Source organism: Archangium sp. (assembly GCF_057119385.1).
In genome coordinates, this window is the sequence record NZ_DBNGVP010000206.1 from 1 (window position 1) to 56,389 (window position 56,389).

A 56,389-nucleotide genomic window follows, 5' to 3' on the forward strand; every position below is an offset into this window, starting at 1 on the left:
GGGGCAGTCCTCTGGCTCCGGCCTCACCTGGGCGGCGGGACAGCCCAGGCCTGCAGCGGTGCACAGCCACACGGTGAGGACTCCGAAGCGTGAGCGGTTGGAGGGAGTCGAGTCCTGGGGCGTGGTGAGAGGGGGCACGGGCGCACTTCCTTTCTCGGGGGAGCCGGATGCGATGGACTCCGGCATGTGGGGGGGCGCGAGTGTGGATCGCACCAGCCATGAGGCAAGCAACAGGCCGGCGAGGAGGAGCAGGCCCACCAGGGCGAGGCGCCCCACGCGCCACGTGCGGCGCTCCTGGGCGGGAGCATCCTCGCGAGCGCCCTCCGGCGGCCTCGTATCCTCTGGAGGCGGAGCTGCTTCACCCGCAGGTGCTGCTTGCTGGGGCTGGGCCACCTGCTCCTGTTCCGTTTGCTTGGACAGCGCCTCTGCCGGGCTGTCCGGCGCGGTGAGGGGCACCTTCCATGCGGGGGACTTTCTCTGCTTCTCGATGGCCTGCTCCAGGGCCTCGAGCAGGGCCTCGGTGTTGGGGTAGCGGTCCTCTGGCCGCTTCTCCAGCAACTTCATGGCGATGTCGCTGAGGGAGCGCGGCACCAGGGGGTTGAGCAGGTGGGGCGCGGCCGGCGGGACGGCGGCGATGGCGGCCAGCAGCTCCTTGTCCGGCAGCTCCGGGTCGAAGGGGTGCCTGTCCGTGAGGGCCTGGTAGAGCAGCACGCCCAGTGCGTACAGGTCCACGGGCACCCCGCCTTGGAAGGGCTCACCCCGCTTCCACGCCTCGGTGCGCGTGTAGGCCAGGAGCTCGGGGGGCACCAGGTGGAGGACGCCCTCGGGCAGGCCCAGCGTCTTCGTCAGGGCTCCGGGAATGCGCGCGGTGCCAAAATCAATGACGAACGGCCGGCCGTCCTTTCTTCGGATGAGGATGTTCTCCGCCTTCAAATCCCGGTGGAGCACACCGCGTGCGTGCAGCACCCCCACGGTGCGCACCACACTGGAGAAGATGTTCACCACCTCAATGGCGTGAGGGGGCTTGCGCCAGCGCCTCTGGTGCCAGGTTTCCCCGTCGATGAAATCAGTGATGATGAACGGGTAGCCCTTGGTGGGGTGGGGCCAGAAGTCCACCGCGTACACGCGCAGCAGGTTGGGGTGGGAGGAGTAGGTGAAGAGGGTCGCGGCCTCGCGCGCCAGGCGCCGGTAGACGCTCGTCTCCTCCACATACTGCTCTTCCGTGAGCTCTTCCGTGGATTGGGTGAGGGGGAGCAGCGCCATCTTCATGGAGTAGGGCTGGCCGTCGCGCTCCACCTTGAAAACCCGGGAGGAACCCCCGCGGCCCAGCACCTCGACGATGCGCCAGGGCCCCACTGAGTGGCCGGGTTGAAGGTGGTCCGGGTGTTGGGCTTCCGTCGTCATGGGCCGGCCTTCCTAGAGTTGAACCTTGGTGATGGGCAGGAGCCGCCCGCCCTCGGTGTCCACCAACTCGAGCTGGAAGAGGACCTCGTTGGAGGCGGGGGGCTCCACCATGACGGCCACCAGGGCGGACTCCCCCGGCTGGAGCAGGGGCTTCTCCATGTGCACCGAGAGCACCTTCACCGGCGTCCCCTTCACGCTGGTGAGCCGTGCCGCACCGGGCGTCCAGGCGGGCTGTCCCGGGAGGTTGCGCACCTTGACAACCACCATGGCCCAGCGAGTGCCTCGGTAGCCGGTGCCGCGCCCCGGCTCGAGGCCGCCCTTGTAGCCGGGAGCCGGCTTCCCGAAGAAGGGCGTGGCGCGGACACCCTTCGAGTCGAGCACCCCGGAGAAGGCGAGGTGGGGAAGTCCGCTCTGCGCGCACTGGGCCTTGAGGGAGACGAGCTCGGCTTCCACGTGGGACAGCCTGGCCTCCAGCGCCTCGACGGTGCGCGGGCGGCGCACCACCTCCACTTCCTTGTCCACCAGCGTGGGGTGGGAGACGAGCGCGAGGGTGGCGTACGCCGGGGTGCCTCCGTCCTTGTAGCGCACCCGCACGATGAGGCGCTCTCCGGGGGCCGGCTCGACGGAGGGCTCGAGCGCGAGGGTGTACTCCCCAGGGTCCACCAGCTTGAATCGCGTCGCCCGCCCCTCCACCTCCACCGAGGCCCTGTCGATGGAGGCCCCGAAGCGGAAGAGGGTGAGGGTGTTGGCCGCCACCCGCACCTCTGGCGCAGGCTCACCGGGAGCGGGGACGACGACTTGCCGCTCCTGCCGCTCGCGGGCAGGGGGCTGGGTCTGGGCCGCAGAGGGGGTCCCAAGGGTCAGGGCGATGAGAACGAGCGGGGCGAGGGGTGATAGTAGTGCCAGGGTGGATGACCTCTCCGGTCCACCCTAGCAGATGTCCCAGCCAGCGCGGCCAGCATCTACCGTGCGGACGCACCCACGCGAAGCGCGTCCTCACCGGCCGCCGCTGGGCCTGGGCTCCCCTTCCCTCCGAGGGCCCTTTCTCTCTCGGAGAGGCCCTTCAATTTCTGGGTAAGGTCGAAGGGCTCTGGTGGAGGAGAGGGTGGGGGCTCCGGGCCTGGGTCGGTGCTGGCTGCCCACCTCCGAGGTGCGGGACACTTGCCGCCGCCATCCCTGGAATCCCAAGGGCCGGAGGAGCCGCACATGAAGCAGGGAGTCACGCACACCGTCTACATGTTGCTGCTGGTGCCGTGGGCGCTCCTGGCGGCACCGGCGGGAGCCGAAGCGGGCTTGCCGGTGTTGGAGCCGGTGGGGGTGAGCGGGTACCAGGGCGAGGCGGGGCAGGGGCTGAGGCTGACGTTCAAGAGGTTGGAGCCGGACCCTGGGCTGGGGTTGTGGAGGGTGGAGGAGGCGCGCGAGGTGGTGGAGGCACTGGAAGGCGAGTTCAAGGAGGCGAAGCCGAGGGCAGGGCCGAGGCTGCTGCCGGAGGCGCACACGCGGACGATGGCGGGCCTGGTGCCACCGGAGGACACCCGGCCCTCGGCGCTGGAGAGGCGGGTGAGGGAGGAGTACGAGGCGCTGTTGGGCGCGCCGCTGGTGGGGCTGAGGGGCTCGCTGGAGAGTGCCAGGTGGTTCCAGGCGATGAAGCTCTCGCCGCGCTACATGGGGGAGGGAGTGAGGGAGGCGGCGCTGGAGTTGTTCAGCTCGCCGGCGGTGGTGCTGTCGGTGGGGACGACGCTGGTGCTGTACATGGTGGCGTGGGCGGCACCGGAGCCAGTGCTGAGCAAGGCGTGGGTGGGAGCAATCACGGTGGCGCTGCTGCTGACGTACAGCGCGGCGGAGCTCTCCAACGTGGGGCAGGCGTGCCTGAGGCTGTACCAGGAGGCGGAAGGGGCGAGGACGAGGGAGGAGCTGGAGGCGGTGGCCGAGCGCTTCGGCAAGGCGCTGGGAGGGGTGGGGCTGAGGGTGTTGGTGACGGTGGCGGGGGCGAAGCTGGCGCGAGGGTTGCCGGAGGTGCCGAAGGGAGGGCTGTGGGCGAGTGTGTCACCGCCGCGCCTGGCCCTGGCGGGAGGAGGCCTGAGAGGCGGCTTGAGGGTGGGAGCGGGGACGAGGGCGCAGGTGAGCGTGGCGGACGGGACGGTGGTGCTGATGGGGGTGACGGGGAGCACGGCGACGGCGGCGGTGACGTCGGCGGCGAGCGCGGCGCGGACGTCGGGAGCGTGTGCGGAGTCGGGGCAGGACGGCCACCATCGCCACCACCTGTGCACCAACAAGAATGACATCTCGGAGAACAGTGGTGGACCTTGGACGCCCCGGTTCGAGAAACTCTTCGAAAAGGCGGGGATGAGCCTGGAGGACCCGGCGAACATCGTCTACCTGCGAGACCACAAGGGACCGCATCCCGAGGCGTACCACCGTAGGATTTTCGAGCGATTGGGGGCGGTGCTTGGAACCTGTAGGACCCGCGCCGAATGTCGAGCGAAGCTCGTGGATGAGCTCGACAGGATTGCAGGGGAAGTCTGTACGCCTGGCTCCACACTCAACAAGCTGGCCACGAGGAATCCATGACCGTGCAAGGAAGGTATTTCAAATTATATGATGATATGTCGATTCCAGGGCGCTGGGACTTGAGATTTCCTCTCTTCAAGGATGGAGGGGACTCGGGCTCGCGTGAGGATGACGATGAGCGCGAGTTGTTCGACACCTGGCGATTCAACGAAGGGAGGGGCCTGGAGGTCGATGAGCCGATCCGCTTGACCATGAAACCGGTCGGCATCGCGCTCGAATTCAGCGAGGCCATGGGGATTCCCATCGTCCACCAGCGGGTGGTCTCGCTCTTCGAGCGTTTGGGGCTCCAGAAGGAGGTGCAATTCATCCCGGTGGAAGTGGAGGGACAGACGGAGCCCTGGTTCATCCTCAATGCCTTGCGAGTCATCCGGTGCATCGACGATGCCCGGTGTGAAGAGGTGCTCTCCTGGCAGCCGGAGGACAACCGCCCGGACAAGGTGGGCCAGTACCGCGACGTCGCGGGGCTGCGGGTGGACGTTGAGAAGATAGGGGGCGCCCACATCTTCCGCCCCTGGGGCTGGCTGGTGGTGCTCATCGTCTCCGAGCACGTCAAGCAAGCGATGGAGGCCGAGGGCATCACCGGCATCAAATTCCTCGAGGTCTGACGGAGCAGGAGCCGCACATGAAGCCGACAGTCACGCACGCCCTCTGCGTGTGGATGCTGATGGCGCTGGTAATTCCACACTCAATAAGCTGGCCACGAGGAGTCCATGACCGTGCAAGGAAGGTATTTCAAATTATATGATGATATGTCCATCCCGGGGCGCTGGAACTTGAGATTTCCTTTCTTCAAGGATGGAGGGGATTCGGGCTCGTGTGAGGATGACGATGAGCGCGAGTTTTTCGACACCTGGAGATTCAACGAAGGGAGGGGCCTGGAGGTCGATGAGCCGATCCGCTTGACCATGAAACCGGTCGGCATCGCGCTCGAATTCAGCGAGGCCATGGGAATTCCCATCGTCCACCGGCGGGTCGTCTCGCTCTTCGAGCGTCTGGGGCTCCAGAAGGAGGTGCAGTTCATCCCGGTGGAGGTGGAGGGACAGACGGAGCCCTGGTTCATCCTCAATGCGCTGCAGGTCATCCGGTGCATTGACGACGCCCGGTGTGACGAGGTGTTCTATTGGGGGCCAGAGGATGGGGAGCCAGACAGGATAGGCGAATACCAGAACGTCCGAGGGTTGAAGGTGGACCCGGAGAAGATAGGGGGCGCCCACATCTTCCGCCCCTGGGGCTGGCTGGTGGTGCTCATCGTCTCCGAGTACGTCAAGACAGCCATGGAGGAAGAGGGCATCACTGGCATCAAGTTCCTCGAAGTCTGAGCCTACGCCCTCTCGTGTCCCGTCCCGTCACCCCGCGGGGCTGGCGCCGGGCGGCTCGGGGGGTTCCCGCTCCGTCTCCGGGGGCAGCACGTAGGGCTCCAGCGTGTCTCGGTACTCGCGCAGCAGGGCCTCGGGCGCGTGCACCTTCCGGCCCGTGAGCATCGTCTGCAGCATCATCGCGTTGGCCACGCCCTTGCCCCGCACGTGGTTGTTCGTCACCACGTACACGTCACCCACCCGCGGGTGCTTGGCCATCTCCTTCGTCCGCTCGGCCCAGGGCTTCAGCTCCTTCGCCGGGTACAGGTAGTCGTAGCGCTCCATCGCGCTCGCCGTCTGGCGGAACCAGTTGCGGTAGTTGCGCCCGTGCACCCGCACGTACCCCACCGGCGACGTCACCCGCGCGCTCGGGCCCAGCGAATCCTGGAACAGCGGCTGGTCGATGTTCACGAACCCCACGCCCCGCTCCGCCAGCTCCGCGAACACGTCCGGCACGTTCCACGACTCGTGCCTCACCTCCAGCACCAGCGGCCAGCCGGAGAACGCCGTCACCAGCGCGTCCAGCCAGTCCCGGTTCTCCTCCGTGTGTCGGAACGACCAGGGGAACTGCATCAGCACCGCTCCCAGCTTCCCCGCCTCGTGGAGGGCATCCAGCCCCTCGCGCGTCTGGCGCACGTCGTCCGCCGTCCACACCGCGTCCCGCTCGTGCGTGAAGCGCTTCCACAGCTTCGCGGTGAAGCGGAAGTCCCGGTTGAACTCGGTGCGTTGCACCCAGAGCTCCGCGTTGCGGCGGCTGATGGGCCCGTAGAAGCTGGTGTTCAGCTCCAGCGCGTCGAAGTACCCCGCCAGGAAGGCCAACGGGTCGAACCCCCTCGGCTTCGGCTTCGGGTACACCACGCCCGCCCAGTCGTCGTAGCACCATCCCGCGGGGCCGATGCGAATCACGCACACACCTCCAGCGGATCACCATGGGAACGGTTCCGCCGCGCCGCATCACGTGCCCGCTCGGCCGCCCTCCCGGGGTTCCCCTGGGCGTGTAGCGCCCGTGACTCCAGGTATGCGTCCGAGGGCCTTCCGCAAAGGCTGCGCGCCCGCCGAGGGTCTTCCGCAAAGGCTGCATCCCGGGCTCGCGCCAACCCCCTGTTTTCCCGTGGGCGGGGCGTTGGCGCTCCGTATGCAATGGAGAGTGGGCGTCACGACGGCTCCAACGGGGAGCCAATCACGAGGCCGAAGATGAAGCGTAACCTGCAGATCACCTTCCGTGGAATGAGCCCCAGCGATGCCCTCTCGGAGCACATCCGCGACAACGCGGACAAGCTCGAGCAGTTCTTCGACGGCATCACTGGCTGCCACGTGGTGGTGGAAGAGCCGCACCGGCATCATCAGCAGGGCAAGCATTTCCACGTCCGCCTGGACCTGCACGTCCCCGGCAAGAACATCGTGGTCGACCGCGACCCCGGTGAGAAGGTCTCGCACGAGGACGCCTACCAGGCCGTGAACGACGCCTTCGATGCCGCCCGGCGTCAGCTGCAGCACTACGCCGAGGGTCTTCGCGCCCACCGTTGAAGTCCGTCGTGGCGGTCAGGGGGGGTCCGTCGTACGCCGGGCCGTCGCCCGGGACGCCATCGAGCCCGCCCTGGATGGGGGTACCGCCCACGGTGCCCTCGCACCGGCCCTGGGGCCCGCACCCGGTGAGCAGCGCGGCAGCGAGCAGACGGGGGAGCGGCTACCGGAGGAGCGGGGCGAGCAGCTTGTCGAGCTCCTCCGCATGGAAGGGCTTGAGGATGCGGGCGTTGGGCACTCGCGCCAGGAAGTCGCGGGCGGTCTGGGTGAAGGCGCCGCCCGTCATGAAGATGATCCGGAAGGTCTGCTCGGGAGCGGTGCGCGAGACCTCTTCGTAGAACTGCTCCCCGGTCATCTCCGCCATCATGACATCACAGAGGATGACGTCGTAGGGGGTGCCGTTGCGCAGGTGTCCCAATGCCTCGCGTGCATCATGGAGCACCGTGACGTCGTGCTGCGGCTCCAGCAGCATCTGGAGGGTCCGCGCGAGCAGGGGCTCGTCGTCCACGATGAGGAGCCGTCCCCGGCGAAGGACTTCCTGGCGCGGCGGTGTGGGAGACGCCGCGCTCCTGGCTGGTGCCATGGGAAGGCGGACGCGGAACACGCTGCCCCGTCCCACCTCGCTCTCCACGCTGAGCTCGCCCCCGAGCGCCGTCACCAGGCCATGGCTGATGGACAGGCCGAGCCCGATTCCCTTTCCCACCGCCCTGGTGGTGAAGAAGGGATCGAAGACGCGGCCGAGCAGCTCCGGGGGGATGCCCTGTCCCGTGTCCCGCACCTCGACGCAGACCGTGCGCTCCTCGGCCCAGGTGCGCAGGCGGATTTCATGGTCCGCCGCGTGTCCCTCCGGGATGGCCTGGGCCGCGTTCACCAGCAGGTTGAGGAACACCTGGCCCAGCCGGGAGCCATCCGCGAGCACGTCCGGGACGGGCCCGTACTCGCGCACCAGCCGGGCCCGGTGGCGCAACTCCCCCAGGGCCATCTTCACGGACAGCTCGAGCACCTGCCGCACGTCGAGGGGCGCCGGGGGGCGCTCATCCGGGTGGGAGAAGGTGCCGAGGTCCCGCACGATGTTCTGGATGCGCTCGGCGCCCACGCGGGCATCCGCCAGGTATTTGAGAAGGGCATCGAGCTTCTCCGTTCCGGAGCCGGAGGGGCTGAGCAGCCGGCGCGCGGCGAGCTGGAGGCTGCCGAGGACGAAGGTGAGCGGATTGTTGATTTCATGGGCCACGCCGGCCGCGAGCGTGCCCACGGTGGCCAGCCGCTCGGTGAGGCTCAGCCGCAGCTGCATCTGGCGCAGCTCGGTGATGTCGAGCAGGGCCGTGCGGCACAGGTGGCCGTGGGGCTCCCCCCCATCGAAGGGCGCGCTGTGCAGCCGCACCAGGCGCCGGTCCTTGCCCACCCGCAGCGTCAGCTCCGTGCTCAGCGTGTCGCCCAGGAGGCACTGGCGCACGTGCTGGAGGAAGCGGCCCAGGTCCTGGGGCTCCACGAAGGGGGTGAAGGGCTGGCCGAGCAGCTGGGGGCGCTCGCGCCGCAGCAGGCTGGCGCCGGTGAGGTTGAGCTCGCGGATGCAGGCCCGGCCATCCAGGCTCACGCAGGCCATGGGGGCGAAGTCGTAGAGGTCCACGTAGCGGCCGCGTGACTCCTCCAGGGCCTGCTGGGTCTCCCGGAGCTCGCGGTTCTGCATCTCCAGCTCGAGCTGGTGGCGTTGCAGCTCCCGGAGCAGGTGCTTGAGCTCGTCGGCCGCCAGGGGCGTGGAGTCCAGGGATTCCAGCGCCCGCGCCAGCTCGGCCCGGGAAAGGCTTGCAAACTCTGACATGGAGACTCCGGTGAGCGGCAATCCTTAACACGAGAGGGGGGGCGGGACCACCCACCCCCCCCCCGCCGCTGTCAGGGTTTATGTCTGACCGGTGACGTCCGTGATGGAGAGCAGGATGCGTTGTGTACCCAACTCCTGGCCGGAGATCCTCCGGGCGTTGAGCAGCATGCGCCGGTGGCCGAGCTGTTCGAAGCCGTGCTCCACCACGAAGTCGTGCAGCCGGGTGTTGCGCGGGAGGATCTCCTCCAGCAACAGCCGCAGCTGGGGAATGTCCCACTGGCCATTGCCGAGCTGGTAGATGGGCTGACCCACGGTGCGCGCCTCCGTCACCTGGAAGGCCGCGTAGAAGGCGGGGTTGGCGGCGAGCACCTGGAGGTGGCTGTCGAGCACCAGGAAGGGCTCGCGCATCGTCTCCACGAGGGCTTGCGCGTACTCGCCGGCCTGGTGGGCCTCGTCGAGGCTGTGCTTGAGCCGGTCGATGTCCAGCAGCGTCATCACGACGCCGTCGAGTTTGTTGTCCAGCGTCTTGTAGGGGCGCAGCCGCAGCGAGTACCAATGCCCGTCGCGGGCGCGCACCTCCCGCTCGAAGGGGAGCAGCTGGCCGGTGACCTGGGAGACGGCGCGCTCCAGGTCGGGCAGCTCGAGGGGGAAGTGCAGGTCGCGCAGCGAGCGGCCCACGTCCCCGGCGGTGAGCCCGAGCACCTCGTGCGCCATGGGGGTGAAGCGGCGGATGCGCAGGTCGTCCCCCAGCATGACGGTGGCGATCTGCGTGCTGCCCAGCAGGTTGTTCAGGTCGCTGTTGAGCTGGCTGAGGTCGGTATTGCGGTTCTGCAGCTCCTCGTTGAGGGTGGTGAGCTCCTCGTTGGTGGACTGCAACTCCTCCTTGGCCGTCTCCAGCTCCTCGTTGGTGGATTGGAGCTCCTCGTTGGTGGACTGGGCCTCCTCGTGGGCGGCGCGCAGCTGCTCGGAGGTGGTCTCCTGCTCCTGCAACAGGGTCTGCAGATGCTGGCGGGCGGTGCGCAGCTCCTCGCGCAGCCGCTCCACCTCCTGGCGGGTGGTGGCACGCGGGCCACCTGGCGCCTGGGCCCTGGCCCCGCGGGGCGGGGCGGAGGCGGGGGGCTCCGGGGCCTCCTCGAAGAGGACGAGGTAGTAGTGCTCCCGGGTGCTCGAGGAGGCCTGCAGCAGGTTCACCTCGAGGTTGATGCGCCGCTCGCCCTCGCGTCCGGACACCCGCACCTGCTCCTTGCGGACCCGGCTGGTGCCCCGCTGCACCTCGCGGATGGCCGAGCGCAACTCCAGCGCCAGGCCCTCTCGCGCCATCTTCAGCAGGTTCAGGCTCGCGGCCCCGGGCAGGGGCTCGAGGTAGGGGCCCGTGTGCCCGCGGAAGTGGAGGATCTCCAGTGCGTCGTTGATGATGACGCCCGGGGGCCCGTACGAGGCGAGGACGAGCCGGTCCGCCTCCCGCTGGGGATTGTGCTCCGGTGCGCCGCGCCGGGGCGGGGGGGGCTCGTCCTCGTGCCGCTCGGGCAGGGGCTCCCGGTAGGTGAAGGAGAGGGAGGGCCGGTAGGAGATGGACTTCTTGCGGTAGAGCTTGTGGCGCCGGTCCACCAGGGAGAAGAGGTCCGCCGAGGCGCCCACGGTCTCGGAGCTTCCCAGCAGGAGGAAGCCCTCGGGGTTGAGGGCGTAGTGGAAGATGGGCAGCACCCTCTTCTGCAGCACCGGGTCCAGGTAGATGAGGACGTTGCGGCAGCTGATGAGGTCCATCCGCGAGAAGGGCGGGTCCGCCACCACGTTCTGCCGCGCGAAGATGCACAGGTCCCGCAGGGACTTGTGGATGCGGTAGCCGCCCTCGGTGCGCACGAAGAAGCGGCGCAGCCGCTCGGGGGAGAGGTCGGCGGTGATGGACTCGGGGTAGAAGGCGGCGCGGGCCTGGACGAGGGCCGGCTCGCTCAAGTCGGTGCCGAACGCCTGGATGGACGTGGTGGCGACGTCCTCGCCGAGGTACTCCAGCAGGCAGATGAGCAGCGAGTAGACCTCCTCCCCGGTGGAGCAGCCCGGCACCCAGAGGCGGAAGGGGTTGCCGGGGGACCGGCCGCGGAAGCGCTCGGGGAGGACGTGCTGCTTCAGGCTCTCGAAGGTCTCCGGGTCCCGGAAGAAGCTCGTCACGTGGATGAGCAGATCCTGTCCGAGCGCCTCGCACTCCTCGGGGTATTCCTCCAGGTAGCGGGCATAGTCGGCGAGGCGGTCCGTGCGCCGCAGGCGCATCCGCTGGCCCAGGCGCCGGTGGATGGTGCTGGGCTTGTAGTGGGAGAAGTCCACGCCCGTCCGGGTGCGCAGCAGGTGGAAGATGCGGGACAGGTCCTGCTCGGACATGTCGGAGGACGCAGGCGGTGCGAGGGCCGCACGGGGGCCATGGGCGAGCCGGGCCAGTGCCGCCGCGATGCCCTCGGGAGGCAGCACGTGGTCCACGGCGTCCGCGTGGATGGCGCTGCGAGGCATGGCGTCGAAGCCCGCCGAGGCGGGCTCCTGGGCGAAGGTGGTTCCCCCGGCGTTCCGGATGGCCCGCAGGCCGCGGGTGCCGTCGGTGCCCGTGCCGGAGAGGATGACCCCGATGGCGCGGCCGGGCGCCGATTCCGCCAGGGAGCCCAGGAGCTCGTCGATGATGCGAGGCGGGCCCCGGGAGGAGCGGGCCCGGCCCAGGTGCAGGGTGTCCCGCTCGAGGGTCAGCCGGATGCCCGGTGGGCCGACGTAGACGTGGTCCGGCGTGAGCGCCAGTCCCTCCCGGGCCTCGAGCACGGGCATGGAGGTGCGCAGGGCCAGCAGGGAGGGCAGGAGGCTCTCGTGGTCGGGCGAGAGGTGCTGCACGATGATGAAGGCCATCCCGGTGTCGGAGGGCAGGGACTCGAGCAGGGCCTGGAGGGCGGGCAGTCCTCCGGCGGAGGCGCCGATGCCCACCACGGGGAAGCGATCCAGGAGGGCAATCCGTTCCACCTCGCCCCCCCGGGGAGCGCTCCGGTGCTTCCTGGCGGATGGTTTCTTGCTCACGGGCTCCCTCGTCACACGGCCGCGGGCACCGCTTCTATCACCTCGGGACAGGGGAAGCCGGGGTCAGCACGTTCTTCACCGCGCGGAGCAGCGCCTCCAGGGAGAAGGGTTTGCGCAGGAAGCCCTGGACGGGTTGCCCCTTGAGCGCCTCGCGGCCGCAGGAGGTGACGACGAGCACCGCCGTGGCAGGCGTGTCCCGCCGCAGGGCCTCGAGCACCTGGAGGCCGTCCACCAGGGGCAGCATCAGGTCGAGCAGCACCAGGTCCAGCGGCTCGTGCTCGAGCGTGTCGAGCGCATCCATGCCATTGCGGGCGGTGAGCACCTGGTGGCCCTCGCCCTCGAGGATGTCCTGGAGGGAGTCCGTGAGGACCTCTTCGTCCTCGACGATGAGGATGCGGCTCATTTGCGCCCTCCCGGTTTGCGCGAGCGCCCGAAGCGCGTGGTGCGCTCGGGCTCGATGGCCTCCTGGGCGAAGGGCTCGAGCATGTCCATCAGCTCCTGGACCATGGCATCGGGTACAGCCCCTGGAGGAACTCGCGCTGCGCCAGCGGGGAGCCGGAGCGCGTGTGCGTGAGCAGCTCCAGCAGTCCATGGGGCCCCTGGTGCGGCATCATGCGCGCGTGCGTCTCGGCGAGGGAGGGAGTGCCACTCGAGAGACGCGGGACGTCCCCTTCCATGAACGGGTCTCCTTGGACCGTGGTACCTGTCCCTGGAAGGGTGTGCATCTCAAGGGGGGACGCGGGGTGGAGCGACGCTCCGCCGCCTGCTCCGCACACGGCCGGGCGTGCTCGAATCCCTCGACGGACAGCGCGGGTTGTGGAGGAGTGGAGACGAGGAGAGCCCATGGAGGAGACGAGCGCTCAGGAGACGCGGGCCCAGGTCTGTCACCGCTGCCTGATGCGGCTGGAGACGAGCGCCGGAGGGGTGGACCTGCCGCGCCGCATCCGCGCCACGCTGGCGGCGCGGGGCGAGGCCGTGCGCGTGGATCTCACCGGGTGTCTGGGGTGGTGCCCCGTGGGGCGCGTGAGTGTTCAGCTCCGGCGCGCGGGAGCGCTCTCGGATGTGGTGTTGCTCGACCCGGAGAGGGACGGGGCGGAATTGCTCACACACCTTCCGTGCCCATCCACGGAAACGCCGTAGTCCGGGTGTCCAGGGGTTTTCGCCTGTGAGGGATTTGGCTGCGTCAGGCGCAGAACTTTCTCGCGGTGCAATCGCTCGGAAGTGAAAGAAAACACTCGTACGCGGGGGCGTGAATCCTGGCTGGGGTCTCGGACGTCCTTAGGTTGAGCTTCGAGCTGCCCCAACGTCGGGACAGCGGGGGCTGGTAGGAGGGCGTGTGGACGGGAACCATTCGAGCGTCGAGGGCCATCTTCTTTCTCGGGCGGGGAGCGGGGCTCAGCCTCCGCGGCTCTCGCCTGATTCCGCCGAGACGGCACCGGCCAGCGTCCAGTCGGCCCTGCGCGAGGTGCGCCCGGATGATCTGGACGCCATCTTCGACGGTGCGCTCTTCGGGCCACCGGCGCTGGAGACGTCCGCCGAGGTGTCCGGCGCGGGAAGGGCCGCGGCCACGCCGGTGCCCGTGGGCGCCATGGAGTGGTACGCGGAGCGGCACGGCCAGCCGGCGGGCCCGTACCGTCTCGAGCGGCTGCGCGAGCTGTGGCACCAGGGCGAGCTCAGCCCCGACACCCTCTTCTGGTGCGAGGCGTGGAGCACCTGGCGGCCGCTGTCCAGCGTTCCGGAGCTCGTGGCCTCGCTGACCATCGCGGGGCTGCCCACGGTGGCCGCGGACGCGGCGGTGTCCACGGCTCCGGCCTCCGAGAAGGAGTCCGGCTCCGGGAAGAAGGTCGTCTCGGCGCTGCACTCGCTCGTCGAGGAAGAGGAGGTGTGGCTGCGGCAGATGAAGGATGCGAAGGAGCAGGCGAAGGAGGAGGCGCGCTCGGCGATGCTCGACGTGCCGACCGCGCCCGTGGTGGCTCCCGCGCCCGTGCCCGTCGTGCAGCCGGTGGTGGCGACGGCGGGTCTGCTCGCGCCGGTTCCGGTCCAGCCGGTGCCCATGATGGCCGCGCCCATCGCGCCTCCCGCGCCCGAGCCCGCTCAGCGGGGGAAGGGCGTCCTGGCCGGGGTGCTCATCGGCTCGGCGGCCGTGGGCATCGTCGCGGGTGCGCTGCTCCTGCTGACCCAGAACCGTGGCGCTCCGGAGCAGGTGGCTCCGCGGCAGGAGGCTCCCTCCGTGGCTCCGGCCGCCGTGCCCGCGCCCGCGCCCGTGGTGGTGGCTCCAGCTCCGGTGGTGCAGGCTCCAGCTCCAGCTCCGGTGGCTCCAGCTCCCGTGGTGCAGCAGGCTCCGGCCCCGGTGGCGCAGGCTCCTGTGACTTCAGCCCCGGTGGCGCAGACTCCGGCCCCGGTGGTGAAGGCCGTCACGCCGGCGCCTCAGCCCGCCACCGTGACGCCGGTGCCCGAGAAGCCGGTGGTGAAGGCTGTCGCGCCGGCGCCGCAGCCCGAGAAGCCGAAGCCCGCCGTCGTGGCCCCGGCTGCCCCGGAGGTGCGCGTGCCGCGTGCCGTCGAGCCGGCTCCGCGGAGCAACCCGCAGCCGCCGCCCGCACCGGCCAATCCGGTGAAGGTGAAGTCCGCGGATCCCCTCGACTTCGACGATGCGCTCGACAAGAAGTTCGAGGAGGAGCTCGGCTTGTCGCCGAGCGCGCCGAAGTTCAAGCCGGAGGACCCGCGCGGGAAGCGCAACGTCTATATCCCGCCCGAGCCGGGCAAGGACCTGCCCGAGACGCTCTCCACCTCGGACGTGGTGCAGGTGGTGGGCTCGCACAAGGACGCCATCCTCGCCTGCATCACGACGCACTCGCCCGCGCGGATGTCGGACTCGGGCAAGGACCGGTTCGTGGTGCGCTGGCGCGTGCTGCCCACGGGTGACGCCGTGGATGCCCTCCTGGAGACGGAGGGCCTCGAGGGTACGCCGTTCGCCCGCTGCATCGAGGGCCAGGTGCGCTCGTGGAAGTTCCCGCAGCACCGCGTGCAGAGCCGCGAGCCCGTGCGCTTCCCGTTCACCTACTGAGCGGGCTCAGCGCGCGGCCAGCCGGGCGGCCTTGAGCAGCGCCTCCACCATGGGGATGCTGCTCGCCTTGCCCGTCCCTGCCAGGCTGTACGCCGTGCCGTGGTCCGGCGACGTGCGCGGCACCGGCAGTCCGAGTGTCACGTTCACCGTGCGCTCGAAGTCCAGCGCCTTGGCCGGGATGAGGCCCTGGTCGTGGTACATCGCCAGCACGGCGTCGTACGGGAAGTCCGCCACCCGCGCGAACAGCCCGTCCGCCGCCAGCGGCCCGTGCGCGTCCACCCGCAGCTTGCGCGCCTGTTTGATGGCCGGCGTGAGCACCTCCACCTCCTCGCGCCCCAGCAGCCCGCCCTCGCCCGCGTGCGGGTTGAAGCTCAGCACGCCGATGCGCGGCGCCCGGCCCACCACCGGCTTCAGGCTCCGCGACAGGAGCTGCAGCTGGCCCACCAGCCGCTCCACCGTCAGCATCCGCGAGACGTCCACCAGCGGCACGTGGTTCGTCGCCAGCGCCACCCGCACCCGCGGGCCGTCCATGAGCATCATCACCTCACGGCCGAACGCCTCCGCCAGCACCTCCGTGTGCCCCATGAACGGAATGCCCGCGCGGGAGATCTGCTCCTTGGACACCGGCGCCGTGCACAGCGCGTCCACCTTCCCGGCTCGTGCCGCCTCGATGGCCGCCTGGATGTAGCCGTACTGCGCCCGGCCGCCCGCCCGCGTCGGCTTGCCCGGGACACGGTCCTTCTCGGACAGTTCCGTGACGACGCAGACCGTGGGTTCCGTGACGCGCTGGAGGGTGCCGGGGGTGACGCGCGTGTACTTCTTGAAGGCCGGGAAGCGCTCCAGCGTCGGCCCGTCTCCGAAGACCACGGGCAGCAACGCCTGGCGCACCTTGGGCTTCGACAGCGCCGACGCGGTGACTTCCGGGCCAATCCCGGAGACGTCTCCCAGTGAGATGCCTACGACGGGACGCTCGTTCACGTTCAGATCTTCTCTTCGACCGAGGCCTTCTGCCGGAGCTCCTGGACGTACTGCTCCACGAACTTCTCCGTCTTCTGCATCTTCAGCCGGTTCTCCAGCTCGCCCTTCACCTGCTCGAAGGGGGCCACGTCCACCGCGCGCCGCTCCTCCACCTTCAGCACGTGCCAGCCGAACTGCGTGCGCACCGGCTCGCTGACCTCGCCCTCCTTCAGCGTGAAGGCCACCCGCTCGAAGGCCGGCACCATCACCCCGCGCCGGAAGAAGCCCAGGTCTCCTCCGTCCGAGGCGCTCGGGCCCTCGCTCTTGGCCTTCGCCAGCTCCGCGAAGTCCACGCCCGGCTTGCGCGCCTCCTCCGCCAGCTTCAACGCCTTCTGCCGCGCCGCCTCCACCTTCTCGGGCGCCGCCTTCGCGTCCACCTGCACCAGGATGTGCCGCGCGTGCACCTCGGCGTCCCCGGACTCCATCTTCGTGTACTGCGTGTACGCCGCCTTCAGGTCCTCCTCGGACACCTTCACCTTCGGCGCCACCTTCATGTTCACCAGCTTCATGCGCGACATCTGGTTGCGCAGGAAGTCCTTGTACGTCTTCACCGTGAAGCCCTCGCCCGACAGCAGGCGCTCGAACTGGGCCTCGTCCGTGATGTTGTTCTGCCGCCGCACGTCCGACACCGCCGCCTCCAGCTCCGCGTCCGTCGTCGCCAGGCCCAGCTCGCGGATCTCCCCCTCCATCAGCTTCTCGCCGATGAGCGTGTTCAGCGACGCCTTGAGCACCTTCGCCCGCTCCTCGGCCCGCTGCTTCGGATCCCTCACCGACGCGTTGAGCCGCGCCAGCTCCGGCGCCGCGCGCTTCTCCACCTCGGACAGCGCGATGACGTCCCGGTTCACCACCGCCGCCACCCGGTCCACCAGCTCCGCCCGAGCCACCGCGCCCGTCAGGAGCAGCGCCGCCACCATCGTCCCCATCAGCTTCTTCATGTGCTTCCTCTTTCCGTTTCCGTGTCGATGGGACGGCTGCTCACTGCTGCGCCGCCGCCTGCGTGGCGGGCCGTCCGCGGATGGCCTGGAGCGTGGGCTCGTTCACCCAGACCTGGGCCTTGGTCCTCAGCTCCTTCTCGTACGTCTCCTGCGCCTCCGCCCGCCGCTGCGCCAGCAGCTTCGTCTCCACCTGGTCCCGCACTTCCGCGAACTCCAGCTTGCGCCCCGGCTTCTTCTCCAGCACCCGGAACAGGTGGTAGCCGTACTCCGTTTCCACCACGTCCGACACCTGGCCCGGCGACAGGTAGAACACCACCTGATCGAAGGCCGGCGGCATCTGCCCCCGAGGGAAGAAGCCCAGGTCTCCTCCCACCTTGGCGTCCGCGCTCAGCGAGTACTTGCGCGCCAGGTCGGCGAACTTCTTGCCCGACTTGAGCTGCGCCTGCACCCGCCGCGCCTCGTCGATGCCCTTCACGACGATTTGAGCGGCGCGCACCTGCTCGGGCTCGGAGAACCCGGTCTCGTGCGCCGCGTAGTACGCGCGCAGCTCCTCCTCCGTCACCGCCACGCGCGTGTAGACGTGGTTCGTGAAGAGCTTCTCGATGGTGAGCCGCGCCGCCTCGCGCGCCTTGAGCTCCGCCATGGACAGCTGCCCCTGCGTCAGCACCTCGTTGAAGTTGCCCGCCGGGTAGTCGCTCGACAGCCGCAACACGCCCCGGTCCACCTCCTCGGGGCTCACGGTGATGTTGTGCGTCCGGGCGTCCTGCAGCAGCACCATGCGGGAGATGAGCGTCTCCAGCAGCGCCCGCTTGTAGGGCTCCACGTCCTCCGGGGTGTGCTGGCCGGACTCGTTGGCGGAGGAGGCGAGCTCGCGCCCCAGCTCCTGCTCGAAGTCGGCGCGCGAGAGCACCTCGCCATTCACCGTGGCCACCACGTTGGCGTCTGGATCCTCCTTGTCCTTCTTGTTGCAACCGGCCAGGCCCACGGCGAGCGCCAGGGCGGCGAGCAGCGGGGTGGCACGGGCGAAGGTCCGCGGCATGAGAGGGTGGCTGAGGGTCACGGGCGCTCCACGGGGGAGGAGGGAAGGGGGGCGGGGATGCTGCCGGGCGGCGGGCCACTCGGGGGCCGCATGGGGGTGCTCACGTCCACGTGCACCCGCGAGAGCGTCGCGGCGTCCACGCGGAAGCCGGAGCGGCGCTCCAGGCCGGCGAGCAGCTCCGCCCAGGCCCGGGTGCGCTTCTCCTGCGAGAGGCGGTTCACAATCTGCTCGCGCACGTCCTCGAGCTTCAGGTTCAACGCGGACTGGTGGCCGGTGAGCTGGAGCACGTGCAGGCCCGCGTCGGTGCGCACCACGCCGCTGAGCGCGCCCGGGCCGCTGGCCAGCAGGCCTCGCGCGGCGTCCGCCACCTCGGGCCCGAAGTCCCGCCCGAGCTCCTCGAGCGAGCGGTAGCGCAGATCTCCATCCAGGGGCTGCGTGCGCGGCTCCTCGTTGTGGGCGCGGGCCAGCCGGCCAAAGGCGGTGAAGTCCTTGGGGGGCAGCGCCTTCGCCTCGGCGAGCAGCTTCTCCGCCTTCACGCGCGCCGTCTCGCCACGGGCCGCGTCCGCCCGGGGCGCCGCGAGGAAGAGGTGCGAGAGCCGCACCTGCTCCGGCCGCACGTAGTCGTCCTGGTGGCTCTGGTACCAGGCGGCGACCTCCGCGTCGGAGACGGGGGGCGTCGCCTCGTCGAGCTGGGCGCGCATCAGCCGGGACACCAGGGCGCGCTTGGTGCTGGCCACCACCTCGGGGTCGTTCTGCAGCCCGCGGGCGAGGGCCTCCTGCACCAGCAGCTCGAAGCGGGCCAGGCCCTCCACGTACTCGCGCTTCTGCTCCAGCGTCTGGTAGCGCTCGCGCAGGGCGGGGCTCATCTCCTCCAGGCGCTGCTTCAGCTCGTCGGCCGGCACCCCGTCGTCCTTCCAGGCGGCCACGGGCGAGCTCACCGGGGCGCGGGTGTGGCGGAAGTCCACCACGGCATGGCCCGGTGCGGGGCCACGCTCGCAGCCCGCGAGGGCCAGCAGGGCGAGGGACAGGAAGCGGGAGACAGGAGACATAGAACGCGAGCCCGTGGGGTAGCACGCCGGGGGGGAGCGGACAACCGGACATCCCCCCGGGGCCTTCCTACGCCCGGGTCGCGTGCGCGGACAGGAACGCCTCCACCAGCGGGAAGATTTCGTCCGGTGCCCGACGCCCCAGCACCAGGTCCGCATGCCCGTAGTCCTCGGCGAAGCCATGGCCGCGCCCGGCCACCACCAGCTTCACCGGCCCGCCGAGGTGCTCCTGCGCCCGCGCCACGGCGAGCGGGGGAGCGAGCAGGTCCTTGCTCCCCGCCACCAGCATCACCGGCAGCTTCACCCCCGCCAGCGGCTTGCGGTAGCAGGTGCCATCCGCCATGCAGAAGGAGTCCGTCGCAATCCAGTGGGCGAACTGGCGCACCACGCCGCCGTAGATGTCCGCGGGCACGTTGGCCAGGGCCTTGCGCACCACGTCCGGCTCCATGTTGGAGGCCAACATCATGTAGCGGCTGAGCGGCCCCGGCGGCGCGCCGAACAGGGCGATGCCCGTAATCCGCCGGGTGGGAATCATCTTCAGCCGCAAGAGCGGCTCTATCTTCTGGATGAACGTCTTGAGCCCCGGCTGCACCGCGAAGGTGAAGGGGCTGCCAATGGCCACGGCGGCGCGGACGGGCGCTTGCGGGTTCCGGGCCAGATGGCCGTACAGGGTGAGCCCTCCCTTGGAATGCCCCACCCAGAGCACTTGCTTCGCCCCCGTGGACAGCACGGTGCGCAGGGCGGTGCGCACGTCGTGCTCGGCCTGATCATCGAAGGTAGCGTCCCCGCACGGGCCCGCCAGCCCGCGGCCGCGCAGCTCCATCACCCACGTCTCGTAGCCCGCGCGGGCCAGGTAGCGCGCCAGGCTGTAGTGCTCGTCGAAGTCCATGTGGAAGCGGTTGGCCCCCAGTCCATGGCAGAGGATGACCGGCTCGGCATAGCGACGCTGCTCCCGGGCGTGGTAGCGCCCCAGGGCAATGGCCGCCCCATCGTCGGTGGGCACCCGGTACAGCTCATCGGGCTTGAAGGGCAACGTGAGCAACCCTTCACCGTCCCGATTTACCGCTCGGGAGAAAATATCCGCCATCCGCGTGAGCCTGGGCCCGTTTCGATTCGTCACGACTGGAATCTAATGCCCTGCGGGACGGATGCCGTGTTGAAAAACCCACGCACCCACATGTCGGCAGACCGGTTGCAATGCTTCACCTTCGTTCAAGCCGGGAGGCGAGTGGATGCGGCAAAAGCCGACTGTTGCGGAAAGGTTGTCCTCGATCGAAGTCGCCCTGGTTCCCACGGATACCCTCCTGCGTGCCCTGCGAGTGATGGAGCGGCGGGGCACTTCCCTGCTCCCGGTGGTGGGGGAGAAGGGGGGCCTGGTGGGGCTCGTGAGCCGGGCCCACATCCTGGCCGCGTGGAAGGTGGACCCGTTGCTGCCGGTGGCGCTGGTGATGGCGGCGTACGAGGGGCGGCCCCGGCCGGGAAGTGAGTACCCGGCTTCCTGGTGAGCGGCCGGGCAGGCGAAGAGGGCGTCCGGACGCAGGGGCGCGTGCGCTATGCTGCCGGGCCGCCGTGCCGGACACCTGGACCGTCTACATGGTGCGCTGCCGGGACGGGACGCTCTACACCGGCGCCACCAACAACCTCGAACGCCGCGTGGCCACCCACAACAAGGGCCGTGGCGCCGCCTATACCCGCGCCCGCCTGCCGGTGACGCTCGTCTGGAGCGAGCCGGCGGCCGACCGGAGCGCCGCCCTCCGCCGCGAGGCCGCCCTGAAGCGTCTCTCACGTGCCGAGAAACTTCGTCTGGTGGGCCGGGTGCGCCGCTGACCCAGGCTGGGTTTCGCTTGACCCCATCTTGTGAGAGTGTTCTGCGCTGAACTCTCCAATCTCCTGGAATCCCGGGGAATCGGCACGGACATGGCGCAGCGGCACGAAGGAGCAGCCCCGGAGGAGCCGGGGGACATGCCAGAGGCGGAGGAGCTGGTGCTGCGCGACGAGCAGCGCCTCCTCTACATGCTGGCGCTCACGTGTCTGCCGTTCTGGGTGGTGGACTCGCTGTCGGTGGGGCGGCTGACGTGGGACACGTTGGCACTGCGGCTGGGGTGGGCGGGGCTGACGGCGGCGATGGGGTGGGGGCTGCGGTGGGTGGAGCCCTCGCGCCGCCGGGGCGTGAGGATGGTGGCGGGGATGGGGGTGCCCAACCTCTTCCTGGGGCTGGTGGTGTACCGGCTGGGAGGGACGGAGAATCCGCTCTTCCATTGGTTCTTCATGATGCCGCTGATGACGCTCTCGGTGTCGCGGGGCGAGCCGTGGCAGGGGGCGTTGAGCACGCTGCTGCCGATGGGGGCCGCGGGCACGTTGATGGGGCTGGAGGGGATGGCGCTGGTGCCGATGGTGTCGCGGCTGCTGCTGCTGCTGGGAGCGGGGGCGGTGGGGATGCAGTTGAGCGTCTTCTACCGGAGGCTGCGGCGGGCGCAGGCGCGGGCGGAGGACGAGCAGCGGGCGGTGCAGGAGGCGCTGGAGGCGTCCCAGGCGCGGGCGTTGGAGGCCGAGCGGTTGGCGCAGGTGGGGCGGCTGGCGGCGGGCGTGGCGCACGAGGTGAAGAACCCGCTGGCGTACGTGCAGGCCAACCTGCGCTTCCTGTTGGAGGAGTGGAGGCAGCCGGCGTCGGGGACGGATGACACGGAGTACACCGAGGCCCTGCAGGAGACGATGCAGGGGGTGGAGCGCATCCATCAAATCGTGAAGGACCTGACGGCGCTGTCGAGGGCGGAGGAGACGGTGGCGGGGGTGGGGCGGTGCGAGCTGGCGCCGGTGGTGGACGCGAGCGTGAGGCTGGCGTCGGTGCGGCTGAAGTCGCTGGTGAGGCTGGCGGTGGAGGTGCCGCCGGAGGCGGTGGCGAAGGCGGAGCCGAGGCGGCTGGGGCAGGTGTTGCTGAACCTGTTGTTGAACGCGGCGGACGCCATCGAGGACGCGAAGGTGCAGGACGGGCGGGTGGCGGTGCGCGCGGAGGTGGTGGGGGAGCGGGTGCGGGTGATGGTGGAGGACAACGGGCCGGGGATTTCGGCGGAGAACCTGCCGAGGCTCTTCACGACGTTCTTCACGACGAAGGCGCCGGGGAAGGGGACGGGGCTGGGGCTGGCGCTGTCGCGCCAGTACGTGGAGTCGTTCGGGGGCACGCTGCGCGCGGAGAACCGCCCCGAGGGCGGCGCGCGCTTCATCGTGGAATTGCCGGTGGCGTGACGCCTGCTCCCTCTCCCTTTGGGAGAGGGCCGGGGTGAGGGTCTACGCCCGGTGTCCCCCGTGGACGAGCACCGTGATGCGGGGTGGACCGGCGGAGGGTGCGCGGTAAGGTGGGCGCGCGTATCGGCCGGCGAGCGGCAATGCGCGTAGCGGACCCGCGTCGACCCGGTAGGACCCCGAGCCATGGTGAAGCTGAAGCGCCTGAAGATAGAGAAGTACCGGAACGTGAAGCCGGGGACGGAGCTTCACTTCCGCGACTCGCTCAACGTGCTGCTGGGGCGCAACGGCACGGGCAAGACGACGTTGCTGAACCTGATCGTGCAGCTCCTGAGCTGGGATTTCTCTGCGTTACTAGGAGAGCCGTTTGCGCTGGAGTACGACATCTTGACGGATGAGGCGCATCTGCGGGTCTCCCTGCGCAACGAATCGCGCACCAAACCTGAGCGCGTGGTTCTGGACGCCGAGGAGGGCGAGCAGGGTGTTTCTACCGCGTCTCTCATGCAGGCGTCTGCGCGCTACCAGTCATCTGGTGAGATTGTTGTTACACGCGCCGAGGCGGGCGAGAAGTACCGGCTGATTATTTCGGGGTCGCGTCTGACACTGGAGCTTGGTGATGAGGCGAGGCCATCCTGGGGGATGGACTACGAAGCACCCATTCTGGGGCAGACCAGCATGGGGGATCTCCTCGTGGTCTTGAGTGATCTGGAGGAGACAGAGGGGCTGGGAGTCCCAGATTTGCATTCGTTGAGTTCAGCACTGGCTTCATCTGTGGCTGGATTCTTGCGAAACCTCAAGCGATTCGATGAGTCGCTCGGGTTCCTGGACCTCATTACACGGCCCTCCTCGACATTTGCTGCTACCAAGATTCAGGGGTCATACAGGATCAACTCCCGAGACGGTGCACCGAGAATACTGAGAAGCCATTTGATAGGACGGCTTCAATCAGATCCAGATGCGGACGAGGTCCGGATTCAATCGAGCGACGAAGGGGCCTGGTTCCTATCGAGAGTTGTTGAACTGCTCGAGTTCAAGCATGCTCATCTCGGGCTTCAACGGTTGGCGATGAGGACCCAGCCGCGTCTGCGGATTGATTTCGGTAACATGCGTTTCGATTTCACCCGCCGCGATGGCGAGGTTTTCAATCATACGCTGCTTAGCTATGGCCAAAAGCGATTGGTTGCTTTTTATTATTACCTGGCCTGCAATTCTACCTGTGTGGTGGCAGATGAATTGGTAAATGGTATGCACCATGGCTGGATAGGTCCCTGTCTGGAAGACATCGGAGAGCGGCAGGCCTTCCTGACCAGCCAGAATCCTCTGCTATTGGATTACCTCTATTTTGAATCAGCCGAAGAGGTTCGTTCCTCGTTCGTGCTTTGTCGTATGGAGTCCCACGAGAACCGCGAGCAGATGGTGTGGGAAAATATGGCGCTGGATGAGGCAGAAGCGTTTTTCAGCGCGTATCAAGTAGCCATCCACCACGTGGGGGAACTTCTTCGGCTCAGGGGGCTGTGGTGAGCCGCGCCAGGCCGTGTCTTTCTGTGCTCCTTCTGACCGAGGATAGAGGAGGGTTCAAAACCTTCAACCACATGGTGAAGGAAATCCTCAAGCAGGTGGATGAGCATGTAGAGACGCACGAGACGAAGATTGTCTTCGAACCGTTGCGGAGTAAGGATGTTTTGGAAGTAGTCCAGGCAAACAACTGGAAGAGCAAAGGGGCCCGCTACCATCGCAGCCGGACCGATCTGATCACCCTCATTGCCATCCAATTGGAGTTGCACAATGGTTGGGTCTTCTTCCACTTCGATGGAGATCGTCCCTGGGCTGCGAGGGATTCGAGTGAGAACCGCCAGAAGTTCAAAGAACTCATCTGGGAGCCTGTACGGCTCAAGATTCAGGAGCGGCTGGTGGGGCGGAAGCCGGAACTGGCTACCAGGACCGAAGAAGTGAAGAAGTACGCTGATGCGCGGATGGCCCGGCTCAAGACGGTGGTCCCGTTCTACAGCATCGAGGCGTGGCTCTTTCAAAACACCCGGGAGGCCATCCGGCTCTGCAAGGAGCGCTATGGCGGGCGCGATGTCGAGCAGTTCAATGCTTGGGCCCAGGATAGGACCATGCTCGATGAGGTGCTGAAGCCGAAAGAGGCGGTGTGCCTGGGCGCTGTCCACAACCTGGAACTGGCTTCCACTGGCTTTCCGGCGCGGGAGGTCCGGGCGGCGGGCAGGTCCTTCACGGCCATCGTCGAGGCGCTGAGTCAGGACTCCGAGCTGCGCGAGGCCCTGGCTCGGACCTATGCCTATGGGTGAATGGTGGACTCCTGAATCCTCGGGAAGACCCTCACCCCGGCCCTCTCCCAGAGGGAGAGGGGGCTCGCAACCCGGGTAGGCAAGATACCCTCACCCCGGCCCTCTCCCGGGGGGAGAGGGGGGCAGGGGGGTAGACGCGTTCAGACGGCGGGACCCGGCTGGGCCGGCGGGGTCGGAGTGGTGGGCGGCTGCTGCATCCGCTTCTGCTTCTTCGAGCGCGACACCACGAAGACGATGCCCAGGATGAGGAAGGTCCCCGCTCCGATGAGCGTGCCGTACACCTGGTAGCGCAGCAGGGACGCGGTGATGCCCTGGATGACCTTGGGCAGGTCGCACACCGTCTGCGCCCCCAACGGCGCCGTGTTGTACCACTCGAGGAACTGGGGGCCGATATACGAGGCCGTTGCCAGCCCCAGGAAGGCTCCCAAGAGGATGAAGGTGAGCAGCGTCTTCAGTGTGGCCATCGTCCGGGCACCTCGGTGAGGAGACGTGGGAGCGTGCTTTAGCACGCATTCCGCGCATGGGGGCCACCACGCGCCACGGGCCGTGCTATCTGAAGGGCGTGCCGCTCCTTCCTCTCGCCGCCTTGTTCGGGGTCATCACGCTCGTCTGCGCCGCCTTCCTGCTCGTCCACGCGTTCCGCCGGAGCCTGGGGACGGGGATGATGGTGCTCCTGGTGCCCTGCTACGTGCTCGTGTACGCCTTCAGCCAGTTCGAGCACCCGCGCAAGAACCTCATCCTCGCCGGCTTCTTCGGCAGCAGCGTGCTCGCCGCCGTCTTCCTCGGCCTGGGCGCCCATGCGTTGGAGCAGGTGATGCTGCGTCCGCCTCCGCCTCCCATCTTCTGACCCGGTGCGAGGCGAGCCCGTGGCCTCCGTGCCAGACCCGCCCGCCTTCACCAGTCCCCGCTGCCCCTCGCACCAGCGGGCCGCGGTCGCCACCTGTGTCCGCTGTGGCACCTTCCTCTGTGGCGAGTGCACCGAGCTGCTCGGCGAGTCCTCCTACTGCGCCTCCTGCCTCGACTTCGTCCGGAAGCACGGCACCGCCTCGCTGGCCCTCAAGTGGACGTTCGGCCTGGGCATCGTCGCCCTGCTCACCGTGCCGCTCGCCATGCTCCTGCCGATGAACGTGGTGGTCGACACGGGCCAGGCCACCCTCGTCATCCCCGTCCTCCGGCGCCTGCCCGTGCTCAATGTCATCGCCGCGGGGCTCGGCTTCTGGCTGTCCTCCCGCGAGCTGCGCCGCCTCGAGCGCGTGGACTCCGCCTCGCCCGCGCGCTCGTGGGCCCGGTGGACGCGCGGCCTGTCCTGGCTCAACCTCGCCTGCGTCCTGCTCCAGGTCTTCCTCGTGCTCCGGCTCGTGCTGGGCTTCTTCGTCGCCGGCCCGCACTGAGGCGCCCGCGGCCCGTCCTCAGACGCCGCGCTCGTTCGGGTCCCAGATGTACTTGTGCATCTGGAGCTGGAAGCGCACCGGCAGCCGGTCCGCGATGATCCACTCGGCCAGCTCCTTCGTCGTCAGCTTGCCGAAGATGGTGGAGAAGAGCAGCCCGTAGGGCTTCTCCAGCAGCCGGTGCTCGGCGATGAGCTTCTTGGACCACTCGTAGTCCTCGCGGCTGCCGATGACGAACTTGAGCTCGTCGTTGGCGTTCATCGACGTGAGGTTCCGGTAGTCGTTCCGGTCGCACTCGCCCGAGGACGGCGTCTTCATGTCCACGATTTTATGCACCGCCGGAGGCACCAGCCGCACGTCGATGGCGCCGCTCGTCTCCAGCAGCACGGTGAGGCCGGCGGCCAGCAGCTCCTCCATGAGCGGGTACACGCCGGGCTGCAGCAGGGGCTCGCCACCCGTCACCTCCACCCGGGGCGCGCCGAGCTCCTTCACCTTCGTCACCACCTCCGGAATCTTCATGCGCGTGCCGCCGTGGAAGGCGAACTCGCTGTCGCAGTAGGTGCAGCGCAGGTGGCAGCCGGTGAGCCGCACGAAGGAGCAGAGCAGCCCCGCGTGCGAGGACTCGCCCTGCACCGAGAGGTAGAACTCCTTGACCACCACCGAGTCAGCGGTGGCAACACGACGGGGCTCGATGTGGGGACGCGCGACGGGCATGGGGGATCCGGGGGCCTCGCTTCAATCCCACCCGGGCGGTGGATGCAAGTCCGGAGACCCCCTGGGCCTCAACCGCTTGACATCCCTCGGGAATTTCCAGGTGCCCGCCCGCCCTCGCGGCGAGCGAGCCCCGGGTGCCCGGGCCTCAGGCCGGGGTGCTCCGGGCCTTCACCTGGGCGATGAAGGTGTCGATGAGCTGCCGGGCGATGCTCAGGCGCGGCGGGAGCTGCGGGAGGTTGTCGGGGGTGAACCAGCCCGCCTCGGCGATCTCCTGGCCGTCTACCTGGAGGTCTCCCCCGGCGTACTCGGCGGTGAAGCCGAGCATGAGCGAGCGGCCGAAGGGCCACGGCTGGCTGCCGAAGTAGCGGAGGTTCTTCAGGTCCACGCCGACCTCCTCCTTCACCTCGCGCACCACCGTCTCCTCGAGCGACTCGCCGACGTCGACGAAGCCGGCCAGGGTGCTGAAGAAGGCCCCGGGGAAGTTGGCGTTGCGCGCGAGCAGCATGGAGTCTCCCCGGGTGATGAGCACGATGACGGCGGGGGAGATGCGCGGGTAGTAGGGCGTGCGGCAGGCGGGGCAGCGGCGCGCGCGCTCGCCGGGGACGAGCACCGTGGGCTGGCCGTCGCGACCGCAGAAGCGGTGGGTGGAGTCCCACTCGGCGATGGCGAGCGCCCGGCCCGCGACGCCGAAGAGCGACTCGTCCACGCGGTTGTAGAGGCCACGCGCGGGGACGAGCTTCATGCCCTCGGTAGGCGAGATGTCCTTGGGGAAGGCGGCGGCGTAGCAGTCCACGTCCCCGAGGGTGCCGAGGAAGTGCGCCCCCGTGGCGAACTCGGGCAGCTCCGCGCAGGTGGGGATGCGCACGGTGTTGTCCTGCTCGGCGACGAGCAGCTCCAGGCCGTGCGCGGCGAAGAGCAGGGCGTTGTCACGCGGGCGAGCGGGGACTTCGTGTCCGGGGATGAATCGGGGAGGGCTCACGTGCGGCACCTTAGCGGGAGCCGGTACGCGGGGGCAGGGCGTCGTGTCCGGGGGAGGCTCCTCCTGGAGGCCCGTGGTGTGTGGGAGACACCGCCGCGATGACACATGGATGCGGGTGACCGCCAGCCAGTGCTAGGAACGGAGGGATGATGCGCACCTCGCTCCTGATGGCTGTGTTGTGTGTCTCCGCTGGCTGTGCCCGCGTTCCCACCGTGCCCGTTCGCTACGTGGTGGGCAGCGCCGAGGCCCCCACCTTCCGCATCTCCCAGGGCAAGGGGACGGCCATCCTGCTCACCAACGAGGAGACCGGAGCCCGTGCGGCCTCGATGGGGGTGCTGGATCTCCAGGCGGGCGCCGGAGTGCCCGAGCACATCCACGCGGACAGTGTGGAGATGCTCTACGTGGAGGAGGGAGGGGCGGAGATGACCATCGAGGGCCAGGCGATGCCCGTGAAGCAGGGCGATGCCGTCTACATTCCGGCGGGGGTCCGTCACTCGGCGCGCATTCCCGAGGGGGCTCCGAACTTCCGGGCCGTGCAGGTGTACGTGGGCCCCGGTCCCGAAGCGCGCTTCCGTCAGGGGGAGCCCGTGAAGCCCGCTGCCGCCGCTCCGTGAGCCGCATGCTCCCTGGAGCCGCATGCTCCCTGGAGCCGCATGCTCCCTCTCCCCTCGGGAGAGGGTTGGGGTGAGGGTATCCGAACCCGTTCTTCAACCCGTGGCCCACAGTGGGGACAGTGGGTTCAACCCGGGGCCCGTGGCACCCTCACCCCGTCCCTCTCCCGGAGGGCGAGGGGAAATGGCCGCTGTTGTCAGCGCGTGTTCTCCTGATGTGCTCACCTGAGACGAATTAGCGCGCGGCAGCCGCGGGCTCGCGGAACTGCCGGTGGTACAGCTCCGCGTACAGGCCGTTGCGTGCCATCAGTTCCTCGTGCGTGCCTCGCTCCGTGATGCGTCCGGCGTCGATGACGAGGATGAGGTCCGCGCTCCGGATGGTGCTGAGCCGGTGCGCGATGACCACGCTCGTCCTTCCCGCCAGCAACGTGGACAGTGCGCGCTGGATGAGCGCCTCCGTCCTCGTGTCGATGTTCGCCGTCGCCTCGTCGAGGATGAGCACGCGCGGCTCGGCGATGACCGCCCGAGCGAACGCCAGCAACTGCCGTTGCCCCTGGCTCAGCGTGGCGCCTCCCTCCCCGAGCACCGAGTCATAACCCTTCGGCAGCGCGGCGATGAACTCGTGCGCATGCACCGCGCGCGCGGCCTGCTCTATCTCCTCGCGGCTCGCGCCCGGCCGGCCGTAGCCGATGTTCTCCGCGATGGTTCCAGAGAACAGGAACGGCTCCTGAATCACCGTCGCCATCTGCCGCCGCAGGCTCGCCCGCTTCACGCGCTTGACGTCCTCCCCATCCAGCCGCACCACGCCCTCCGTGGTGTCGTAGAAGCGCGGAATGAGGTTGGCCACCGTCGTCTTCCCCGCGCCCGTGCGGCCCACCAGCGCCACCGTCTGCCCGGGGGCCACCTCGAAGCTCACGTCCCGGAGCACCGGGTGCTCCGCGTCGTAGGCGAAGGACACCTTCTCGAACGTGATGCGACCCTGGGCTCGTCCCAGCTCCAGCGCGTCAGGGACGTCGGCGGGCTCGCGAGGCTCGTCCAGGATGGAATAGATGCGCTCCGCGCCCGCGAGCGCCGACTGCATCAGCGTGTACGTGGAGGCCGCCAGTTGCACCGGCCGGAAGAACTGCTGCGCGTAGATGAGGAACGCCGCCACCAGTCCCACGGTCAACTGCCCCTGGAGCACCAGGTGGCCGCCGTAGCCGATGACGAGTGCCGTGGACAGGGTGGCGAGCACGTCGATGGCCGGGGAGAACGCGGAGGTGACGCCCACCGCGGCCACGTTGGCGTCGCGGTTGGCGGCGTTCCGGCCCCGGAAGCGCCGGATGTTCTCGTCCGTGCGGTTGAACGCCTGTGCCTGCCGGACGCCCACCAGTTCCTCCTGTAGCTCCGCCGTCACGCTGCCCACCGTCTGCCGCGTCTTGCGGTAGGCCTTCCGGGCCCGGGCGGCGAAGAACCACGTGGTGAGCAGCATCGCCGGAATGAGCGTGAAGCACGCCAGTGCCAGGCGGACGTTGAGCGCGAGCATCGCCACCAGCACACCCACCAGCCCCAGCATCGCGCCCAGCAGCTGCGTCAGCCCCTGCGAGAAGAACTGGTTGAGCGTGTCCACGTCACTGAGCAACCGGCTCATCAAATCCCCGATGGGCCGCTTGTCGAAGTACGAGAGCGGCAGTGCCTGGAGCTGCCCGAAGAGCCGGGTGCGCATCGATGCGAGCACCTGCTGTCCCACCGCGCCCACGCGCCGCGTCTGCGCCCGCGAGGCCACCGCGCCCCCGAGGTACACGGCGAGCAGCAGCAGCATGGTGCGCAGCAGGGCCTCCGCGTTCCCGCTCCCGATGTCGTGATCGATGGCCCGGCTCACCAGATACGGTCCGATGGCCTGCGCCAGCGCGCTCACGACGACCAGGCCCAGCGCCACCAGCAGCGTGCCCTGATGGGGCCGCAGCTCCGTCACCAGCCGGCGCGCCACCGCTCCACGGTTGGCGGCACGCTGGATCTCCAGCTCCGCCATCGACTCGAGACTCCCAGGCCTTCTCATGCCGCCTCCGGGGTGCTGGCCTGCAGTTGCGAGCCGAGGATCTCGTTGTAGAGCGCACTCGACGCCAGCAGCTGCTCATGCGTCCCCTGCGCCACCACCCGTCCCTCGTCCAACACCAGGATGAGGTCCGCGTCGCGCACCGTGCTGATGCGCTGGGCGATGACGAGCGCCGTGCGGTTCGTGCCGCGCATCAGCCGGTCGAGCGCTTCCTGAATCGCGGCCTCCGTCCCGGCGTCCACCGCCGAGGTGCTGTCATCCAGGATGAGCAGGCGCGGATCCGTCAGCAGCGCCCGGGCGATCGCCAATCTCTGGCGCTGGCCTCCCGACAGCCCCACGCCCCGCTCGCCCACCACCGTGTCGTAGCCCTGTGGCAGTCCGGCGATGAACTCCGCGGCCTGCGCCGCCTCGGCCGCCGCCTGAATCTGCTCCTGGGTCGCCTCCGGACGGCCGTAGGCGATGTTCTCGCGCACCGTCCCGGAGAAGAGCAGGGCGTCCTGCAACACCACGCCAATCTGCGAGCGCAGGCTGGAGAGCGTCACCTCGCGCACGTCGTGCCCGTCCAGCAGCACCGCGCCTCCCGTCACGTCGTAGAAGCGGGGAATCAGGTTGATGATCGTGCTCTTCCCCGAGCCCGTCGTCCCCAGGATGGCCACGAGCTGCCCCGGCTCGGCCACGAAGCTCACGCCCCGGAGGATCTCCCGCTCGCTGCCCGCGTAGCGGAAGCGCACGTCGCGCAGCTCCACCCGTCCCTGGATCGGCGGCAGCGTGCGGGCTCCCGGCTTGTCGGCCACCTCCACCTGGGTGTCGAGCAGCTCGAACACGCGCAGCGCGGACGCCCCGGCGCGTGAAATCTGCGCCGCGATGAAGCCCAGCGTCATGAGCGGCATGAGCAGGAAGCCCAGGTAGCTGTTGAACGCGAGCAGCTCGCCGAGCGTCAGCTTCTGACGGAAGATCAGCAATCCTCCCACGCCCACCACCACGAGCGTGCCGAGGTTGGCGAAGAAGCCCACGAACGGGAAGTTGGTGGAGATGGCGTCGATGATGCCCAGGTTGTGGCCGAGCAGCTCGTCGTTGATCTTCCGGTAGCGGGCGGCTTCGCGCTCCTCGCCGGAGAACGCGCGCACCACGCGGATGCCGCGCAGATCCTCCTGGAGCACCGTGTTGAGCCGTCCCAATGCGGCCTGCACCCGGCCGAACAGCGGGCCCATCTTGCCCACGAAATTCCGGAGCAGCCAGAGGATGGGGGCGACGGACGCCAGCGCCACCACCGCGAGCACGGGGTTGAGGTTGAGCAGCAACACCGCGCAGCCCACCAGCATGGCGCACGAGGCGGCGAGCTGGACCACGCCGGAGCCGACGAAGGTGCGCACCTGCTCGACGTCGTTGGTGAGCCGGGTGAGGAGCTGCCCGGTCTGCGCCTGGTCGTAGTAGCTGAAGCTCAGCCGCTGGATGCGCGCGAAGAGCGCGTCGCGCAGGTCGAAGGCGACGCCCTGTGACACCCGCTCGGCCAGGTAGCCCTGGAGGAAGTTGAAGAGCCCCCGCCCCAGGGCGATGGCCACCAGCCCTCCCACGGCCTGGAGCACCGTGGCGTTGTCGTTCCGGGCGATGCCTTCGTCGATGGCCAGCCGCACCAGCTGGGGCGCCGCGAGGTTGGCGGCGGACACGAGCAGCAGCGCCACCAGCGCGCCCGCCGTCTCCAGCTTGTACCGGCCCAGATACCCGAGCGCCCGCCAGATAGCCCTTGCGCTGCCTGGAGGTGCCTGCGGTCTTCGTCCGTGTTCCATGTCCGGGCAGACGTAGCGGACCGGACCTCGGGCCGCAATGTCCTCGCGGAGAAGTGACGGAGTGCTTGACGCTGCCCGGGGGGGACGCTCGGATGCGCCCCCATGACCGAGTTGCTCACCCGCGCCGAAGCGTCGAACTACAAGGAAACCTCACGCCACGCCGATGTGCTCGCCTTCGTCGACGAGCTCAGCCGCCGCACGAAGCTCGTCAAGCGCGTCGACTTCGGCCAGAGCGGCGAGGGCCAGCCGCTGGCCGCGCTCATCGTCAGCGATCGCAACTGCTTCACCCCCGAGCTCGCCCGCCGCCAGAAGAAGCTCGTGGTGATGATCGAGGCCAACATCCACGCCGGTGAGGTCGAGGGCAAGGAGTCCGTCCTCGCGCTCGCCCGGGATTTGACCCTCACCAGGCTGGGCCAGAAGCTGCTCGACAAGCTCTGCCTCGTGCTGATTCCGGACTTCAACCCCGACGGCAACGACCGCATCAGCCCCAACAACCGCAAGCTGGACCTGCAGAACCTCGAGGGCCAGGTGAACCCCGAGGGCGGTGTGGGCATGCGCTACACGGGCGAAGGTTGGAACCTCAACCGTGACAGCATGAAGCAGGAGGCGCCCGAGACGCGCGCCCTCGCGAAGTTCTACCAGGCGTGGTGGCCCGACGTGTTCATCGACTGCCACACCACCGACGGCAGCATCCACGCCTTCGACCTCACCTACGACACGTCGCACTCGAACGAGCCGCTCTTCTCCGAGCTGCGCGAGTTCAACCGGGAGATGCTCGACCGCGTGGCCCAGGCCGTGAAGAAGCGCCATGGCTTCGACTGCTTCTGGTACGGCAACTACAAGGAGGAGGGCAATCCCGTCTCCGGCTGGCACACCTACCCCGCGCTTCCGCGCTTCGGCAGCCACTACCGCGGTCTGCTCGGCCGCATCGACGTGCTGCTCGAGACCTACAGCTACATCACCTTCGAGCGCCGCTGCGCGGTGATGCGGGCGTGGTTGCTCGAGCTGATCCGCGACGCCGCCAAGAACGCCAAGGCCTACCGCGCCATGACCCAGGCCGAGGAGGAGCGCATCATCGCGCGCGGCGAGTCGCCCGATGTGCAGGCGCTCGTGGGCATCAACTACGGCGTCGCCACGCGCGACGACAAGGGCGCGCTCGTGTTCGAGTACCCCGCCTACGCGAAGCCCGATGACGTGGCCCACATCCTCGCCTACGACGAGGCCAGCATCACCGCGCGCCGCTACCCGGGCAAGCGCCAGAAGAAGTACAAGGCGCCGCACCACCGCACCTTCGTGCCCACGCAGGCGGTGAGCACCCCGGCCGCGTACCTCGCGCCGGCCGAGCTCGCCTCGCGCCTCGAGGGCCATGGCATCCGCTTCGAGCGGCTCGACGCCCCGCGGCGCTTCACCGTGGACAGCTACCGCGTGGCCCGGCGCGAGGAGACGTTCAGCCCCGACGTGGCCACCAACGTCCCGCCTCCCGGCCAGTCCGAGGTCCCGCTCAGCCAGAAGCCCAAGCCCGTGCGCTTCGAGACCGTGCTCACCGTGGCCCCCGAGCGCACCACCCGCGAGTTCCCCGCGGGCACCCTGCTCGTGCCCACCGCGCAGCGCACCGGCACCCTGGCCGTGTACCTGCTCGAGCCGCACTCCGACGACGGCTTCTGCCGCTGGCAATTCCTCGACGGCCTCATCCAGGTGGGCGAGCTCTACCCCGTCCACCGCGTGGTGGGCTCCGCCGCCGCGCCGAAGAAGGCGGAGTGACGCACCCCGCCTACTTCCCGGGCTTGTGAGGGGGCAGCTCCTCCGGCAGCGGTATCCGGACGAGCTTCAGCCCCTTCGCCCCGTGGTCGATGACGGTGAAGCCCTGGCCGCCCACCCGGAGGAGCTGGCCATCCTTCGCGGCCCCGCTCGCGAGCCACGCCTCCGCCTCCTCTCGCGAGGCGAAGGTGTGGGCAATCTGGATGCCCTCGCGTGCGGGGGTGGTGATTTTTCGAAAAAATTCGCGAAACTCTTCGAGTTTCTTGAGGTCATCCCGCACGTACAGCAGCGCGGCCGCGCAGACGCGGAGCGCCGCGTCCTCGGGCGTCCCCTCCGCGTGCTGCTTGCTCACGGCCTCCACGGTGCGAAGGACGGCATCGGCATCGAAGTTCTTGTCGTATTTCATCGCGAGTCCGGAAGTGTCTAGAGGGCGAGGGGTGCGAGGATGAGCGCGCCGCTTCCGCCCGTGGCGATGATGAAAGCGGCGCCCGCGACGACGACGACGGTTCCCAGCGCGACCTCGGACTTGTGGGCCCGAATCCAGTCGCGCGCCTTGTCGAAGCTGGAGAACTCGAGCGGCGGGCGCTTCTTCACCCGCTCCGCCTCTTCCTTCTCCTGCTGCTCGACGCACTGCATGTACTGCTGGCGGCACTCGCGCGTGCAGTGCTCGTAGTACCACTCGTTGTGCTCGACGTGCGGGTAGGGCTGCTTCACGGACTCCCAGCAGCGGGTGAAGCACTGGTTCAGCTCGTCGTCACAGCTGTACCCGGAGCCCCCCGTCCCGAGCGCACTGCCCACCCCGCTCGCGTCCTCGTCAATGACGTAGGTCCGCGCGCTCAGGTCCTGGGACGGGCGTGTGTGGCCGCAACCCGCGCACGCCACCAGCGCGGCACTCAGCAACGCCAGCAGCCTCATGCCCGCTCCTTCATCCCGCCGGGCCGGAGTGCGCTGTTACCCATGGGGTCAGTAGCCAGAATCCCAACCATTCGTCAAAACTCCGCAAGAATCCCGAGTAATATCGGGGGTTTAGAGATGTTGGGGGGGGGGGGGGGGGGGGGCTGTACAAAAGTTAAGTACGGCCTTCCCGGCGACGAACGTCCACCACCCCGCCCCATCCGCGCCACTCTCGCTGATCTGAAGAGACCAGCGTGACTCACCCTAGGAGGGCGACCGGACAGGCGGCAATGCTGGCTGCTCCGCAACGCCGGGCAGTGGACGTTTGCCCCGGGCGGAGATCCAGGGGGTTCCCACAACCGGCGGGCGGCTCCCGGGTTAGGATGATCGGCCAGGGCCATGGACTCTCCGCCGATGAACGACACACCCCAGTTCCCCCGCCTCCTCGGACGCTACGAGCTCGTCCACCTGCTCGGACAGGGCGGCATGGGCGAGGTCTATCTCGCCAAGATCTCGGGCGCGGCCGGCTTCGAGAAGCCCTGCATCGTCAAGACGATCCTCCCCTCGCTCCTCAAGGACGGGCAGTTCCTGGATCGCTTCCACCACGAGGCCAAGGTGCTCGTGCACCTCGTCCACTCGTCCATCGCGCAGGTCTACGACATGGGCGAGGCCGAGGGCACCTACTACATGGCCCTCGAGTACGTGGCCGGCGTGGACCTGTCCTTCCTGCAGGACCAGGCGCGCAACGAGGGCCAGCAGATTCCCGTCCCCGTGGCGCTCTACCTCGGCCAGCGCATCGCCGAGGGGCTCGGCTACGCGCACCGCAAGACGGGCCCGGATGGCGCGCCGCTGGGAATCGTCCACCGCGACGTCTCGCCCCACAACGTGATGCTGTCCTACGAGGGCGAGGTCAAGGTCATCGACTTCGGCCTCGCCAAGAGCGCCGCGCGCAGCAAGCACACGCTGCCGTCCACCGTCATGGGCAAGCTGGGCTACATGTCCCCGGAGCAGGTGCGCGCCGAGGCCGTGGACCACCGCAGCGACATCTACTCCTGTGGCGTCATCGTCTGGGAGCTGCTCGCGAGCCGCTCCCTCATCCGCCATGGCACGGTGGGCGAGATGATGGCCGCCATGTCCAACCCCCACGTGCCCGCCCTGCACGAGGTGCGTCCGGACATCGATCCCGCCCTCGACGCGGTGGTGCGCCGCGCGCTGGCTCCCTCGCCCGAGGAGCGCTACGCCCGCTCCGACGACTTCGCCCGCGCCCTCAACGAGCAGCTGCTGCGCTCCGGCTCCACCCTCGGCGCCGAGGAGGTGGGCGAGTACGTGCGCACGCTCTGCCCGCAGGCCTTCGCCGCGCAGCGCCAGCTCATCTCCCGCGTCTCCTCCAGCCCCGGCGTGCGCCGCACCCCCGTGCCCGGCGGCACCCTGGTACCCATGAACACCGGCGTGCCCGTGAGCGGCGACGCGCGCATGAACACCGGGCGCCTGCCGGTGCCCCTCCAGCCGCCCTTCGCCACGCCCACCTCGCCCGCCTCGGGCTACGAGCCCACCCTGGTGCGCTCGCCCAGCGCCACCGCGACCCCCGCGGTCGGTGCCCTGGCCTCCCCCGTGCCCGCCGAGACGCTCCAGCTGGAGAAGTCCGGGCCCGGCCGGAAGGGGTGGACGGCGGCGATCGCCCTCGGGGCGCTCGGGTTGATTGGCGCCACCGCCGGAGTCACCGCGTTCCTGATGAATCAGCCGCCCGAGCACCCGCCCCGGCCCACGTGGGCCGACGAAGGGCCAGGGCCCAATGGGCCTCCGCGACCGCCTCCCCCGGGCATGGGACCTCCGCCTCACGGAATGCGTCCCCCGCCACCCGGAATGGGGCCTCCTCACGGAGAGGGCGGACCGATGCCCGGGGGTCCCCAGCCCGTGGCCAAAGCGCCCCAGGTTCCCGACGCGGTCGCCGCCCCCGAGCCGCCCGCCACACCCGCGGGGCCCGAGGACGCGGGGGATTCCGCCGAACCCGAGGTGGAGGCCGAAGCGGAGGCCGAGGCGGCGCAGCAGGCGAAGCCCAAGCCGTCCGAGTCACACGCTCGTCCGCAGAAGCTCGTGCCCGCGGAGCAGGTGGCGGTGATGCGGAAGGTTGCTCGCAGCGACTATTACAGGATCCCCGAGGGGCAGTCCGCGGGGCTCTCCAAGGAGATGGTTCTCCAGGTGGTGGCGGCGCCAACGAAGGATGGCAAGGCCCGCCTGGTGGGTGAGGCCACCGTGGTGGTGGTGAAGGACCGGACCGCCATGGTTCTGCCCGACGCGCGTGTGCGTCAAGCGGGCAAGGTCAGTCTCCTCGCGGTGCTCCCCAGGACTTCCACCGAGGCGCCCCAGGCCGATACCACGACGCCGCCCGCGGAAGTGGCTCCCGCGCCGCCTCCCGCCCCCAAGCAACTGAATGGCCGCGTCGTGCCCAAGAGCATTGGCTTCTTCGTTCATGGTCTCGAGGTGACCAACTCGGACTCCTTCACCTGGAACGACTGCATCCTCGTCGCCCGGGGCCGTGACGTGTACAGGCTGGGCGGCATGGCCTCTGGGACGGTCCGGGAGATTCCGCTGTCGGGGTTCGAGACGGGCGTTCGGGGTGTTGCCTACGTGAAGAAGGACCGGGTGCGCATCATCTGCGCCGAGGGGGAGAAGGAGGTCCCCGTGAAGCTGTGAGGCTCAGAAGCTGCCGGTGAGCTGCAGTGTGAAGGTGCGGCCGTACTGGGGCACGGGCGCGGCGGCGCGCTCGGTGCCGAGCGACAGGGCGTAGCGGGTGTCGAGCAGGTTCTGCACGCCAGCGAAGTAGCGCAGGCGCTGGAACTCGCCGGACAGGCCCACGCTCAGCAGCAGGGCCTCGCCGTTCTCCTCATCCCCCTGCGTCGTGCCGCCCCGGGCGCTCTGGTAGGTGGCCTGGGTGGCCAGGCGCAGGTCCCCGGTCCCCAACGGCAGCAGCAGCCGTCCGGACGCCAGGTGCGCGGGGGCGGAGGCCACCACCTCCTCCGAGGCATTCTGGAGGGTGACGAAGGAGTAGGTCAGGTCCACCATCAGGTTGCGGCCCGGCTGCCAGTGCAGACCGGCTTCCGCGCCCCAGGCGAGCGTCTCACCGGGCCGGTTGCTGAAGACGAGGCACTCCATGGTACCGCTCGGGCTGCCGCACCGGGGCGGCCCTGGCTGCTGCTCCAGCACCACCAGGTTGGAGATGCGGTTGTGGTAGCCGGCCACGGTCAGGCGCAGCTCGTCCGTCAGGTTGTGCGCGTGCTCGAGCTCCAGGGTGGTGATGGTCTCCGGCTCCAGCTTGCCGGCGGCCGCCTGGGTGACGCCGCCATCGTTGTAGTCGAGCTCGTAGGCGTTGGGCGCGCGGAAGGCGCGGCCGGCCACCAGCTTGGTGAGGCCCTTGTCGTAGGGGCGGGCGATGAGGGCCAGCCGGGGGGTGAGCGGCGTCGCGTCCAGGTCGAGGTACTTGTCCAGGCGCAGGCCCGCCGAGAGCGTCAGCCGCGGGTGCAGGCGCCACTCGTCCAGCAGGTAGGTGGAGAGCAGCACGCGGCTGCGGCTGATGAGCGGTGCATCACCGTTCTCGGGGCCGAAGCTCTCCTGCTCCACGCGCAGCTGGCTCTGTCCCTCCAGGCCCACGGTGAGGCGATGGGTGTCGGAGAGGTGGAAGAGGAAGCGGGCCTCGGCGCTGAGCCAGTCGGCACGGCCGGCGTCGGTGTCCCGCCGCAGGCTGTTGTCCGGCTGCCTGTACATCCAATAACCCCGGTAGCGGCTGGCGTCATAGGCGCCGCGCAGCGACAGACTCACCCGCTCGCCGAGGGACTTCTCGTAGCGCACCTCGGCGAAGCCGCGCAGATCCTCCACCTGGGTGCCCTCGACGCCCAGCACCGTGCCATAGGGGCCGGAGGGAATCTGCTTCCGCCGGCCGTGGAACTGCGCCTGCAAGGAGAATCCCCCGAGGCGGGCCCGCACCGAGGCGGTGGCGGCGCGCTCCCCGTCCAACCCCTGCACCAGCGGCAGGCCCCCCCCCAGTGCGGTCACCTCCGCGCCCTGCGTGTTCACCCCCGCCAGGGACACCAGGGCCGAGTCGCGCCCGTTGTCCCACGCCGCCGTGCCGTGCAGCCGCGTGGTGCCCAGCGCCTCCACCGCCGCCGTGGCCTCCACCTTCTTGTCCAGGCCCAGCGACTCGCGCGGCACCACGTTGATGACGGCGAAGAAGGCGCCCGTTCCGTAGAGCGCGCTGCCCGGGCCGCGCACCACCTCGATACGGTCCACCTCCTCCAGGTCCACCGACAAGTCCCGTGCCGAGTAGCCCTGACCGGCCCACACGTCGTTGACGGAGTGGCCGTCCCAGAGGATGAGGATGCGGGTGTTGAAGTCTCCCGGGGGCGCGAAGCCGCGCACGCCCAGGTACGTGTAGGAGCGGTCATTGGAGATGAAGAAGCCGCGCACGGCCGCCAGCGCCTCGGCCACCGTGGTGTAGCCGAAGGCGCGCAGCTCCTCCTGGGAGAGGACGGTGGTGGAGGCGGGGGCCTCGTCCACCGAGAGCAGGCTCTTGGAGGCGGCGCGCACCTTCGGCGGCTCGTAGCGCAGGTCCGCGTGGAATTTCGTGTCCTGGTCGGCCACCACCGTCACCCGCTGGCGCACGGGGCGCACGTCCGGGCTCTCCACCTCCAGGGTGTGCTCGCCCTCGGGGAGCGTCACGACGGTGGGGGTGAAGCCCGTGGATTGGCCGTCCACGCGCACCGAGGCGTTGTCGCGGTTGGCGGTGATGATGACGCGGCCGGTGGGCCTCTCCTGCGGGCGCAGCGACACCTGCAGGGGGATGCGTCCATCCGCGGGCACGTCCACCAGCATCTGCGCCGAAGCGTGGCCGGGGGCCTTCACGTGCAGCACGTGCCGGCCGGGGGTGAGGACCAGCGTCCCGGGGACCCGCCCCACCACGGGGCCCTCCTGGGACTCGTATACCTCCGCGCCCTCGGGGGTGCCGGTGAGCTCCACCGTGCCGGTGATGAGCTCCAGCTTGAACTCCTGCGTGGCGGAGCGGCCCCGCGCCACGTAGACGGTCTCCTCCGCGCGGCGGTAACCCTCCTTGCGCACCATCACCTTGTGGCGCCCGGGCGTCAGGGCGAGCGTCTGCGGCGAGAGCCCGCGGATGCCCAGGTCCTCGCGGTCCACGAGCACCTCGGCCCCCGGCGGCTCCGTGGTGACGCGCACCAGGGCCACCTTGGGACGCAGCCGCTCCAGCGCGCGGCGCACCTCCGCCTCGTCCGAGTTGCTCAGCCGCTCCTGGGCCAGGTCGTTGTAGTAGCGGTAGGCCTCGTTGTAGCGGGTGAGCGCCTCGTAGCAGCGGGCGATGTTGAAGAGGACGTTGCGGTTGGGCACCAGCCGGTAGCTGGTGAAGTAGGAGCGCAGCGCTTCCACGTAGTGGCCCTGCGCGTACGCCTCGTTGCCCACCTCGAAGGCCACGTCCGCTTCATCCGCGGTGTTGTTGGCCCGCGCGGCCGTGGGCAGGAGCAGCAGCGACAGGAGGAAGAAGCCGAGACGGAGCACTCGCATGGCGGCCGCCATTCTTCCACGTCAGCGCCCCAGGTCCACCCGAGCGCCTCCAGGAGGGCTGGCGAGCGGACAGCTCAGCCCCCCAGCGCCGCCGCCAGGGCCCGCGCCGCCGCCTCCAGCTCCGCTTCCGGGCGCATGTCTCCCGGCGTCCCCTCGAACGCTCCCCGTCCCCACAGCCGCTGGGGCGTGTCCCGGTAGCGCGGCACCAGGTGCAGGTGGAAATGGCGCAACACGTCACCCATGGCGAAGGCGTAGGCGTGCTCCGCGCCCAGCACCTCGCGCTGCGCCCGCATCACCCGCGCGGCGAAGGGGCCCAGCTCCCGTGCCGCCTCGTCGTCCAGGTCGTACAGCGCGCGCGCGTGCCGCACGCTGGTGAGCACCACCCAGCCGGGCAGGGGACTCGGCGAGGCCACGCCATGCAGCACCAGCCCCGCCGAGCGGGCGAGCACTCCTCCCACGGGCCGGGTGCTTCCTCCCACGATGGCGCAGCCCAGACAGGGCGCATTCACATCCACGTCGCTCATGGCCCCCACGCTACCACCCGGCCCTCGCGGAAATGTCCGCCCCCGTTGCACCCTACCCGGTGCGTCCGTGCTGGACGTCCAACCGTGCCCTTCTTGACGCAGGCAGCCCGGTCGGAGACTGTCATGCCGCCGCCCCTCGCGGGCTGAAACCCGGCTGAAACTCCAAGCATTCAAGGTGGGAAGATGAAGAAGCATTGGGCAATCGTGCTGCCGCTCCTGGTCGTCGGATGCACGCCGGAGGACAAGGATGGGGATGGCATCGCCGACGGGGTCCGCGAGCCGGACTCCGTGTCGGTGGTGGTCCCGGCCACCCCCCAGGGGACGGTCTCCGGCCAGGTGCTCAACACCCGGATGGAGCCGCTCGCGGACGCCAAGGTGAAGCTCACCATCGGCAGCGCCACGGCGGAGAAGCCCTTCGAGACGGTGACGGACGCCTCGGGCAACTTCCTCCTCACCCAGGTGCCGGCCGGCTCCGAGGTGCTGGTGACCCTCGGCAAGGAGGGCCACGCCACGCTGCGCGCCAGCGCCCTGGTGCCCTCCCACGCCGGCAACATCCCCATCAACAACGGCAACGCCAACATCGGCGCCGTGGCCCTCGCCGAGACGAAGAGCAGCGTGAGCTTCTCGCTCGTCACGCCCTCGGGCTACCCCGCCCGCGGCGCCAAGGCGTACGTCGAGGCCGTCCCCGCCGGCACCATCGCCTTCAACGGCGGCACGGTCTCGGCCCTCGGCTCCGTGGTGGTCGCCGCCGAGGCGGACGCCATGGGCGTCGTCACCTTCGCCAACGTCCCCTCTCCTGCGGAGCTCGCGCGCATTGGCGGCGTGGGGGCGGCCGCGGGTGGCTACCGCGTCTGGGTGGATCCGGTGGACTACAACAGTGACGGCATCTTCGACGCCGGGGGCTATTCGCAGAAGATCGACGCCTCGACGCTGATGGTGAGCGGCGGCTCGCAGATGCTGCGGCTGCCGGCCCCGCGCAACGACGCCGGCGGCACGGGCACCCCGGGCTTCCAGCTCGTGGCCACCAACGTCCCCAGCCTCAACTACGTGAAGCTGGCGGATGCGGATGTCAACAAGCCCGCCATGGAGCTGCAGAAGAAGCCCCTGCGCAACCTGGTCCGGCCCGGCGAGCCCATCTACCTGGGCTTCAGCCAGCCCGTGGCGCGCGAGTCGCTGCTGGCGCTCGTGACCGACGAGTACGGCCGCGAGAAGTACGACGTCATCGTCACGGCGAGCGCCGCCGGGGACGTCTACACGCTCATGCCCCCCGCCTCCATCGTCCAGGGCGTGGAGTACAACATCATCCTGCGCGCCACCTCGGCGTACGACGGCACCGTGCGCACCTGGAAGGGCTACTTCATCAGCGGAGACCCCCGGACGCCCCGGCCGCTGCAGCTCGCCACCGCCGTCTACAAGGATGGCGCCACCGGTACCGTGGGCACCCTGGATCCGGGCGAGTGCATCATCATCAGCTTCAGCCAGGCCGTGCTGCCCACGTCCGTGCTGCTCGACACCCTCGTCACCACGGGCGAGGCCAGCCCGCCGTCCTTCAAGGCGACGCCGGCTGCTCCGCCCTCCACCAACCCCTGCTTCACCGCCGAGTCGCCGACGAAGTACCCCATCGACTCCACGAACTTCAACGACGCCACCACCCGCTTCGTCTTCACCTACAGCGGCGCGGCCATCAACCTCACCACCAACACCGTCAAGGTGAAGGCGGATTTCACGAAGTTCCAGTCGGCGGACCTGTCCGCGTATTACGAGAGTGCCTGGGGCTCGCCCGTGTCCTCGAGCACCAGTCTCGAGGCGCCGCTGAGCAAGCTGTAGCGGGCTGTCGTCCGCCGCGAGCGGTGGAGGGCAGGCGTCCAGGCGGCACTGCGCGGCCTGGATACGCCAAGTCACCATCGCTGTGAGTGAAGTGTCCGGGCCACGACAGGATTTGTGGCCCGGATGCGCTTGGAGGCTGGCCGTCACGAGCGCATCCGCGAGGCCGTACATAGCATGGTGCGGCGTTCCCACCTTGTACGAAGGGCCTCGCGCCATGACCCTACCGCTCACGCAAACCCTCGAAAACAGGATGCATGACGGCGGCGAGCCGACCGAAGCGGCCAATACCGTCGAGCGCCGGCGCGTGCTGGTGGTCGACGATTTCGACGACGCCCGGGAGATGTATGCGGAGTACCTGGAATTTGTCGGCTTTCAGGTAGAAGTGGCCCGCAACGGCGTCGAGGCGGTGGAGAAGGCGCAGGGTGTCCTTCCGGACATCATCCTGATGGACCTGTCGCTGCCGGTGATGGATGGCTGGGAGGCCACGCGCCGGTTGAAGCAGGACCACCGCACCCGGGACATTCCGGTGATGGCGCTCAGCGGCCACGTGCTGGCGGGCAACGCGGAACAGGCCCGGCAGGCCGGGGCGGACGAGTTCGTCGCCAAGCCCTGCCTCCCGCAGGACCTGGAGGACCGCATCCGCCGGATGCTCAAGCCCAGCAAGTCGAAGAGCAGGCCCTAGCGAAGAACGGGGACGAACGCGCCCGTGGGCCCTCCGCCTGCAATCCGGTCCAACGTCGACGGGTGGACTCCGCCCGAGGCGTTCGACGAGTACCGCCTGGTGCGCCTCATCGGTCATGGCGCGACGGGACGCGTGTACCTCGCGCATGACACGCTGCTCGACCGGCCGGTGGCGGTGAAGTTCGTGCGCGCGCTGGGGGCTGGCGCGCTCGCCCGTTTCCTCGTGGAGGCCCGGGCCGCGGCGCGTGTCCAGCACCCCCACGTCGTCACCCTCTACCGGGTGGGGCAGCTGGAGAACCACCCGTACCTCATCTCCGAGTTCATCCGTGGCACCTCGCTGGACCGGTTGCCCCGGCCCATGCCGTGGGAGCGCGTGCTGGCGCTCGGCAGGGACCTGGCGCGGGGCCTGGGGGCCGCCCACCGGCGCGGCGTGCTGCACCGCGACATCAAACCCGCCAACGCCCTGCTCACCGAGACGGGCGAGGTGAAGCTGCTGGACTTCGGACTGGCCAAGCTGCTGGACGCGGATGCTCCCCGCGACGAGGACACGCCGCCCGACGTGCTCCCGGCTGCCCCTCCGGTCCTGCCGGAACTGGACGCCGACAGCGTGGCGGGCTCGCTCGACGGGGTGGACCTGCCGTCGCTGCCCGCGGGCACGCTGGTGGGCACGCCCTATTACATGTCCCCGGAGGCCTGGGCCGGGGAGGAGCTCACCGCGCGCAGTGACGTGTACTCGCTGGGGCTGGTGCTCTACGAGCTGTGCGCCGGCCGCGGCCCCTTCCGGCACGTGCCCCTCAAGGAGCTCTCCCACGCGGTGCGCACGCAGGACGCGCGGCCGCTGGCCGAAGCCGTACCGGGCGTGGACACGGACTTCGCGGCCGTGGTGGACCGGTGCCTGCGCCGGGCCCCCGAGGAGCGCTTCGCCTCCGCCGTGCCGCTGCTGGATGCGCTGGAACTGCTGTCCCGTGACGAGTGGGCGGGCGCCGTGCCCGAGGGCAATCCCTACCGCGGCCTCCAGGCCTTCGAGGCCGAGCACCGCGCCCTCTTCTTCGGCCGACGGCGGGAGCAGCGCGAGGTGATGAACCGGCTCCGGGCCGAGCCTTTCGTGCTCGTCGCCGGGGACTCGGGCGTGGGCAAGTCCTCGCTGTGTCTCGCGGGCGTGCTGCCCCGGGTGACCGATGGGGCGTTGGAGGACGGGCGGCGCTGGCGCGGGGTGCGGCTGATTCCGGGACGGCGTCCCGCGGCCGCGCTCGCCGCCGCGTTGGCTCCCGTGCTGGGTGCCGACGAGGAGGGGCTGGTGGCCTCCCTGCGCTCGGACCCCACGGGCCTGGCGCGCCGGCTGCGGGCCTGGCTCGGCGCGGAGCAGGGGCTCGCCCTCTACGTGGACCAGCTGGAGGAGCTGGTGACGCTGGCGGGAGACGCCGAGGCCGCGCAGGCGGGGCTCGCGCTCGGGGGACTGGCCGAGGGCGTGTCCGGCGTGCGTCTGCTGGCCACCTGCCGCAGTGACTTCCTCACCCGGCTCACGGCGGTGCCGGGCCTGGGCGCGATGGTGCCCGGGGCCCTGTACCTGCTGCGGGCGCTCGGCCCGGAGGAGATTCGCGAGGCGGTGGTGGGCCCGGCGCGGGTGACGGACGTGCGCTTCGAGTCCGAGGCCCTGGTGGATGCGCTGGTGGCCTCGGCCGCCGGGGGCGGGCTGCCGCTGCTGCAGTTCGCGCTCGCCGAGCTGTGGGAGGCGCGCGACGAGGGGGCGGGCCTCATCACCCAGGCCGCGCTGGACGGGCTGGGCGGCGTGGCGGGCGCGCTGGCCATGCACGCGGACGCGGCCGTGGCGCGCCTGCTGCCGGATCAACGTACGGCCGCGCGGGGCGTGCTGCTGCGCCTCATCACCGCGGAGGGCACCCGGGCGCGCAAGACGGACCGGGAGCTGGTGGGCGATGACCCGCACCACCGCGCGGTGCTGGAGGCGCTGGTGCGCGCGCGCCTGCTGGTGGCGCGGGAGGTGGACGGTGGCACCTCGTATGAAGTGGCCCACGAGGCGCTGCTGACGGGGTGGGGCACCCTGGCGCGCTGGCTGGCCGAGGCCGCCGAGCTGCGCGAGGTGCAGGCCCGGCTGGAGGCGGACTCCGCCCACTGGGAGCGCGTGGGCCATGTGCGGGACATGCTGTGGAGCTCCCGGCAGCTGGCCGAGGCCGCGCCGCTGGACCGGGAGCAGCTCACCCGCCGCGAGCTGGCCTTCCTGGAGGCCTCGCGCCGCACGGTGGTGCGCAGCCGCCGCATGCGCCAGGCGCTCGCCGTGGGCTTCGTCCTGTCGCTGGTGCTCGTCTACGCGGGCCTGCGGATGCACGAGGCCGCGGTGCGCGACAGCGCCGTGCGCGGCTGGCTGGCCGAGGCCGCCGCCGCCATGAGCGAGGTGCGGCGCGAGCGCACCGCCTTCTCCGCCGCGCGCGAGGAGGCGCTGGGCCACTACGACGCCGGCCGCAAGGAGCAGGGCGACACGGCCTGGGCGCGCACCACGCTCGCGGAGGCCGTGCTGCACCGGCGCCTGGACGAGGCGGGGGACCATCTGGAGCACGCGCTGGTGTTGGACCCCATGCGCGAGGACGTCCGCGCCGCCCTGGCCGACTTCCTCCTCGAGCGCGCCTTCCACGCCGAGCAGGCGCTGGAGACGAGTGAGCTGACGGCGCTGCTGCAGCGGCTGCGGCTGTATGACACGACGGGCGAGCGCTGGCGGCGCTGGACGTCTCCCGCGCTCGTCACCCTGGAGCTCTCCGTCCCCGGTGCGGTGCTGGAACTGCGGCCCGCGACGCGCGACGTGGAGGGCCGGGAGCACATCGGCGAGCCGGTGCCCATGCCGCCTTTGCCCTGGGTGGACGTGGCGGTACCTCCGGGAGACTGGCGGCTGACGGTGCGTGCCCCGGGTCACGAGCCCGCGCTCGTCCCGCTGCGCCTGGCGCGAGGGGAGCGCCGGCACCTGGCTCCACCGCTGTTGCGCCAGGGAGAGCTGCCCTCGGGCTTCGTCTACGTTCCCCCGGGACGCGTGCTCTTCGGCAGCGCGGCGGATGCGAGCGTGCGCGGCTTCTTCAACGCCGTGCCCCTGCACGCCAAGGAGACGGCGGGCTTCCTCATCGCCCGCCAGGAGACGACGTACACGGAGTGGCTCTCCTTCCTGGAGTCGCTGCCCGCGGCCGAGCGCACGCGCCGTCAGCCGCGCACGAGCACCACCTACCACGGCATGCTGCGGCTGGCGCGGGAGCGCGGTGTGTGGACGTTGCGCTTCCAGCCCGGCGGCGTGCCCTACACCGTGCGGCTGGGCGAGCGGCTGCGCTACGCGAAGCGGGACCGGCGGGTGGAGCAGGACTGGACGCGCTTCCCCGTCACCGGCATCTCCTTCGAGGACGCGGAGGCCTACGCGGCGTGGTTGGACAAGACGGGCCGGGTGCCGGGCGCCCGGCTGTGCACGGAGCTGGAGTGGGAGCGCGCCGCTCGAGGCGAGGACGGCCGCGAGTTCCCCCACGGCGACTCGCTCGCCCCGGACGACGCCAACGTGGACTTCACCTACGGCAAGGAGCCCGGGGGCTTCGGCCCCGACGAGGTGGGCGCGCACCCGGCCTCCCGCAGCCCCTTCGGCGTGGACGACCTGGCCGGCAACGCATGGGAGTGGACGCGCTCGTCGCTGGAGTCCGGGGGCGTGGTGGCTCGCGGCGGCTCCTATTACTTCGCCCCCGCCTCGGCGCGCCTGGCCAACCGCGAGATGCCCGAGCGCACCCTGCGCAACATCACCGTGGGCTTCCGCCTGTGCGCCGACCTGCCCTCCGGGGCGGCTTCCCCTCGGAAGTAGCACCGCCGGGTGCCTGCCGCGAGTGACGTCTCCTGGACGTTGCAAGTGCCTGGAGACGACATGTGTGGCTTGCCGTGTGGATGACCACTGCACACCGTCCGCCCGTCTCGGGGACGGAGTCACAGAGGGGTGGGGCCATGCGAGCAAGCAGGTGGTGCCAGGTCGTGTTGGCGGCCGTGGGCGTGGTGGCGTGTGGAGGCGAGGCGCCGGTGCGGCCGGATGCTCCCCTGGGAGAGACCGATGCGTCGCTGAGCGCACGCAATGGCGCGAACCTCAATGGCGCCAACCTCAACGGCTCGGACCTGAACGGCTCGGACCTGAACGGGAGTGATCTCAACGGCTCGGATCTCAACGGCCAGGCGCTCTCGGGGATGCTGGTGTCGGTGGAGTTCGCGGGCGCGTGGTTCGAGAACGGGCAGCAGACGTCCTGGCCGGGCCAGGGGCCCACGTTGCAGCAGGCGAGCCTCGAGGAGGTGTGGCTGGAGGGCTCCACCTTCCATGGCTGGTACGACGGGCGGCACCTCTTCGGACAGGACTTCGTGCAGGCGCGCTTCCTGGGCAACCTGGGGGATGAGAGCCAGGTGGAGCTGCGCGTGGACTCGGCGGCGCAGGGCGAGGGCGCGAACGCGGACGTGTGGCGGTACCTGGTGTCGTTCCGCTCTCCGCTGGACGGACAGTGGCGCCCCATCTGCCTCGACGCGAGCGGACAGCCGGCGGCGGCCATCGCCGTGGACGGGTATTGGGACTACCGGCAGGGGCTGCCGGGCGTGGGCGGCAGGAAGTATGACGATGCGCGCGTCTTCACCTTCGCGTGCGAGGGCGCGGCGATCGCGAAGTGCATCCGCTTCGGGTACAAGCCGTGGGCGAGCGTCGGAGGCGTGAGCCTGGCGGCGCACCACCAGGCGTGCACGCGCCTCATCCGCGCGGACTACTGCGGTGACGGCACCTCGCACACCGTGAACGGGCAGTGGGTGAACGTCTACGACGCGGTGGGCGTGCAGCAGGACACGGAGACGTGGGGCCTGGAGGCGGAGTGGGGCACCGACGGGGCGCTCTGCTTCACGGACAACAACCGGGCCCATGCGCCCGTGTCGTGCCCGGACGCTCCGAAGAAGGCGCAGTGCGGAACGGCCGAGGCCTTCTCCTCCGGCACGCTGCTGCAGAGCGAGACGCCCTACTAGCGTCCCGCCGGCCCCACCGCCCCACGTGACCCTCCACCCAGCACGCGGCGACGTGCTGGTGGAAGACGCGCTCACTCCCGGTGGATACGGGCCTGCTGGGGCGGAAGTTTTCGCGTGTCACCGTCGTGTTTCCCCACGTTCGACTCCGCAGGTGGGGAACACGCGCCCTCTCGCGCGAGTGGGCTCGGAGGTATAAGAGCGCTCCTTCAACCCAAGGAGCCTCGAATGCGCATGCATTGGTGTCTCGTCCTGCTGGTTCCGTTGGTCGGTTGCGTCTCCCAGAAGGCGTTCGACTCGAAGTCCCAGGAGGCGCTCAACCTCAAGCAGCAGTACGACGAGCAACAGGAGCAGATGAAGGCCCTGGAGCAGAAGCTCGGAGAGACCAAGGCCGCGGCCGAGAAGGCCCAGAAGGAGAACGCGGAGCTGGAGTCCTCGCTCGCCAACAGTGACGCGGAGCGCCGCGCGCTGCGCAAGCGCGTGGACGAGCTCTCGGACCTCAACAAGGAGCTGTCTCGGAACACCGAGAAGCTCGAGGCGGCCAAGGAGGCACTCGAGAAGAAGTCCAGCGAGTACGAGAACCTGGCCAGGAGCCTCAAGGAGGAGATCAAGACCGGGAAGATCGAGCTGTCCGAGCTGAAGGGCCGGATGGTGGTGAAGATGAAGGACAAGATCCTCTTCTCCTCGGGCAGCACGAAGCTCAACAAGGAGGGCCAGGAGGCGCTGGCGAAGGTGGCGCAGGCGCTCAAGGACGTGGAGGGGAAGCTCATCCGGGTCGAGGGCCACACGGACAACGTGCCGGTGCCGTCGGACGCGAAGACGGAGTTCGACTCGAACTGGGAGCTGTCCACCACGCGCGCGCTCGTCGTCGTGAAGCTGCTGCAGGAGCAGGGCGTGCCGCCCACGATGCTCTCCGCGCTGGGCTATGGCGAGTACCAGCCCATCGCCTCCAACCAGACGGCGGAGGGACGGAGCCTGAACCGGCGCATCGAGATCGTCCTCGCCCCCGCCGAGCAGGCCCCGTCCGCCGTGGTGGCCGCCTCGGTGAAGAAGGCCCCGGCTTCGGCACCCGCGCCCGCGGTGAAGCCGGCCTCCGGCACCAGGCCCGCCCCGAAGAAGAAGTAGCGGCGCTGACGAAGCAGCAGCGGCTCCGCGGACAGAACACCGCGAACGCGGACACGGAACGCGGACACATCCCCTCTCCCTCCGGGAGAGGGACGGGGTGAGGGTATCCGGATCCCGGGTTCAGGATGCGAGGGGTTCCCGGATATAACCCGATACCCTCACCCCCACCCTCTCCCGAGGGGAGAGGGAGATCTGAACCCGAGATGCGTCCGTTGCACTGTGTCCTGCTCGTGCTCCTCGTGGGCTCCGCTTCCCGAGCAGGAGAGCCGCCCACGGAGAGCGCGGCCCCGCTCACCTTCGAATCCACCGAGCTGAAGGAGCTCGCGGGCACGTGGGGCGAGCCGTTCCGCGCGCTCATGGTGATGCCCGGGGTGAGCCACGTCGTCTCCGGGGCGAGCCTGCCCGTGGTGCGTGGCGCGGCTCCCTCGTCCACGGGCTTCTACCTGGACGGCGTGCGCGTGCCCCAGCTCCACCACCTGTGGGTCGGCCCTTCCACGGTGCACCCCGCGCTCGTCTCCGGGCTCGACTTCCACCGGGGACCCGCTCCCGCGCGATTCGGCCGGGAGCTCGGTGGCACCGTGAACGCGCGGCTCCTCCCGCCGAGCACCGGCACCGTGCACGCGATGGGCTCTCTCGATCTGTTCAACGTGGGGGTGCTCACCCAGGTGCCCATCGCCGCCACGGGTACGGAGCTCACCCTCGCCGGCCGCTTCGGCTATACGCCGTGGCTCGCCGCGGCGGTCATCAACGGCACGCGCGGCACGCCGGGCCCGGACCTGGTGCTCGGGCTCTTCGACTACCAGGCGCGCGTCACCCAGGCCGTGGGCGAGGGCTCCCTGCGCCTGTTCGCCCTCGGTGCGTCGGATGACGCGGGCCTGAGCGGCCCGGGGGAGGTGGTGCGGTTGGGCACGGCCTTCCACCGCGTGGATCTCCGCTTCACGCACCCGCTGGGCGCGGGCGAGGCCGAGGCCGCCATCACCTGGGGCCAGGACACGCTGGGCGCGACCGGCGGAGGCTCCGTCTCTCGTGTCACCGTGGGCCTCTCCGAGCAGACGCTCGGGGCGCGCATGGCGTGGCGGGCCGCGCTGTCGCCGGGGCTCGCGGTGGAGGCGGGCGCGGACGTGGAGCGCCGGAGCGCCGGCGTGACGCAGTCCACCACCTTCCGCCCGGGCGAGGCCGATGACCCCCACCGGCCCACCGTCACCACGGGAGGCCCACAGTCCCTCGCGCGTGCCACGCTCGCGGGAGCGTACGCACAGGCCACGTGGACCCAGGGCCCGTGGCGGCTCACCCCGGGCCTGCGCGTGGACGGCTACCTGTTGGCCCCCGCGCTGAACCAGGTGGTGGCCGAGCCCCGGCTGCACGCGCGGGCGGCGCTCTCGGAGACGGTGGGGCTGCGGCTGGGGGCGGGCCTGCTGCACCAGGCGCCGAACCACCTGCTCGACGTGCCGGGTGTGCAGACGGCGGCGCTGCGGTTGGGATTGCAGCGGGCGCTCCAGGTGGAGGCGGGCGCGGACGTGCGAGGACCCGCGGGCTTCACCTTCGGCGCGGACGTGTTCGTGCACCCGCTGCTGCGCACGGTGGAGCTGGACGTGCTGTCCTTCGACATGCTCGCGGACGACCCGGTGGCGCGAGGGCGGGAGCGCACGGCGGAGGGCCACGGCTACGGCGTGGAGCTGCTGGCCCGGCGGCCGTTGTCGGAGCGCTGGTCGCTGCTCGCCTCGTACACCTTCCAGCGGCGCACGTTGAACACGCGCGTGGAGCGGCGGGACGAGGCGGGGCAGGTGGTGGGGACGGAGGTGTTGCCCCTGGCCTCGGCGCTCGAGCAACAGCACGTGCTCAACGCGGCCGTCACCGTGAAGCTGCCCTGGGGCCTCACGGTGGGCACCACGCTGCACTACAACACCGGAGCGCCCGAGGCGGGGGGCCTGCTCTTCTCGTACACGCAGCGCGAGGGGGTGGACCCGGTGCGGGGCACGGCGCGCTGGGTGCCGGTGGACCGGGACGGGGTGACGCGCCTGCCCGGCTACTTCCGGGTGGACGGCCGCGTGTCGAAGACTGGCACGTGGGGGCCTCTTTCCGTGGAGGCGTGGCTGGACGTCTTCAACCTCTCGCTGACGCGGGAGACGTTCCGCTACAGCTACGGGACGGAGAAGGGCCGGCTGGTGCGCAAGCCCTTCGCGCTGCCTCCCGTGACACTCCCATCGCTGGGCATCCAGGCACGCTACTGACCGTCACGAACGCCTCGCCTGGTGCCAGAGTCGTAGATTACCCTGCGAACCCTTGAGGCTGTTCGAAGCCGGTGGGAGCGAAGCATGAGAGTGGAAGCCATGGGGATGAGTTCGAGTCTCGGTCCTGTGGCAACTGCCGCTGCTGCGTTTCGAGCGGGCATCGTCCGGCCGAAGCCCTCGGCGGATGTCGCCACCTTCGCTCCGGGCGACAGCGAGCCCCAGCCTGTTACCGTCTACGAGTTGCCGGGATCGACCTTCGGTTTCTCGGGTGTTGGTCGGCTCGTCTCCATTGCCATGGATGCCCTTGAAGATCTGGCAACGTACGTTCCATTGCAGACGATCGGACAGGAGGCCGGAGTCTTCCTTGCCTTGCCCGACTTCTCCAATGGCATGGGACCCCAAGAGGCTGCGGCTGCCGCGGAGCGGTTGGGACGCCAGGTGCTGGGGCGGGCACTGGACGGGCTCGGCGTGTGCTGGCCCGAGGACCGGTGGTGCTTCTTCACGGGAGGCTCCGCTGGCTTCGCGCTCGCTCTTGAGGCCGCGCGTCGTGAGATGGAGCGCCGTTCCCTGGAGACGTGCATCGTGGGCGGGCTCGACTCGCTGGTGGACCCGGAGCACCTCCGGTATTTGTTGGGAGATCGTCGGCTCAAGACAGCGGACAATCCGGTCGGGCTCCTCCCCGGTGAAGCGGGTGCCCTGCTGGTGCTCCGCTCCCGCCGGTCAGTCCGCAAGTCCGAGGCGACTCCAGCTATCGAATTCACCTCCGTCCATATCGCGCATGAGCCCAACTCCCTGGGGACCGGCCGCCGCCCGGATGGCAGGGTGCTCTCCTCATGTGTTCAGGCCGTGCTCAGGGCTTCTTTCGCTGGGGACAGCAAGGTTCTCCTCGTGTCCGATCTCAACGGGGAGGAACGACGGGCCTGGGAGTGGGGCAACGCGTTGGTGCATTTGAAGGCGAGTGGTGCCTTGCATGGGGAAGAACCGGTTTGGGTTCCGGCGACAGGCTTCGGGGATGTGGGGGCCGCTGGAGGTGCGGTGGGGGCGTGTCTCTCGGTCCGTGCCTTCCTGCGTGGCTATGCCCTGGCTCGCCGGATCGTCGTCGTCTCGCAAGCAGACTCGGGAGAACGTGCTGCGTTCTCGCTGGTGGTGGGGGACATCCCAGGACGAGGAGGTCGAACATGACGGGCAACAGATCGGTGCCGTTCAAGACCCTCATGAATGGGTCTTACGAGCTATACGGGCAAGCCGTTGCCGATGGACGGCCCAACATTCGCGACTTCGGCTCCACGCCTGCCAGTTCGGGCGAGATGAAGCGCAATGCCGCGCGCAAGCAGCAGGTGAAGGACACCAAGGAGCGGCGTAAGGCGAAGGACAACGGTGCACAAGAGCCCGCGGGCCCGCATGCCAGCTCCCTGGATGAATACCGAGCCATCCTCGGCAAGGGCACTTACTACGCCCGCAGCGCCGCAAAATACATCCGCGCCAACCATGCCTCCGAATACAACGACTTCCCGCACCTGGGGCCCGTAGCCTTTCGCGCGGAGGTCTCGACCCAAGCGGGCCTTTCCCAACCGTCCAACTTCAACCCTGAATTCAGCGGTCAGCAGCAGCCCTACCGTTGGCAGGCCCATCACCTCATTCCGGGCGAGGCCTTCTATACGGAGGACTCCAACGGTGTGCCCATTTTCGACAATCCGGACAACTTCAAAGTCCTGCTGCAGACGCCCTACGACATCGACCATGGCCACAATCTGATCATCCTGCCGAGCGAAGCCTGGGCCGTTCCCGTGCACGCGCTGCTTCAGCACCCCAACAACCACAACAACTACACGAAGCAGGTCATGCGGAGGCTGAAGCGTATTGACTCTGACATTGATACCCTTCGTGGCAAGAACATGGGGCACGAGGCCATCGTCGCCGAGGTGTTCGAGGCCCTGAAGCGCTTGGAGGCCGATTTGTGGGTGGATCTCCTCGATGAGTCACGAGCAGCCGTTCGCGGCGCAGCGGAGGGGCATCGTTATGATGGGCCCTGGTGTCGCTGGAAGACTCAAGGGGGTAGGGAGTACATCTGGCCGGCGCTCTGGTAGCGCCGAGAGGAGGGATGCGTGAGCTTGTGGATATTGGGTGACAGCAACGACGGGGCCGTGCTCGATGCCTACCCGAGAAATGGCCCGGAAGGCTGGCGTTACTTGGAGTCCCATCGTCTTTCGCCCGAGTTTCCCACCGATGCGGTCATGGGTTTCTCGCCCAGCTTCCCGGATAGGCGAAAGGTCTACGATTTCGTCACCAGCATCCTGGATATCCGCATTGTCTCGGAGCGAGTCCGGCGCATCGTTCTCGAGCTGGCGCCGGACGATGTGGAGTTCCTGCCTGTCACGCTGGTGGATCATCAGCGTGAGGTGATATCTCGCGAGCACTTCATCATGAATGTGCTCAACTGGCGGGAGGTCATTGACCTCGAACGTTCGGATGTTCGGATGGGTGCTATCCTCAAGAGGGAAATCGATCGAGTGAGGAAGCTGGTACTCAAGGACAATCTGGAGGCAGGGGGGCCGAAGGTCTTCCGCCCCATGCATCTGCGCGTGAACACCATGATCGACGAGAGCGTTCACGCGGCCCTGGCGGGGTCTGACCTCACGGGTTGCAGTTTCTTCCCGGCCAATGGCTGGAATGGCAAGGGCACCTGAACGCGGACCTTGTTGTTACCGGCGGACCAGTAGGAATCCGTACCGGAGTGAGTATGGAAATCGATTTCGCACGACTCCGTGAGAACGCAGGGGCGGCGGCGCCGGTCCTCATCGCGCACATCGGCCCGGAGGGAGAGCGCGATTCCCTGGTGGAGCACGTGCGCGAACTGTGCCGCTGCTTCGTCAACATCGCCGCCGCCACGCTCCTGCTGGAGGGCCGCTCCCAACCGTTCTTCCTCAACCTCTGTCGAGCGGCGGAGAACTGGCGCCGCCTCCTCGTTCACCTCGATCGGCGGAACCTGCGACCGCCGCCTGCTTCCTGGGGTCTCATCCCGCTGTCGGGGGTGATCGCGGCGGGTCATTGGAGCCTCGCGGCGGAGGTCGCCGGGCGTCTGCCCGTGCAATGGCAGAAGGAGGAGGAATACGCGGTGGAGTTCGCCTGGGCCTCCACGTTGGGGGCGCTGGTGCTGCATGCGCAGCGCGGTGTGGATCCCAGCCCGCAGCTCGACAACCTGGCCCGCGCCGCTCGCGAGAACTGCTGGCTCGCGCTCGCGCAGGCACTGGTGGAGGCGGATTCGTCCGCCTTCGCGGACGCCTTCACGGACGCCCTGGCGGTGCACGAGGCCCGTACCGAGGCGCGGGCACGCAGCTTCACCACGCGCGAGGACCACTTCGCCGCGCATCGTTATTTGTGGTTCGAGGGGCTGGCCCTGCTCCGGCTGGCCCGGAAACGCGGGCTCGACATCCCCCATGTGCGCTACCGGTACTGCCCACCTCTGGCCCAGGTGCCGATGACGGAGCGCTACCAGGGCGACTGGGTCGCCGCCATTGGCGAGGCCATCGCCACCCAGGGCTGATTCCGAGGCGCCGCTACAGCTTCTCCTCGCAGACGAGGCACTCGGGGTCCTCCTCATCACCTTCCGAGGCGACGACGGGCCCCTGGATGAGCGGGAAGGGCGGCGTGTTCTTGTCGTTGTGCAGCATCAGGTCCATGGCGCGTGCCACGTTCTTGCCCTCGAACTTCACGTCGAAGGAGAAGTTGACGAACTCGGCCTTGCCCTTCGTCTTGCTGGAGGCCACACCGCCGCCCGCGGTCCCCGCCTCGTCTCCCGTGCTGGTGCTGAAGTTCGAGTCCTTCACGCACACCGGATTGCCCTTCACCGACACATTCTTCGTACCCTTGGCCGTGTCCGAGGACTGCGCGACGTTGGGGTAGGGGATGGGCACGGGCCCTCCCGGGCTGGGCGTCTTGCACACGTCTGGGAAGGCCGAGGTGACGCCGCCGCTGTCCTTGGTCACCACGGACATCTTGTTGACGCCGACATTGACGGGCATGGCTCTCTCCCTTGCGTGAGGCTTCAGTCTATCGCGCCAGGGCCCATGGCGCGAGCCGGAGCCTCGTGGAGCCCGGGCCGGTCAGCGCGCCTTCGGACGGGACACGCCCTCCGCCGTGATACGGATTCCGCGCACGTCGTGGAGCCCCTCGTCCAGCAGCACGTGTCCTCGCCACAGCAGCAGCACCTGGTGGGTGTCCGTATCGAGGATGACGGTGTCCAGGTGCATGTCGGGCGTCACGTCCTCGGCGCTCGCGCGCTCCACGGTGACGGAGGGGGCTTGTTGCCCGGGGAGCCGGAAGGTGAGTGGGCCCCTTGGCGAGACGTGGGTGAGGATGACGGGCTCGTTTCCTTTCAAGTATCCGGAGGCGACGAGACCCGGGGGCGCGGCGTTGAAGAAGCGTCGATCGAAGTCCTTGGGGAGCAGCGGCTTGCGTGTCTTGTCCCAGGCCTCGTCGTAGGTGCCCGCGTACGCCGCACGCGGCTGCCAGTGGGGCGAGGTGAAGCCGAAACCCGTCGGTGGCACCTTCTGGCCGAACTCCCGCAGCGGATGCTCCGGGTCCTCCAGGTTGGGCAGTCGCAGCCCTTCCTCGAAGTGGCGTGGGCTCACCCGGAAGCCCGTGCCCACGGGGTTGTGCGGCTCGAAGGAGTGCTTCCTCGGGTCCGGATCGCTCCGGTCCCAACCCCCAAAAGCCCGCTCCCAGATGAGGGGCATGCGCTCGAAGGGCAATGGCTTCGTCATGGCCACGCGGCCCATGCTCCGGAACCACGTGCGCTCGCCCACCACCCGGACGCTTTTCTTCAGAGGGCCCACCTGCATCGCCACCAACGTCTCGGCGCTTTCCCTGGGCGCGTACGCGGT

49 protein-coding genes (1 of these 49 cut by a window edge) are annotated in these 56,389 nt (G+C 69.4%); 26 read left to right on the forward strand and 23 right to left on the reverse strand.

From position 1 onward, the window contains the following. The coding region (locus tag AC16DP_RS47020) for a serine/threonine protein kinase (RefSeq protein ID WP_483957097.1) at positions 1-1,404 on the reverse strand (1,404 nt) is incomplete at its 3' end. Between the two features lie 12 nt (positions 1,405-1,416). Then, entirely contained in the window at positions 1,417-2,310 is an 894-nt protein-coding gene (locus AC16DP_RS47025) for a DUF2381 family protein (protein ID WP_329725479.1), read from the reverse strand. Between the two features lie 300 nt (positions 2,311-2,610). Between AC16DP_RS47025 and AC16DP_RS47030 the strand changes: the two genes are divergently transcribed. From AC16DP_RS47030 to AC16DP_RS47040, 3 genes are all read left to right on the forward strand, one after another. Continuing rightward, positions 2,611-3,975, forward strand: a complete 1,365-nt coding sequence (locus AC16DP_RS47030; protein WP_329725425.1) for an AHH domain-containing protein — start codon at positions 2,611-2,613, stop codon at positions 3,973-3,975. 59 nt (positions 3,976-4,034) lie between these two features. Then, positions 4,035-4,580 (forward strand): imm11 family protein, encoded by a 546-nt coding sequence (locus AC16DP_RS47035; protein ID WP_329725426.1) that lies wholly within the window; start codon positions 4,035-4,037, stop codon positions 4,578-4,580. 105 nt (positions 4,581-4,685) lie between these two features. After that, complete coding sequence (locus tag AC16DP_RS47040; protein ID WP_329725427.1) at positions 4,686-5,294, forward strand: imm11 family protein; 609 nt, start codon at positions 4,686-4,688, stop codon at positions 5,292-5,294. Between the two features lie 27 nt (positions 5,295-5,321). Here AC16DP_RS47040 and AC16DP_RS47045 read toward each other — a convergent pair whose 3' ends face one another. Continuing rightward, positions 5,322-6,236, reverse strand: a complete 915-nt coding sequence (locus AC16DP_RS47045) for a DUF72 domain-containing protein (protein ID WP_329725428.1) — start codon at positions 6,234-6,236, stop codon at positions 5,322-5,324. Between the two features lie 288 nt (positions 6,237-6,524). Here AC16DP_RS47045 and AC16DP_RS47050 point away from each other — a divergent pair, with 288 nt between their 5' ends. After that, positions 6,525-6,857: an HPF/RaiA family ribosome-associated protein gene (locus tag AC16DP_RS47050; protein ID WP_329725429.1), complete on the forward strand. Its 333-nt coding sequence runs from the start codon at positions 6,525-6,527 to the stop codon at positions 6,855-6,857. Positions 6,858-7,017: 160 nt separating this feature from the next. Here the strand turns inward: AC16DP_RS47050 and AC16DP_RS47055 are convergent, their stop codons facing one another. The 4 genes from AC16DP_RS47055 to AC16DP_RS47070 all read right to left on the reverse strand — a co-directional run bounded on the left by AC16DP_RS47055 (position 7,018) and on the right by AC16DP_RS47070 (position 12,395). After that, complete coding sequence (locus AC16DP_RS47055; protein ID WP_329725430.1) at positions 7,018-8,673, reverse strand: hybrid sensor histidine kinase/response regulator; 1,656 nt, start codon at positions 8,671-8,673, stop codon at positions 7,018-7,020. A 78-nt stretch (positions 8,674-8,751) separates the two neighbouring features. Next, entirely contained in the window at positions 8,752-11,718 is a 2,967-nt protein-coding gene (locus tag AC16DP_RS47060; RefSeq protein ID WP_329725431.1) for a chemotaxis protein CheB, read from the reverse strand. 37 nt (positions 11,719-11,755) lie between these two features. Next, entirely contained in the window at positions 11,756-12,121 is a 366-nt protein-coding gene (locus tag AC16DP_RS47065; RefSeq protein ID WP_329725432.1) for a response regulator transcription factor, read from the reverse strand. A gap of 88 nt (positions 12,122-12,209) precedes the next feature. Next, positions 12,210-12,395, reverse strand: coding sequence for a hypothetical protein (locus AC16DP_RS47070; RefSeq protein ID WP_329725433.1), 186 nt, complete (start codon positions 12,393-12,395; stop codon positions 12,210-12,212). A gap of 166 nt (positions 12,396-12,561) precedes the next feature. Here AC16DP_RS47070 and AC16DP_RS47075 point away from each other — a divergent pair, with 166 nt between their 5' ends. Continuing rightward, the gene (locus AC16DP_RS47075) at positions 12,562-12,858 is read left to right on the forward strand and encodes a hypothetical protein (protein ID WP_329725434.1); all 297 of its coding nucleotides are present in this window, start codon (positions 12,562-12,564) and stop codon (positions 12,856-12,858) included. 196 nt (positions 12,859-13,054) lie between these two features. Then, the gene (locus tag AC16DP_RS47080) at positions 13,055-14,782 is read left to right on the forward strand and encodes a GYF domain-containing protein (protein WP_329725435.1); all 1,728 of its coding nucleotides are present in this window, start codon (positions 13,055-13,057) and stop codon (positions 14,780-14,782) included. Positions 14,783-14,788: 6 nt separating this feature from the next. On the opposite strand, the gene pdxA is transcribed toward AC16DP_RS47080, so the two are convergent. From pdxA to AC16DP_RS47105, 5 genes are all read right to left on the reverse strand, one after another. Further along, a complete protein-coding gene (gene pdxA / locus AC16DP_RS47085) occupies positions 14,789-15,760 on the reverse strand; it encodes a 4-hydroxythreonine-4-phosphate dehydrogenase PdxA (RefSeq protein ID WP_329725436.1) in 972 nt (323 codons plus the stop codon). Between the two features lie 2 nt (positions 15,761-15,762). Then, positions 15,763-16,734, reverse strand: coding sequence for a peptidylprolyl isomerase (locus AC16DP_RS47090; protein ID WP_329725437.1), 972 nt, complete (start codon positions 16,732-16,734; stop codon positions 15,763-15,765). 40 nt (positions 16,735-16,774) lie between these two features. Further along, positions 16,775-17,773, reverse strand: coding sequence for a peptidylprolyl isomerase (locus AC16DP_RS47095; protein WP_329725480.1), 999 nt, complete (start codon positions 17,771-17,773; stop codon positions 16,775-16,777). 17 nt (positions 17,774-17,790) lie between these two features. Beyond that, entirely contained in the window at positions 17,791-18,822 is a 1,032-nt protein-coding gene (locus tag AC16DP_RS47100; RefSeq protein ID WP_329725438.1) for a peptidylprolyl isomerase, read from the reverse strand. Positions 18,823-18,889: 67 nt separating this feature from the next. Beyond that, positions 18,890-19,906: an alpha/beta hydrolase gene (locus AC16DP_RS47105; RefSeq protein WP_329725481.1), complete on the reverse strand. Its 1,017-nt coding sequence runs from the start codon at positions 19,904-19,906 to the stop codon at positions 18,890-18,892. Between the two features lie 175 nt (positions 19,907-20,081). On the opposite strand from AC16DP_RS47105, the gene AC16DP_RS47110 reads away from it, so the two are divergent. The 5 genes from AC16DP_RS47110 to AC16DP_RS47130 all read left to right on the forward strand — a co-directional run bounded on the left by AC16DP_RS47110 (position 20,082) and on the right by AC16DP_RS47130 (position 24,368). After that, positions 20,082-20,324, forward strand: coding sequence for a CBS domain-containing protein (locus AC16DP_RS47110; protein ID WP_329725439.1), 243 nt, complete (start codon positions 20,082-20,084; stop codon positions 20,322-20,324). An 88-nt stretch (positions 20,325-20,412) separates the two neighbouring features. Beyond that, a complete protein-coding gene (locus AC16DP_RS47115) occupies positions 20,413-20,646 on the forward strand; it encodes a GIY-YIG nuclease family protein (protein ID WP_329725482.1) in 234 nt (77 codons plus the stop codon). A gap of 135 nt (positions 20,647-20,781) precedes the next feature. After that, entirely contained in the window at positions 20,782-22,062 is a 1,281-nt protein-coding gene (locus tag AC16DP_RS47120) for a sensor histidine kinase (RefSeq protein ID WP_329725440.1), read from the forward strand. Between the two features lie 183 nt (positions 22,063-22,245). Then, the gene (locus AC16DP_RS47125; RefSeq protein ID WP_329725441.1) at positions 22,246-23,580 is read left to right on the forward strand and encodes an AAA family ATPase; all 1,335 of its coding nucleotides are present in this window, start codon (positions 22,246-22,248) and stop codon (positions 23,578-23,580) included. 71 nt (positions 23,581-23,651) lie between these two features. Beyond that, complete coding sequence (locus AC16DP_RS47130) at positions 23,652-24,368, forward strand: hypothetical protein (protein ID WP_329725442.1); 717 nt, start codon at positions 23,652-23,654, stop codon at positions 24,366-24,368. A gap of 140 nt (positions 24,369-24,508) precedes the next feature. On the opposite strand, the gene AC16DP_RS47135 is transcribed toward AC16DP_RS47130, so the two are convergent. Beyond that, positions 24,509-24,832, reverse strand: coding sequence for a hypothetical protein (locus tag AC16DP_RS47135; protein ID WP_329725443.1), 324 nt, complete (start codon positions 24,830-24,832; stop codon positions 24,509-24,511). A 98-nt stretch (positions 24,833-24,930) separates the two neighbouring features. On the opposite strand from AC16DP_RS47135, the gene AC16DP_RS47140 reads away from it, so the two are divergent. Together AC16DP_RS47140 and AC16DP_RS47145 are read left to right on the forward strand one after the other, a co-directional pair. Beyond that, positions 24,931-25,215, forward strand: coding sequence for a hypothetical protein (locus tag AC16DP_RS47140; RefSeq protein ID WP_329725444.1), 285 nt, complete (start codon positions 24,931-24,933; stop codon positions 25,213-25,215). A 19-nt stretch (positions 25,216-25,234) separates the two neighbouring features. Next, positions 25,235-25,759, forward strand: a complete 525-nt coding sequence (locus AC16DP_RS47145) for a B-box zinc finger protein (RefSeq protein ID WP_329725445.1) — start codon at positions 25,235-25,237, stop codon at positions 25,757-25,759. A gap of 18 nt (positions 25,760-25,777) precedes the next feature. On the opposite strand, the gene AC16DP_RS47150 is transcribed toward AC16DP_RS47145, so the two are convergent. Together AC16DP_RS47150 and nudC are read right to left on the reverse strand one after the other, a co-directional pair. After that, entirely contained in the window at positions 25,778-26,470 is a 693-nt protein-coding gene (locus AC16DP_RS47150; RefSeq protein WP_329725446.1) for a radical SAM protein, read from the reverse strand. 145 nt (positions 26,471-26,615) lie between these two features. Continuing rightward, on the reverse strand, positions 26,616-27,449 hold the full coding sequence (gene nudC, locus AC16DP_RS47155) for an NAD(+) diphosphatase (protein ID WP_329725447.1): 834 nt from the start codon (positions 27,447-27,449) through the stop codon (positions 26,616-26,618). Positions 27,450-27,595: 146 nt separating this feature from the next. Here nudC and AC16DP_RS47160 point away from each other — a divergent pair, with 146 nt between their 5' ends. Beyond that, on the forward strand, positions 27,596-28,063 hold the full coding sequence (locus AC16DP_RS47160) for a cupin domain-containing protein (RefSeq protein WP_329725448.1): 468 nt from the start codon (positions 27,596-27,598) through the stop codon (positions 28,061-28,063). A 232-nt stretch (positions 28,064-28,295) separates the two neighbouring features. Here AC16DP_RS47160 and AC16DP_RS47165 read toward each other — a convergent pair whose 3' ends face one another. Next, the gene (locus AC16DP_RS47165) at positions 28,296-30,098 is read right to left on the reverse strand and encodes an ABC transporter ATP-binding protein (protein WP_329725449.1); all 1,803 of its coding nucleotides are present in this window, start codon (positions 30,096-30,098) and stop codon (positions 28,296-28,298) included. Next, complete coding sequence (locus tag AC16DP_RS47170) at positions 30,095-31,882, reverse strand: ABC transporter ATP-binding protein (protein WP_329725450.1); 1,788 nt, start codon at positions 31,880-31,882, stop codon at positions 30,095-30,097. Before AC16DP_RS47170 ends, AC16DP_RS47165 begins: the two co-directional genes overlap by 4 nt. A 102-nt stretch (positions 31,883-31,984) precedes the next feature. On the opposite strand from AC16DP_RS47170, the gene AC16DP_RS47175 reads away from it, so the two are divergent. After that, complete coding sequence (locus tag AC16DP_RS47175) at positions 31,985-33,643, forward strand: M14 family metallopeptidase (protein ID WP_329725451.1); 1,659 nt, start codon at positions 31,985-31,987, stop codon at positions 33,641-33,643. A 10-nt stretch (positions 33,644-33,653) separates the two neighbouring features. Here the strand turns inward: AC16DP_RS47175 and AC16DP_RS47180 are convergent, their stop codons facing one another. Continuing rightward, positions 33,654-34,046, reverse strand: a complete 393-nt coding sequence (locus AC16DP_RS47180) for a hypothetical protein (protein WP_329725452.1) — start codon at positions 34,044-34,046, stop codon at positions 33,654-33,656. Between the two features lie 17 nt (positions 34,047-34,063). Next, positions 34,064-34,555, reverse strand: a complete 492-nt coding sequence (locus AC16DP_RS47185; RefSeq protein ID WP_329725453.1) for a hypothetical protein — start codon at positions 34,553-34,555, stop codon at positions 34,064-34,066. A gap of 393 nt (positions 34,556-34,948) precedes the next feature. Here AC16DP_RS47185 and AC16DP_RS47190 point away from each other — a divergent pair, with 393 nt between their 5' ends. Next, positions 34,949-37,228, forward strand: coding sequence for a serine/threonine protein kinase (locus tag AC16DP_RS47190; protein ID WP_329725454.1), 2,280 nt, complete (start codon positions 34,949-34,951; stop codon positions 37,226-37,228). A 3-nt stretch (positions 37,229-37,231) separates the two neighbouring features. Here AC16DP_RS47190 and AC16DP_RS47195 read toward each other — a convergent pair whose 3' ends face one another. Next, on the reverse strand, positions 37,232-40,102 hold the full coding sequence (locus AC16DP_RS47195; RefSeq protein ID WP_329725455.1) for a TonB-dependent receptor domain-containing protein: 2,871 nt from the start codon (positions 40,100-40,102) through the stop codon (positions 37,232-37,234). Positions 40,103-40,176: 74 nt separating this feature from the next. Continuing rightward, on the reverse strand, positions 40,177-40,626 hold the full coding sequence (locus AC16DP_RS47200) for an HIT family protein (RefSeq protein WP_329725456.1): 450 nt from the start codon (positions 40,624-40,626) through the stop codon (positions 40,177-40,179). Between the two features lie 183 nt (positions 40,627-40,809). Between AC16DP_RS47200 and AC16DP_RS47205 the strand changes: the two genes are divergently transcribed. The 10 genes from AC16DP_RS47205 to AC16DP_RS47250 all read left to right on the forward strand — a co-directional run bounded on the left by AC16DP_RS47205 (position 40,810) and on the right by AC16DP_RS47250 (position 55,050). Beyond that, positions 40,810-42,453, forward strand: coding sequence for a carboxypeptidase-like regulatory domain-containing protein (locus AC16DP_RS47205; protein ID WP_329725457.1), 1,644 nt, complete (start codon positions 40,810-40,812; stop codon positions 42,451-42,453). A 250-nt stretch (positions 42,454-42,703) separates the two neighbouring features. Continuing rightward, entirely contained in the window at positions 42,704-43,135 is a 432-nt protein-coding gene (locus AC16DP_RS47210; protein WP_329725483.1) for a response regulator, read from the forward strand. A 24-nt stretch (positions 43,136-43,159) separates the two neighbouring features. Then, positions 43,160-46,972: a bifunctional serine/threonine-protein kinase/formylglycine-generating enzyme family protein gene (locus AC16DP_RS47215; RefSeq protein ID WP_329725458.1), complete on the forward strand. Its 3,813-nt coding sequence runs from the start codon at positions 43,160-43,162 to the stop codon at positions 46,970-46,972. A gap of 137 nt (positions 46,973-47,109) precedes the next feature. After that, on the forward strand, positions 47,110-48,153 hold the full coding sequence (locus AC16DP_RS47220; protein WP_329725459.1) for an ADYC domain-containing protein: 1,044 nt from the start codon (positions 47,110-47,112) through the stop codon (positions 48,151-48,153). Positions 48,154-48,378: 225 nt separating this feature from the next. Beyond that, positions 48,379-49,275 carry an OmpA family protein gene (locus AC16DP_RS47225; protein ID WP_414640662.1) on the forward strand — a complete coding sequence of 299 codons (897 nt, stop codon included), beginning with the start codon at positions 48,379-48,381 and terminating at the stop codon, positions 49,273-49,275. Between the two features lie 203 nt (positions 49,276-49,478). Continuing rightward, complete coding sequence (locus AC16DP_RS47230) at positions 49,479-51,506, forward strand: TonB-dependent receptor (protein ID WP_329725460.1); 2,028 nt, start codon at positions 49,479-49,481, stop codon at positions 51,504-51,506. A gap of 84 nt (positions 51,507-51,590) precedes the next feature. After that, a complete protein-coding gene (locus tag AC16DP_RS47235; protein WP_329725461.1) occupies positions 51,591-52,688 on the forward strand; it encodes a hypothetical protein in 1,098 nt (365 codons plus the stop codon). After that, entirely contained in the window at positions 52,685-53,593 is a 909-nt protein-coding gene (locus AC16DP_RS47240) for an AHH domain-containing protein (RefSeq protein WP_329725462.1), read from the forward strand. The genes AC16DP_RS47235 and AC16DP_RS47240 overlap by 4 nt, the downstream gene beginning before the upstream one ends. An 18-nt stretch (positions 53,594-53,611) precedes the next feature. Next, positions 53,612-54,193 (forward strand): imm11 family protein, encoded by a 582-nt coding sequence (locus AC16DP_RS47245; RefSeq protein WP_329725463.1) that lies wholly within the window; start codon positions 53,612-53,614, stop codon positions 54,191-54,193. Between the two features lie 53 nt (positions 54,194-54,246). After that, the gene (locus tag AC16DP_RS47250) at positions 54,247-55,050 is read left to right on the forward strand and encodes a hypothetical protein (protein ID WP_329725464.1); all 804 of its coding nucleotides are present in this window, start codon (positions 54,247-54,249) and stop codon (positions 55,048-55,050) included. Between the two features lie 13 nt (positions 55,051-55,063). Here the strand turns inward: AC16DP_RS47250 and AC16DP_RS47255 are convergent, their stop codons facing one another. Both AC16DP_RS47255 and AC16DP_RS47260 read right to left on the reverse strand, forming a co-directional pair. After that, positions 55,064-55,528: a DUF4150 domain-containing protein gene (locus AC16DP_RS47255; protein WP_329725465.1), complete on the reverse strand. Its 465-nt coding sequence runs from the start codon at positions 55,526-55,528 to the stop codon at positions 55,064-55,066. Between the two features lie 81 nt (positions 55,529-55,609). Next, positions 55,610-56,389 carry the 3' portion of a DUF2169 family type VI secretion system accessory protein gene (locus AC16DP_RS47260; RefSeq protein WP_329725466.1) on the reverse strand. It continues 210 nt past the right edge of the window, so only the last 780 of its 990 coding nucleotides appear in the window; its start codon lies beyond the right edge, outside the window — the gene reads right to left on this strand; it ends in the stop codon at positions 55,610-55,612.

Excerpts from the sequence above, each read along its gene's own strand:
- AC16DP_RS47165 (WP_329725449.1), bottom strand. The coding sequence starts at position 30,098 with ATGAGAAGGCCTGGGAGTCTCGAGTCGATGGCGGAGCTGGAGATCCAG.
- AC16DP_RS47115 (WP_329725482.1), top strand. The coding sequence starts at position 20,413 with ATGGTGCGCTGCCGGGACGGGACGCTCTACACCGGCGCCACCAACAAC.
- AC16DP_RS47105 (WP_329725481.1), bottom strand. The coding sequence starts at position 19,906 with ATGGCGGATATTTTCTCCCGAGCGGTAAATCGGGACGGTGAAGGGTTG.
- AC16DP_RS47195 (WP_329725455.1), bottom strand. The coding sequence starts at position 40,102 with ATGCGAGTGCTCCGTCTCGGCTTCTTCCTCCTGTCGCTGCTGCTCCTG.
- AC16DP_RS47130 (WP_329725442.1), top strand. The coding sequence starts at position 23,652 with ATGGTGAAGGAAATCCTCAAGCAGGTGGATGAGCATGTAGAGACGCAC.
- AC16DP_RS47225 (WP_414640662.1), top strand. The coding sequence starts at position 48,379 with ATGCGCATGCATTGGTGTCTCGTCCTGCTGGTTCCGTTGGTCGGTTGC.
- AC16DP_RS47050 (WP_329725429.1), top strand. The coding sequence starts at position 6,525 with ATGAAGCGTAACCTGCAGATCACCTTCCGTGGAATGAGCCCCAGCGAT.
- AC16DP_RS47190 (WP_329725454.1), top strand. The coding sequence starts at position 34,949 with ATGAACGACACACCCCAGTTCCCCCGCCTCCTCGGACGCTACGAGCTC.
- AC16DP_RS47090 (WP_329725437.1), bottom strand. The coding sequence starts at position 16,734 with ATGAAGAAGCTGATGGGGACGATGGTGGCGGCGCTGCTCCTGACGGGC.
- AC16DP_RS47240 (WP_329725462.1), top strand. The coding sequence starts at position 52,685 with ATGACGGGCAACAGATCGGTGCCGTTCAAGACCCTCATGAATGGGTCT.
- AC16DP_RS47170 (WP_329725450.1), bottom strand. The coding sequence starts at position 31,882 with ATGGAACACGGACGAAGACCGCAGGCACCTCCAGGCAGCGCAAGGGCT.
- AC16DP_RS47205 (WP_329725457.1), top strand. The coding sequence starts at position 40,810 with ATGAAGAAGCATTGGGCAATCGTGCTGCCGCTCCTGGTCGTCGGATGC.
- AC16DP_RS47185 (WP_329725453.1), bottom strand. The coding sequence starts at position 34,555 with ATGAGGCTGCTGGCGTTGCTGAGTGCCGCGCTGGTGGCGTGCGCGGGT.
- AC16DP_RS47235 (WP_329725461.1), top strand. The coding sequence starts at position 51,591 with ATGAGAGTGGAAGCCATGGGGATGAGTTCGAGTCTCGGTCCTGTGGCA.
- AC16DP_RS47220 (WP_329725459.1), top strand. The coding sequence starts at position 47,110 with ATGCGAGCAAGCAGGTGGTGCCAGGTCGTGTTGGCGGCCGTGGGCGTG.
- AC16DP_RS47125 (WP_329725441.1), top strand. The coding sequence starts at position 22,246 with ATGGTGAAGCTGAAGCGCCTGAAGATAGAGAAGTACCGGAACGTGAAG.
- AC16DP_RS47175 (WP_329725451.1), top strand. The coding sequence starts at position 31,985 with ATGACCGAGTTGCTCACCCGCGCCGAAGCGTCGAACTACAAGGAAACC.
- AC16DP_RS47100 (WP_329725438.1), bottom strand. The coding sequence starts at position 18,822 with ATGTCTCCTGTCTCCCGCTTCCTGTCCCTCGCCCTGCTGGCCCTCGCG.
- AC16DP_RS47075 (WP_329725434.1), top strand. The coding sequence starts at position 12,562 with ATGGAGGAGACGAGCGCTCAGGAGACGCGGGCCCAGGTCTGTCACCGC.
- AC16DP_RS47120 (WP_329725440.1), top strand. The coding sequence starts at position 20,782 with ATGCCAGAGGCGGAGGAGCTGGTGCTGCGCGACGAGCAGCGCCTCCTC.
- AC16DP_RS47250 (WP_329725464.1), top strand. The coding sequence starts at position 54,247 with ATGGAAATCGATTTCGCACGACTCCGTGAGAACGCAGGGGCGGCGGCG.
- AC16DP_RS47200 (WP_329725456.1), bottom strand. The coding sequence starts at position 40,626 with ATGAGCGACGTGGATGTGAATGCGCCCTGTCTGGGCTGCGCCATCGTG.
- AC16DP_RS47230 (WP_329725460.1), top strand. The coding sequence starts at position 49,479 with ATGCGTCCGTTGCACTGTGTCCTGCTCGTGCTCCTCGTGGGCTCCGCT.
- AC16DP_RS47160 (WP_329725448.1), top strand. The coding sequence starts at position 27,596 with ATGATGCGCACCTCGCTCCTGATGGCTGTGTTGTGTGTCTCCGCTGGC.
- AC16DP_RS47065 (WP_329725432.1), bottom strand. The coding sequence starts at position 12,121 with ATGAGCCGCATCCTCATCGTCGAGGACGAAGAGGTCCTCACGGACTCC.
- AC16DP_RS47040 (WP_329725427.1), top strand. The coding sequence starts at position 4,686 with ATGACCGTGCAAGGAAGGTATTTCAAATTATATGATGATATGTCCATC.
- AC16DP_RS47210 (WP_329725483.1), top strand. The coding sequence starts at position 42,704 with ATGCATGACGGCGGCGAGCCGACCGAAGCGGCCAATACCGTCGAGCGC.
- AC16DP_RS47135 (WP_329725443.1), bottom strand. The coding sequence starts at position 24,832 with ATGGCCACACTGAAGACGCTGCTCACCTTCATCCTCTTGGGAGCCTTC.
- AC16DP_RS47255 (WP_329725465.1), bottom strand. The coding sequence starts at position 55,528 with ATGCCCGTCAATGTCGGCGTCAACAAGATGTCCGTGGTGACCAAGGAC.
- AC16DP_RS47095 (WP_329725480.1), bottom strand. The coding sequence starts at position 17,773 with ATGCCGCGGACCTTCGCCCGTGCCACCCCGCTGCTCGCCGCCCTGGCG.
- AC16DP_RS47070 (WP_329725433.1), bottom strand. The coding sequence starts at position 12,395 with ATGGAAGGGGACGTCCCGCGTCTCTCGAGTGGCACTCCCTCCCTCGCC.
- AC16DP_RS47030 (WP_329725425.1), top strand. The coding sequence starts at position 2,611 with ATGAAGCAGGGAGTCACGCACACCGTCTACATGTTGCTGCTGGTGCCG.
- AC16DP_RS47180 (WP_329725452.1), bottom strand. The coding sequence starts at position 34,046 with ATGAAATACGACAAGAACTTCGATGCCGATGCCGTCCTTCGCACCGTG.
- AC16DP_RS47150 (WP_329725446.1), bottom strand. The coding sequence starts at position 26,470 with ATGCCCGTCGCGCGTCCCCACATCGAGCCCCGTCGTGTTGCCACCGCT.
- AC16DP_RS47055 (WP_329725430.1), bottom strand. The coding sequence starts at position 8,673 with ATGTCAGAGTTTGCAAGCCTTTCCCGGGCCGAGCTGGCGCGGGCGCTG.